The sequence below is a fragment of the Kitasatospora sp. NPDC058032 genome (genome assembly GCF_042885845.1).
Classification (GTDB): domain Bacteria; phylum Actinomycetota; class Actinomycetes; order Streptomycetales; family Streptomycetaceae; genus Kitasatospora.
Genome location: NZ_JBHVRK010000005.1, coordinates 343,372 through 399,098, shown reverse-complemented (window position 1 = coordinate 399,098; position 55,727 = coordinate 343,372). Strand labels below are relative to the sequence as shown.

The 55,727-nt window shown below is 72.2% G+C and carries 52 protein-coding genes and 1 tRNA gene (1 of these 53 running past the window's edge); 10 read left to right on the top strand and 43 right to left on the bottom strand.

Annotation, left to right across the window (positions count from 1 at the left end):
* The 23 genes from atpD to ACFVUH_RS11675 all read right to left on the bottom strand — a co-directional run.
* Positions 1-842 carry the 5' portion of a F0F1 ATP synthase subunit beta gene (gene atpD, locus ACFVUH_RS11785; RefSeq protein ID WP_387912700.1) on the bottom strand. 604 nt of this gene lie to the left of the window's left edge, so 842 of the gene's 1,446 nt are visible here — the first part of the coding sequence; it begins with the start codon at positions 840-842; its stop codon lies beyond the left edge, outside the window.
* A 2-nt stretch (positions 843-844) separates the two neighbouring features.
* Positions 845-1,759, bottom strand: coding sequence for a F0F1 ATP synthase subunit gamma (locus tag ACFVUH_RS11780; RefSeq protein ID WP_355371334.1), 915 nt, complete (start codon positions 1,757-1,759; stop codon positions 845-847).
* 32 nt (positions 1,760-1,791) lie between these two features.
* Positions 1,792-3,366 carry a F0F1 ATP synthase subunit alpha gene (gene atpA, locus ACFVUH_RS11775; RefSeq protein ID WP_355371332.1) on the bottom strand — a complete coding sequence of 525 codons (1,575 nt, stop codon included), beginning with the start codon at positions 3,364-3,366 and terminating at the stop codon, positions 1,792-1,794.
* Between the two features lie 155 nt (positions 3,367-3,521).
* Complete coding sequence (locus ACFVUH_RS11770) at positions 3,522-4,337, bottom strand: F0F1 ATP synthase subunit delta (RefSeq protein ID WP_387912698.1); 816 nt, start codon at positions 4,335-4,337, stop codon at positions 3,522-3,524.
* On the bottom strand, positions 4,334-4,894 hold the full coding sequence (locus ACFVUH_RS11765; protein ID WP_387912696.1) for a F0F1 ATP synthase subunit B: 561 nt from the start codon (positions 4,892-4,894) through the stop codon (positions 4,334-4,336). Before ACFVUH_RS11765 ends, ACFVUH_RS11770 begins: the two co-directional genes overlap by 4 nt.
* A gap of 40 nt (positions 4,895-4,934) precedes the next feature.
* A complete protein-coding gene (gene atpE / locus ACFVUH_RS11760; RefSeq protein WP_327680722.1) occupies positions 4,935-5,162 on the bottom strand; it encodes an ATP synthase F0 subunit C in 228 nt (75 codons plus the stop codon).
* 108 nt (positions 5,163-5,270) lie between these two features.
* Entirely contained in the window at positions 5,271-6,086 is an 816-nt protein-coding gene (gene atpB / locus ACFVUH_RS11755; RefSeq protein WP_387912693.1) for a F0F1 ATP synthase subunit A, read from the bottom strand.
* A 301-nt stretch (positions 6,087-6,387) separates the two neighbouring features.
* Positions 6,388-6,753, bottom strand: a complete 366-nt coding sequence (locus ACFVUH_RS11750) for a hypothetical protein (RefSeq protein WP_355371318.1) — start codon at positions 6,751-6,753, stop codon at positions 6,388-6,390.
* A gap of 365 nt (positions 6,754-7,118) precedes the next feature.
* Positions 7,119-8,465, bottom strand: a complete 1,347-nt coding sequence (locus tag ACFVUH_RS11745) for an MraY family glycosyltransferase (protein ID WP_387912691.1) — start codon at positions 8,463-8,465, stop codon at positions 7,119-7,121.
* A 159-nt stretch (positions 8,466-8,624) separates the two neighbouring features.
* A complete protein-coding gene (gene glyA / locus ACFVUH_RS11740) occupies positions 8,625-9,899 on the bottom strand; it encodes a serine hydroxymethyltransferase (protein ID WP_355371312.1) in 1,275 nt (424 codons plus the stop codon).
* Positions 9,900-10,185: 286 nt separating this feature from the next.
* Entirely contained in the window at positions 10,186-10,824 is a 639-nt protein-coding gene (locus ACFVUH_RS11735) for a protein-tyrosine-phosphatase (RefSeq protein ID WP_355371418.1), read from the bottom strand.
* Positions 10,825-10,853: 29 nt separating this feature from the next.
* Positions 10,854-11,501, bottom strand: coding sequence for an L-threonylcarbamoyladenylate synthase (locus ACFVUH_RS11730; RefSeq protein ID WP_355371309.1), 648 nt, complete (start codon positions 11,499-11,501; stop codon positions 10,854-10,856).
* Between the two features lie 37 nt (positions 11,502-11,538).
* Positions 11,539-12,405 (bottom strand): peptide chain release factor N(5)-glutamine methyltransferase, encoded by an 867-nt coding sequence (gene prmC / locus ACFVUH_RS11725; protein ID WP_387912689.1) that lies wholly within the window; start codon positions 12,403-12,405, stop codon positions 11,539-11,541.
* Positions 12,406-12,463: 58 nt separating this feature from the next.
* Positions 12,464-13,540: a peptide chain release factor 1 gene (gene prfA / locus ACFVUH_RS11720; protein WP_355371306.1), complete on the bottom strand. Its 1,077-nt coding sequence runs from the start codon at positions 13,538-13,540 to the stop codon at positions 12,464-12,466.
* 135 nt (positions 13,541-13,675) lie between these two features.
* Positions 13,676-13,897, bottom strand: a complete 222-nt coding sequence (gene rpmE / locus ACFVUH_RS11715; protein ID WP_030057539.1) for a 50S ribosomal protein L31 — start codon at positions 13,895-13,897, stop codon at positions 13,676-13,678.
* A gap of 160 nt (positions 13,898-14,057) precedes the next feature.
* The gene (locus tag ACFVUH_RS11710; RefSeq protein ID WP_387912687.1) at positions 14,058-15,161 is read right to left on the bottom strand and encodes an LCP family protein; all 1,104 of its coding nucleotides are present in this window, start codon (positions 15,159-15,161) and stop codon (positions 14,058-14,060) included.
* Between the two features lie 139 nt (positions 15,162-15,300).
* Positions 15,301-17,385, bottom strand: a complete 2,085-nt coding sequence (gene rho / locus ACFVUH_RS11705; RefSeq protein ID WP_387912685.1) for a transcription termination factor Rho — start codon at positions 17,383-17,385, stop codon at positions 15,301-15,303.
* A 580-nt stretch (positions 17,386-17,965) separates the two neighbouring features.
* The gene (gene thrB, locus ACFVUH_RS11700) at positions 17,966-18,901 is read right to left on the bottom strand and encodes a homoserine kinase (RefSeq protein ID WP_387912683.1); all 936 of its coding nucleotides are present in this window, start codon (positions 18,899-18,901) and stop codon (positions 17,966-17,968) included.
* 357 nt (positions 18,902-19,258) lie between these two features.
* Positions 19,259-20,356: a threonine synthase gene (gene thrC / locus ACFVUH_RS11695; protein ID WP_355371295.1), complete on the bottom strand. Its 1,098-nt coding sequence runs from the start codon at positions 20,354-20,356 to the stop codon at positions 19,259-19,261.
* Between the two features lie 9 nt (positions 20,357-20,365).
* Positions 20,366-21,658: a homoserine dehydrogenase gene (locus tag ACFVUH_RS11690; protein ID WP_355371293.1), complete on the bottom strand. Its 1,293-nt coding sequence runs from the start codon at positions 21,656-21,658 to the stop codon at positions 20,366-20,368.
* 136 nt (positions 21,659-21,794) lie between these two features.
* Entirely contained in the window at positions 21,795-23,189 is a 1,395-nt protein-coding gene (gene lysA / locus ACFVUH_RS11685; protein ID WP_387912681.1) for a diaminopimelate decarboxylase, read from the bottom strand.
* An 87-nt stretch (positions 23,190-23,276) separates the two neighbouring features.
* Complete coding sequence (gene argS / locus ACFVUH_RS11680) at positions 23,277-24,938, bottom strand: arginine--tRNA ligase (protein WP_387912679.1); 1,662 nt, start codon at positions 24,936-24,938, stop codon at positions 23,277-23,279.
* 73 nt (positions 24,939-25,011) lie between these two features.
* On the bottom strand, positions 25,012-25,461 hold the full coding sequence (locus tag ACFVUH_RS11675) for a response regulator (RefSeq protein ID WP_355371286.1): 450 nt from the start codon (positions 25,459-25,461) through the stop codon (positions 25,012-25,014).
* Positions 25,462-25,619: 158 nt separating this feature from the next.
* Between ACFVUH_RS11675 and ACFVUH_RS11670 the strand changes: the two genes are divergently transcribed.
* Positions 25,620-25,691, top strand: a tRNA-Arg gene (locus ACFVUH_RS11670).
* A 141-nt stretch (positions 25,692-25,832) separates the two neighbouring features.
* On the opposite strand, the gene ACFVUH_RS11665 is transcribed toward ACFVUH_RS11670, so the two are convergent.
* From ACFVUH_RS11665 to ACFVUH_RS11645, 5 genes are all read right to left on the bottom strand, one after another.
* Positions 25,833-26,510: a hypothetical protein gene (locus ACFVUH_RS11665; RefSeq protein ID WP_387912677.1), complete on the bottom strand. Its 678-nt coding sequence runs from the start codon at positions 26,508-26,510 to the stop codon at positions 25,833-25,835.
* A 101-nt stretch (positions 26,511-26,611) separates the two neighbouring features.
* Positions 26,612-27,559: a trypsin-like serine peptidase gene (locus ACFVUH_RS11660; RefSeq protein ID WP_387912675.1), complete on the bottom strand. Its 948-nt coding sequence runs from the start codon at positions 27,557-27,559 to the stop codon at positions 26,612-26,614.
* Positions 27,560-27,736: 177 nt separating this feature from the next.
* A complete protein-coding gene (locus ACFVUH_RS11655; RefSeq protein WP_387912673.1) occupies positions 27,737-29,395 on the bottom strand; it encodes an MFS transporter in 1,659 nt (552 codons plus the stop codon).
* 186 nt (positions 29,396-29,581) lie between these two features.
* Positions 29,582-31,306 carry a DUF885 domain-containing protein gene (locus ACFVUH_RS11650; protein WP_387912671.1) on the bottom strand — a complete coding sequence of 575 codons (1,725 nt, stop codon included), beginning with the start codon at positions 31,304-31,306 and terminating at the stop codon, positions 29,582-29,584.
* Between the two features lie 84 nt (positions 31,307-31,390).
* Positions 31,391-32,089: a rhomboid-like protein gene (locus ACFVUH_RS11645; RefSeq protein WP_387912669.1), complete on the bottom strand. Its 699-nt coding sequence runs from the start codon at positions 32,087-32,089 to the stop codon at positions 31,391-31,393.
* Between the two features lie 171 nt (positions 32,090-32,260).
* Here ACFVUH_RS11645 and ACFVUH_RS11640 point away from each other — a divergent pair, with 171 nt between their 5' ends.
* Positions 32,261-33,010 carry a TetR/AcrR family transcriptional regulator gene (locus ACFVUH_RS11640; RefSeq protein WP_355371272.1) on the top strand — a complete coding sequence of 250 codons (750 nt, stop codon included), beginning with the start codon at positions 32,261-32,263 and terminating at the stop codon, positions 33,008-33,010.
* A gap of 59 nt (positions 33,011-33,069) precedes the next feature.
* Here ACFVUH_RS11640 and ACFVUH_RS11635 read toward each other — a convergent pair whose 3' ends face one another.
* Entirely contained in the window at positions 33,070-33,930 is an 861-nt protein-coding gene (locus tag ACFVUH_RS11635) for a fumarylacetoacetate hydrolase family protein (RefSeq protein ID WP_387912667.1), read from the bottom strand.
* Positions 33,931-34,118: 188 nt separating this feature from the next.
* Between ACFVUH_RS11635 and ACFVUH_RS11630 the strand changes: the two genes are divergently transcribed.
* Positions 34,119-34,820, top strand: a complete 702-nt coding sequence (locus ACFVUH_RS11630; protein ID WP_355371266.1) for an MBL fold metallo-hydrolase — start codon at positions 34,119-34,121, stop codon at positions 34,818-34,820.
* Here ACFVUH_RS11630 and ACFVUH_RS11625 read toward each other — a convergent pair.
* The 7 genes from ACFVUH_RS11625 to ACFVUH_RS11595 form a co-directional block, all read right to left on the bottom strand.
* Positions 34,776-35,972, bottom strand: coding sequence for a protein kinase (locus ACFVUH_RS11625; protein ID WP_387912665.1), 1,197 nt, complete (start codon positions 35,970-35,972; stop codon positions 34,776-34,778). The two genes, ACFVUH_RS11630 and ACFVUH_RS11625, sit on opposite strands and share 45 nt — an antisense overlap.
* 130 nt (positions 35,973-36,102) lie before the next feature.
* The gene (locus tag ACFVUH_RS11620) at positions 36,103-37,089 is read right to left on the bottom strand and encodes an ABC transporter substrate-binding protein (protein WP_387912663.1); all 987 of its coding nucleotides are present in this window, start codon (positions 37,087-37,089) and stop codon (positions 36,103-36,105) included.
* Between the two features lie 35 nt (positions 37,090-37,124).
* Entirely contained in the window at positions 37,125-37,877 is a 753-nt protein-coding gene (locus ACFVUH_RS11615) for an amino acid ABC transporter ATP-binding protein (RefSeq protein WP_387912787.1), read from the bottom strand.
* 53 nt (positions 37,878-37,930) lie between these two features.
* The gene (locus tag ACFVUH_RS11610; protein ID WP_355371258.1) at positions 37,931-38,953 is read right to left on the bottom strand and encodes an amino acid ABC transporter permease; all 1,023 of its coding nucleotides are present in this window, start codon (positions 38,951-38,953) and stop codon (positions 37,931-37,933) included.
* 35 nt (positions 38,954-38,988) lie between these two features.
* The gene (locus ACFVUH_RS11605) at positions 38,989-39,936 is read right to left on the bottom strand and encodes an ABC transporter substrate-binding protein (RefSeq protein WP_387912661.1); all 948 of its coding nucleotides are present in this window, start codon (positions 39,934-39,936) and stop codon (positions 38,989-38,991) included.
* A 58-nt stretch (positions 39,937-39,994) separates the two neighbouring features.
* On the bottom strand, positions 39,995-40,489 hold the full coding sequence (locus ACFVUH_RS11600) for a GNAT family N-acetyltransferase (protein WP_387912659.1): 495 nt from the start codon (positions 40,487-40,489) through the stop codon (positions 39,995-39,997).
* Positions 40,486-41,655 (bottom strand): LLM class flavin-dependent oxidoreductase, encoded by a 1,170-nt coding sequence (locus ACFVUH_RS11595; RefSeq protein ID WP_387912658.1) that lies wholly within the window; start codon positions 41,653-41,655, stop codon positions 40,486-40,488. The genes ACFVUH_RS11600 and ACFVUH_RS11595 overlap by 4 nt, the downstream gene beginning before the upstream one ends.
* Before the next feature lie 648 nt (positions 41,656-42,303).
* On the opposite strand from ACFVUH_RS11595, the gene ACFVUH_RS11590 reads away from it, so the two are divergent.
* Positions 42,304-43,311 carry an amino acid ABC transporter permease gene (locus ACFVUH_RS11590; RefSeq protein WP_355371251.1) on the top strand — a complete coding sequence of 336 codons (1,008 nt, stop codon included), beginning with the start codon at positions 42,304-42,306 and terminating at the stop codon, positions 43,309-43,311.
* Positions 43,308-45,242: an FAD/NAD(P)-binding protein gene (locus ACFVUH_RS11585; RefSeq protein WP_387912655.1), complete on the top strand. Its 1,935-nt coding sequence runs from the start codon at positions 43,308-43,310 to the stop codon at positions 45,240-45,242. Before ACFVUH_RS11590 ends, ACFVUH_RS11585 begins: the two co-directional genes overlap by 4 nt.
* Before the next feature lie 28 nt (positions 45,243-45,270).
* Here the strand turns inward: ACFVUH_RS11585 and ACFVUH_RS11580 are convergent, their stop codons facing one another.
* A complete protein-coding gene (locus ACFVUH_RS11580) occupies positions 45,271-46,968 on the bottom strand; it encodes a protein kinase (protein WP_387912653.1) in 1,698 nt (565 codons plus the stop codon).
* A 134-nt stretch (positions 46,969-47,102) separates the two neighbouring features.
* On the opposite strand from ACFVUH_RS11580, the gene ACFVUH_RS11575 reads away from it, so the two are divergent.
* Positions 47,103-49,388, top strand: coding sequence for an FdhF/YdeP family oxidoreductase (locus tag ACFVUH_RS11575; protein WP_387912651.1), 2,286 nt, complete (start codon positions 47,103-47,105; stop codon positions 49,386-49,388).
* Positions 49,381-50,010 carry a CatB-related O-acetyltransferase gene (locus tag ACFVUH_RS11570; protein ID WP_355371239.1) on the top strand — a complete coding sequence of 210 codons (630 nt, stop codon included), beginning with the start codon at positions 49,381-49,383 and terminating at the stop codon, positions 50,008-50,010. The genes ACFVUH_RS11575 and ACFVUH_RS11570 overlap by 8 nt, the downstream gene beginning before the upstream one ends.
* A 36-nt stretch (positions 50,011-50,046) precedes the next feature.
* Here the strand turns inward: ACFVUH_RS11570 and ACFVUH_RS11565 are convergent, their stop codons facing one another.
* The 6 genes from ACFVUH_RS11565 to ACFVUH_RS11540 all read right to left on the bottom strand — a co-directional run bounded on the left by ACFVUH_RS11565 (position 50,047) and on the right by ACFVUH_RS11540 (position 53,420).
* Positions 50,047-50,487: a hypothetical protein gene (locus ACFVUH_RS11565; RefSeq protein ID WP_387912649.1), complete on the bottom strand. Its 441-nt coding sequence runs from the start codon at positions 50,485-50,487 to the stop codon at positions 50,047-50,049.
* 76 nt (positions 50,488-50,563) lie between these two features.
* Positions 50,564-50,806 (bottom strand): DUF397 domain-containing protein, encoded by a 243-nt coding sequence (locus ACFVUH_RS11560; RefSeq protein WP_387912647.1) that lies wholly within the window; start codon positions 50,804-50,806, stop codon positions 50,564-50,566.
* Between the two features lie 77 nt (positions 50,807-50,883).
* Positions 50,884-51,717, bottom strand: coding sequence for a helix-turn-helix domain-containing protein (locus ACFVUH_RS11555; protein WP_387912645.1), 834 nt, complete (start codon positions 51,715-51,717; stop codon positions 50,884-50,886).
* On the bottom strand, positions 51,714-52,241 hold the full coding sequence (locus tag ACFVUH_RS11550; protein WP_387912643.1) for a DUF6879 family protein: 528 nt from the start codon (positions 52,239-52,241) through the stop codon (positions 51,714-51,716). The genes ACFVUH_RS11555 and ACFVUH_RS11550 overlap by 4 nt, the downstream gene beginning before the upstream one ends.
* 131 nt (positions 52,242-52,372) lie before the next feature.
* Entirely contained in the window at positions 52,373-52,564 is a 192-nt protein-coding gene (locus tag ACFVUH_RS11545) for a DUF397 domain-containing protein (RefSeq protein ID WP_387912641.1), read from the bottom strand.
* Positions 52,557-53,420: a helix-turn-helix domain-containing protein gene (locus ACFVUH_RS11540; protein WP_387912640.1), complete on the bottom strand. Its 864-nt coding sequence runs from the start codon at positions 53,418-53,420 to the stop codon at positions 52,557-52,559. Before ACFVUH_RS11540 ends, ACFVUH_RS11545 begins: the two co-directional genes overlap by 8 nt.
* A gap of 298 nt (positions 53,421-53,718) precedes the next feature.
* Here ACFVUH_RS11540 and ACFVUH_RS11535 point away from each other — a divergent pair, with 298 nt between their 5' ends.
* Genes ACFVUH_RS11535 through ACFVUH_RS11525 form a run of 3 tightly spaced genes read left to right on the top strand, consistent with a single transcriptional unit; the run spans position 53,719 to position 54,532 of the window.
* Positions 53,719-54,084: an ATP-binding protein gene (locus ACFVUH_RS11535; RefSeq protein ID WP_387912638.1), complete on the top strand. Its 366-nt coding sequence runs from the start codon at positions 53,719-53,721 to the stop codon at positions 54,082-54,084.
* Entirely contained in the window at positions 54,081-54,296 is a 216-nt protein-coding gene (locus tag ACFVUH_RS11530; protein WP_387912636.1) for a hypothetical protein, read from the top strand. Before ACFVUH_RS11535 ends, ACFVUH_RS11530 begins: the two co-directional genes overlap by 4 nt.
* Positions 54,293-54,532, top strand: coding sequence for a hypothetical protein (locus ACFVUH_RS11525; protein ID WP_387912634.1), 240 nt, complete (start codon positions 54,293-54,295; stop codon positions 54,530-54,532). The genes ACFVUH_RS11530 and ACFVUH_RS11525 overlap by 4 nt, the downstream gene beginning before the upstream one ends.
* Positions 54,533-55,727 lie beyond the last annotated feature (1,195 nt).

Sequence of the window (55,727 nt, the reverse complement as noted above, 5' to 3'; positions counted from 1 at the left end):
GGCATACGGCCGAGCAGGGTCGACACCTCGGAACCGGCCTGGGTGAACCGGAAGATGTTGTCGATGAAGAGGAGCACGTCCTGCTTCTCGACGTCGCGGAAGTACTCCGCCATGGTCAGCGCGGAGAGCGCGACGCGCAGACGGGTGCCCGGCGGCTCGTCCATCTGGCCGAAGACCAGCGCGGTCTTGTCCAGAACGCCCGAGTCGACCATCTCGTCGATGAGGTCGTTGCCCTCACGGGTGCGCTCGCCGACGCCGGCGAACACCGACACACCACCGAAGTTCTCGGCGACGCGGTAGATCATCTCCTGGATCAGAACGGTCTTGCCGACACCGGCACCACCGAACAGACCGATCTTGCCACCCTGAACGTACGGGGTGAGGAGGTCGATGACCTTGATGCCGGTCTCGAACATCTCGGTCTTGGACTCGAGGTCCTTGAACGCCGGGGCCTTGCGGTGGATCGGCCAGCGGACCTCGACCTGCTTGTCGAACTCCGCCTGGTCGACGTTCAGCACGTCACCGAGGGCGTTGAAGACCTTGCCCTTGGTGATCTGGCCGACCGGCACCGAGATGGCGGCACCGGTGTCGCTGACCTGCGAGCCACGGACCAGACCGTCGGTCGGCTGCATCGAGATGCCGCGGACCAGGCCGTCGCCGAGGTGCTGGGCGACCTCGAGGGTCAGGGTCTTCTTGCCCGAGCCGTCGGGGTTGTCCACCTCGACGTGCAGGGCGTTGAACATGTCCGGAATCGCGTCGACGGGGAACTCCACGTCGACGACCGGGCCGATGACCCGCGCGACGCGGCCCGTCGCCGTGGTCGGCTCAACAGTGGTGGTCATACTCATTCGCTCCCCGCGCTAGCGTCGGCCAGGGCGTTCGCGCCACCGACGATCTCGCTGATTTCCTGGGTGATCTCGGCCTGACGGGCCGAGTTGGCAAGCCGCGTGAGCGACTTGATGAGCTCGCCGGCGTTGTCCGTCGCGCTCTTCATGGCGCGGCGGCGGGCGGCGTGCTCGGAGGCAGCCGACTGCAGCAGCGCGTTGTAGATCCGGCTCTCGACGTACCGCGGCAGCAGCGCGTCCAGGACGCCCTCCGCCGACGGCTCGAAGTCGTACAGCGGGAAGATCTCCGACTTGGCCGGGTTCTGGTCGCTGAGCTGGACCTCGTCCAGCTTCAGCGGCAGCAGCCGCGCCTCGACCGCGTTCTGCGTCAGCATCGACACGAACTCGGTCGAGATCAGGTGGAGCTCGTCCACGCCGCCGGTCTCCGTGGTGAAGGCCTCGATCAGCTCGGCGGCCACCGTCTTCGCGTCACCGTAGGTCGGCTTGTCGGAGAAGCCCGTCCACGAGCCCGCGACCCGGAGGTTGCGGAAGCCGTAGTACGAGACGCCCTTGCGGCCGACGATGTACGTCACCACGTCCTTGCCCTCGGCGCGCAGGCGCTCGGAGAGCGTCAGCGCGGCCTTGATGGCGTTGGTCGAGTAGCCGCCCGCCAGACCGCGGTCCGCCGTGATCAGCAGGACCGCGGCGCGCGAGGCGCTCGGGTTCTCGGTGGTGAGCGGGTGCTTGGCGTTGGACCGGGTGGCCACCGCCGTCACCGCCCGGGTGAGCTCATCGGCGTACGGAGTGGAGGCGGCCACCGCGCGCTGCGCCTTGACGATGCGCGACGCGGAGATCATCTCCATCGCCTTGGTGATCTTCTTCGTCGCGGTGACAGAGCGGATCCGGCGCTTGTAGACCCGAAGCTGTGCTCCCATGGGTCGTTACGTCCTTTCCCTCGCTACCGGACTCAGGCCTGCTCGGAGAGCAGCTTGCCGTCAGCGGTCTGGTAGCCCGCCTTGAAGCTCTCGACGGCCTTGGTCAGCGCGTCGACGGTGCCGTCGGCCAGCAGACCGGTCTCGACGATGCCGGCCAGCAGGTCCTTGTGCTGCAGACGGACGTAGTCCAGGAACTCGCGCTCGAAGCGGCGGATCTCGGCGACCGGGACGTCGTCCAGCTTGCCGGTGGTGCCGGCCCAGATGGAGACGACCTGCTCCTCGACCGGGAACGGCTGGTACTGGCCCTGCTTCAGCAGCTCGACCATGCGCGCACCGCGCTCCAGCTGGGCCTTGGAGGCCGCGTCCAGGTCGGAACCGAAGGCGGCGAACGCCTCCAGCTCGCGGTACTGGGCGAGGTCCAGACGCAGACGGCCGGCGACCGAGCGCATGGCCTTGATCTGGGCGGAGCCACCGACGCGGGAGACCGAGATACCGACGTTCACGGCCGGGCGGATGCCGGCGTTGAACAGGTCGGACTCCAGGAAGCACTGGCCGTCGGTGATGGAGATGACGTTGGTCGGGATGTACGCCGAGACGTCGTTGGCCTTGGTCTCGATGATCGGCAGACCGGTCATCGAGCCGCCGCCCAGGGCGTCGTTCAGCTTGGCGCAGCGCTCCAGCAGGCGGGAGTGCAGGTAGAAGACGTCACCCGGGTAGGCCTCGCGGCCCGGCGGGCGGCGCAGCAGCAGGGAGACGGAACGGTAGGCCTCGGCCTGCTTCGACAGGTCGTCGAAGATGATCAGGACGTGCTTGCCGTCGTACATCCACTCCTGGCCGATGGCCGAGCCGGTGTACGGGGCGAGGTACTTGAAGCCGGCCGGGTCGGAGGCGGGAGCGGCCACGATGGTGGTGTACTCCAGCGCGCCGGCCTCCTCCAGGGCACCGCGGACGGACGCGATGGTGGAGCCCTTCTGGCCCACGGCGACGTAGATGCAGCGGACCTGCTTCTCCGGGTCGCCCGAGCGCCAGTTGTCGCGCTGGTTGATGATCGTGTCGACGGCCACCGCGGTCTTGCCGGTCTGGCGGTCACCGATGATCAGCTGGCGCTGGCCGCGGCCGATCGGGGTCATCGCGTCGATGGCCTTGATGCCGGTCTGCAGCGGCTGCTTGACCGACTTGCGGGCCATGACGCCCGGAGCCTGGAGCTCCAGGGCGCGGCGACCGGTCGAGGCGATGTCGCCCAGGCCGTCGATCGGGTTGCCCAGCGGGTCCACGACGCGGCCGAGGTAGCCGTCGCCGACCGGAACCGAGAGGACCTCGCCGGTGCGGCGCACCGTCTGGCCCTCCTCGATGCCGCCGAACTCACCGAGGACGACGACACCGATCTCGCGGGTGTCGAGGTTCAGCGCGAGGCCGAGGGTGCCGTCCTCGAACTTCAGCAGCTCGTTCGCCATGACCGAGGGCAGACCCTCGACATGGGCGATGCCGTCCGCCGCGTCAGTGACCGTGCCGACCTCTTCCACAGAGGCGGCGTCCGGCTGGTACGACTGGACAAAGTCGGCCAGCGCGTCCCGGATCTCCTCCGGACGGATCGTAAGCTCCGCCATCAGGCTTCCCTGCTCTCCTAGTTTGCGATCCTCGGCCCGCCATTGAGGGCCGCAAGTACTCGACTCTCGGCCGGGTCGTATGAACCGGCCGTACGTTTTCCCGACTCCGGTGGAGCCGGTTTCCCGACCGAGGGTCGGATGTGCTGCTTGGGTGCTCAGCCTTCGAGGGACTGGCGAGCGCCTTCCAGGCGGCTCGACACCGTGCCCTCGATGATCTCGTCACCGATCTGCACGCGGACACCGCCGACGACCTCGGGGTCGACGTCGATGTTCAGGTGGACCTGGCGGCCGTACAGCCGGCCGAGAGCACCCGACAGGCGCTCCCTCTGGCTGTCCGACAGCGGAACCGCCGTGGTGACCTGGGCCACCACACGGTCGCGCCGGGAGGCGGCGAGCTTGGAGTAGGACTCCAGCCCCTGCTCCAGGCTACGGCCACGCGGGTTGTTGACCAGGGTGGTGATCAGCCGCACGGTGCCCGCGTGAGCGCGGCCGCCGAGCAGCTTCTTGATCAGGGCCGCCTTGGCGACGGCACCGGCCTTGGGCTCGGTCAGCGCGGCGCGCAGCTCGTGCGAGCCGCTCACCACCCGGCCGAACCGGAAGAGCTCGTCCTCGACGTCGTCCAGGGCACGGGCCTTGTCGGCGGCGATGACCTCGGCGTACGCGGCCAGCTGCTCCGTGGAGTCGACCAGGTCGCGGGCGCCCGACCAGCGGGACCGCACCAGGCCGGCGACCAGGTCGGCCGTCTCGCCGGAGACCTGGCCGGTCAGCAGCGAGGAGACCAGCTGGGCCTTGTCCTGGCCCGACCGGGACGGGTCGGTCAGAACGCGGCGCAGCGACACCTCACGGTCCAGCAGGGCCGTGACGGCGGTGAGCTCCTCGGCCAGCCTGGCCGCGTCCACCGAGGTGGAGTCGGTCAGGCTCTCCAGGTTCTGCCGCCCGGCGGCGAGGGCCTCGCGGCTGGCGCCGATCACTTGGCCGCGCCCTGAGCAACGGTGGCCTTGGCCTCCAGCTCGGCCAGGAAGCGGTCGACGACACCGCTCTGCCGCGCGTGGTCCTCGAGGGACTCACCCACGATGCGGGACGCCAGCTGGGTCGCGAGCGAGCCCACGTCCTGGCGCAGGGCGGCGGTCGCCTGCCTCTTGTCGGCGTCGATCTGGGCGTGGCCGGCGGCGACGATGGCCTCGCGCTGGCGCTGGCCCTCCTCGCGCATCTCGGCGAGCTGGGCGGCGCCCTGCTCGCGAGCCTGCTCGATGATGCGAGCAGCCTCGTGACGCGCCTCGGCGAGCTCGGCGCGGTACTGCTCAAGCAGGGCCTGGGCCTCGGCCTGAGTTGCCTCGGCACGCTCCATGCCGCCCTCGATGGCGTCCCGGCGGTCCGCCAGCACCTTCTCGATGCTGGGCAGGAGCTTCTTGCCGAGGATGCCGAAGACGATGAAGAAGCAGAGCAGGCCGATGATGACCTCGGGCCACGCGGGGATGAGGGGGTTCATCTCCTCCCCCTCCTGCGCGAGGAAGACCACGGGGTTCATATCTGAACCTTTCGTCGAAACTGGCTACCGATGTGCCGGACTACTTGCCGAACACGAACGGCATGACGATGCCGATGAGCGCGAGCGCCTCGGTCACGGCCAGACCGATGAACATGTTGGTGCGGACCAGGCCGGCGGCCTCGGGCTGGCGAGCCATGGCCTGGACGCTGTTACCGAAGATGAGGCCCAGACCGATGCCGGGGCCGATGGCCGCGAGACCGTAGCCGATGGAAGCGACGGAACCGGAGACCTCAGCGAGGTTCTGCATCTCAAACTGTCCTTATGCGTGGTGGAACCGGTGGTGGTTGGCCACCGGGAGTCTTTGTCGGGAGTTGCCCGTGCGAGTCGGCGCCGTCGCTCCGGCGCCGGTTCGACGTCAGTGCGCCTCGTCGAGCGCTCCGCTGATGTACGTGCTGGCGAGGAGCACGAAGATGTATGCCTGAAGGAACTGGATCAGCAGCTCGAAGGCGGTCAGGGCGACCGTCACGGTGAACGAGGCGCCCGCGTACAGCGCGCCGACGCTCGGGCTGAGCAGGTACCAGGAGGCGATCGAGAACATCACGATCAGCAGGTGACCGGCGAACATGTTCGCGAACAGTCGGACCGCGAGCGTGAAGGGCCGCAGGAAGATGTTCGAGACGAACTCGATCGGCACCAGGATGAACATGACCCAGCCGGGCACGCCCGACGGCCAGCACAGGTTCTTCAGACCGCCCACGAAACCGTGGGTCTTGAAGGTCAGCCCCATGTAGGTGACCCAGACGACCAGGGCCAGCCCTGCGGGGAAGGCGATGTTGGCGGCAGCCGGGTACTGGACGAACGGGACGATCGACATCACGTTCAGGAGCCAGATGAAGAAGAACAGCGACACCATCATGGGGACGTACTTCTGTCCCCGCTTGCCGATGGATTCGAGCACGATGCTTCGCTTGACGAACTCGTAGCCGATCTCGCCGACCAGCTGCAGCTTGCCCGGCACGAGCTTCGGCTTGGCGAAAGCAGCCCAGAAGAAACCGATGACCAGCAGCGCGATGAGCATCGACAGGAGCATCGGCTTGTTGAACTCGATGCTGCCAATCGTGAAGATCGGCTTGAACTGGAACTCGTTCAGGCCGGGCGCCGGGAAGCCGCAGCCGGAGAACAGGTGGCAGTTGGCCTCGGAGGCGAGCTGCGTGAGCCTGTCAGCACTCACCACGGACTCCTTCGTCGTGACACATAGTTACGGCAACCTCGGTGTGTCGGCGCGGCTCTCAGCCACGGTGCGGCACTTTGACTGGATTCTTGTCTCGCGCGCCGGCCACAACGGGGCGCGGCGCCGAAGCGCGGCCCTCGTCTGGCCGACAGTGTGGAGACGGTGGGGTGCTGGAGCGCCATCCGTCCGGTCAGTGGAACGATCCAGCCGCAAGCCACACCCCGTGGCTGTCCCGGACGATAGCAGTCCGTCGACCGGGCACCGGACACCGCCCCCTCCTTGGGAGGGGGAGGAGGCAGCGTCACGGTTGACGCTCCGGGGGATCCCCCTTCTTGGAGGAGGAACCGGTCTCCACGTAGAAGATCTTGACCTTCATGCCGATCCGAACCACCGCCCCCGTCCAGACCAATGTGCAACCCAGTACGGTGAAGCCGAAGACCTTGGTGTCGAAGGCGGTCGTGTTCTTGAAGACCGCCAGCACGATCCCCACCAGGAGGATCTGAGCCATGTAGACCGACATGGCCACCGGTAGCAGAAGCTGGGGGTTTCCCCTGCTCAGGCGATCGACAGCGGCTTGGCCGACGCTGAAGAACGCCATCACCAGCACCGCTGCGAACAGGGCACCGTACAGCCCCTTGACCCCCACCACCGCGGTGGAGATCGCCATGGCGGCGACCCCGGCGACCGCAGTGGGGATTGCGGCGCCTCGGATGATCCGGGCGTCATGGGACGGCATGTCGGCAACTCCGGCGGCATGTCGGGCAAACGGACGTCGAGCAGCGTGAACACCCGACGAGTGCTCACATCTGGGACCGGGAGGATGACCTTCGTGGATCCGAGTCCTCATTGCACAGAGGCTCTCGACCAGGCCCGGGCTCCTCGTGAACGGTATCACAAGCTATTTGATGTGGTCTTTACCCTACGCATGTGCTGCTCGCCACACGGGTTCCCGGTGATGTCACCCGAACGGACGAGGCGGCGAGCTGACGGCCGCGCCGAAGTGCCCGCCCGCGTCAGCACCCGGGTGTGCGGTCAGCCCCGGCCGCGCGGTCGGTGGCCGACCGCGGTGGCCCCGTCTCCGAAGCGCCTGAGCACCTCCTCGTCCATGACCGGGAAGTCGTCCTCCGGGGTCGGGGCAGGTGCGGCCGGGTCCGCGCCGCCCCCGACGGGCGACGGCTTCTCGGCGACCCGCACGACCTCCGGAACCGGACGGCGGCGGCGGTAGCGCGGCGGCACGAAGGCCTGCACGGCGCGCGGGGCCCGCGGCCGGAACCGCGGGGTGAGCAGCACCACCAGGCCGACCAGGCAGAGCCCGGCCAGCGTGAGGACGACGGTGCGGCCGGTGTTGGTGACCGAGAAGGCGACGGTCCCGAAGGCGATCAGCGCGGCCCAGAAGTACATGATCAGTACGGCCCGGCTGTGCGAGTGGCCGACCTGGAGCAGTCGGTGGTGCAGGTGGCGCTTGTCGGCGGCGAACGGGGACTGCCCCGCCCAGGTGCGGCGGACCACCGCGAGCAGCAGGTCGGCCAGCGGCAGCGCGATGACCGTCAGCGGCAGCAGCAGCGGGATGTAGATCGGCACCAGGGCGTGCACGGTGGCGGTCTGCGAGCCCAGCTCGCTGGTGATGAGGTCGGGGTCGACCCGGCCGGTGATGGAGATCGCGGCGACGGCCAGCATCAGGCCGAGCATCATCGATCCGGAGTCGCCCATGAAGATCCGGGCCGGGTGCATGTTGTGCGCCAGGAAGCCCAGGCACATGCCGATCAGCAGCACGCTGAACAGCACGGCGGGGGCGGCGTCGGTGATCGTGTAGCCGTACCAGAGCCGGTAGGAGTACAGGAAGAAGGCCATCGCGGCGATGCAGACCATGCCGCCGGCCAGACCGTCCAGGCCGTCGATGAAGTTCACCGCGTTGACCATCACCACGACCATGACCACCGAGATGACCATGCCCTGGGTGGGACTGACGGCGACCGGTCCGACGCCCGGCACCGGGAGGGTGATCACCGTGACGCCCTGCCAGACCATCACACCGGCGGCGATCATCTGGCCGCCGAGCTTCACCAGGGCGTCCACGCCCCACTTGTCGTCCAGCACGCCGAGCAGCCACATGATGCCGGCCCCGGAGAGCAGCGCCCGGATGTCGGTGCCCTGGGAGAACACCTTGCTCAGGTTGTCCAGCTGGGAAGCGACCAGGATGCCCGCGCAGAGCCCGCCGAACATGGCGATGCCGCCGAGCCGCGGCGTGGGCTCGCGGTGCACGTCGCGGGCGCGGACCGGGGGCATCGCCCCCGCCGCGATGGCGAACTTCCGGACCGGCCCGGTCAGCAGGTAGGTGACGGCCGCGGTGCAGAACAGCACCAGCAGATACTCACGCACCACTGACCTCCTGCAGCGCTGTCCGACGGGTGGGTACCGAAGGTACTCCCGTGCCTGTCCGGGGTTCGAGGTGCGTCGCCACGGCACACACCTTATTGACTCCGACGCCGGGGCGCGCATCGCGGTTCGCCCCGCCGGGTAGGAGATTCGGATAACCGTTCAGCGGCGCCCGGCGAACGCCCGTGCCAGCTCCCGGACCCGCTGCGCCACCCGGACGTCCGTGCCCGCGACGAGCAGCCGTCCGATCAGCCCGGCGATCTCCTCCAGCTCCGCCTCCCCCATGCCCTGCGAGGTCACCGTGCCGGTACCGAGCCGGATCCCGGAGGCCTCGGACGGCGGCGCCTCGTCGTACGGCAGCGCGCACTTGCCGAGCAGCAGGCCGGCGGCGGCGCAGCGGCGCTCCGCCTCGGCGCCGCTGACCCCGAGCGCGCCGACGTCGGCGGTCACCAGGTGGGTGTCGGTCCCGCCGGTCAGCGGGCGCGCGCCGACCTGCGCGAGCCCCTCGGCCAGCACCCGCGCGCCGGTCACCGTGCGCTGCGCGTAGGCCCGGTAGGCGGGCGTCGCGGCCTCGGCCAGCGCGACGGCCTTGCCGGCCACCTCGTTCATCGCGGCGCCGCCCTGGCTGAACGGGAAGACCGCCCGGTCGATCCGCTCCGCCAGCTCCGCGGTGGACAGCAGCAGGCCCCCGCGCGGGCCGCGGAGCAGCTTGTGGGTGGCCGCCACGGTGACGTCCGCGTACGGCACCGGGGACGGCGCCAGGCCGGCCGCGATCAGTCCGGTGGTCTGCGCGGCGGCGGCCACCAGATAGGCGTCCGTCTCGTCGGCGATCTCCCGGAAGGCGGCCCAGTCGGGGTGCCGCGGGTAGGAGATGGAACCGGCCACGATCGCCTTCGGGCGGTGGCGCTGGGCCAGCTCGCGCACCTGGTCGAGGTCGATCAGCCCGTCCTCGCGGCGCACCCCGTAGCCGACGAAGTCGAACCAGCGGCCGGAGAAGTTGGCCCGCGAGCCGCAGCTGAGGTGGCCGCCGTGCTCCAGCGACATCGCGAGCACCACGTCGCCGGGCCGCAGCAGCGCGGCGTAGGCGGCCAGCATCGCCGAGGTGCCGGAGCGCGGCTGCACATTGGCGTGCGGGGCGGCGAACAGTTCCCGGGCCCGGTCGATCGCCAGCAGCTCGGCGGCGTCGGCGAGCGCGCAGCCGGTGTGGTGGCGGCGGCCGGGGTAGCCCTCGGCGTACTTGTCGATCAGCGGGCCGGTGAGGGCCGCCAGGACGGCCGCGCCGGTGAGGTTCTCCCCGGCCAGCAGCTGGACCGTCTCGGCCCTCCGCTCGGCCTCGGCGGCCAGCAGGTCGGCCAGCTGGGGATCGGCCCGGTACAGGGCCGCTGAGCGCGCCTCGGCGGTGTCGACGGGTCCGGTCGCGGCATCGGTGACGGTCATGGCGGGGCTCCCGGGCGCGTCGGGTCGGATTTCTCCAGCGTAGGACCGCCCCCGCGCCCCGGCACGGCGGCGCGTGCCGGGGTACGCCCGGGCGTACGAAGGGAGCCGTGAGCGGCGCTGGAACAAGGACCGTCGGGACCGGGCCGGGAGCGCCCGGGCGGGGTGGGCTGCTGCCCGCCCGGGCGCGCCGGTGCCGAAAGGGAGGCGCGAGGACGCCGTGAGGTACGAGCGGCGTTGGAGCAACGACCGTCGGGACCGGGCCGGGAGCGCCCGGGCGGGCCAATACTCAGAGCGCGCGGACGCCGGTCAGCGCGGTGACCACCGGGTCGACGGCGTGGAATATCTCCTCGCCGCAGTTGCGGAACATCCCGATCGGCGCGCCGTAGGGGTCGTGCAGTTCGTCCGCCTCGGGGTCGGCGGCCAGCAGCCAGCCGCGCAGCGCGGCGGCGGCGCGGACCAGCGCGCGGGCGCGTTCGGTGACGTCCGCGCCGCGCCGGGGGTCCGGCAGGGTGCCGGGGTCGATGGTGCGGACCAGCCGGGTGAACTCCTTCAGCGTGAAGGTGCGCAGCCCCGCCTCGTGGCCCATCGAGATGACCTGGGCCCGGTGGTCCAGGGTCGCGGTGAGCACCAGGTCGGCCTCCACCACGTGCGCGTCCAGCAGTTCGCGGCCGGTGAAGCCGCCGCTGTCGGCGCCGTACTCGTCCAGCACCGTCGCGGCGTGCTCCTCCATCGGCGCGCCCACGTGGCCCCAGGTGCCGGCCGACTCGACCAGGATCCGTCCGGCCACCCGGGGGTTGAGCCGGGTGTCCAGCTCACGCCGGGTGAGCCGCTCGGCGATCGGCGAGCGGCAGATGTTGCCGGTGCAGACGTAGAGGATCCGGAAGTGGTTCAGCGGCCTGGGGCCCACGCTCAGGTACGGCGATATGCCGGGCCCGGCATGGAGGGAGGCGGCCGTCAACTGCCGGCCTCCAGGTCGGGGACGACCTCCCTCAGCTGCTCGACGGAGATCGCGCCGGCCCGCAGCAGCACCGGCACCTTGCCGGTGACGTCCACGATCGACGAGGCCTGGGCGTGGTCGGCGGTGCCGCCGTCCAGGTAGACCGAGATGGCGTCGCCGAGCTGCTGCTGGGCCTCGTCGCAGGTGGCCGGGGACGGGCCGCCGGTCCGGTTGGCGCTGGAGACGGCCATCGGCCCGGTGGCGTTCAGCAGCTCGATGGCCACCGGGTGCAGCGGCATCCGGACGGCGACGGTGCCCCGGGTGTCACCAAGGTCCCAGCGCAGCGAGGGCTGGTGCCGGGCGACCAGGGTGAGGCCGCCGGGCCAGAAGGCGTCGACGAGCTCCCAGGCCTGCTCGGAGAAGTCGGTGACCAGGCCGTGCAGCGTGGTCGGCGAGCCGACCAGGACCGGCGAGGGCATGTTGCGGCCGCGGCCCTTGGCGGCGAGCAGGGCGCCCACGGCCTCCGGGGAGAAGGCGTCCGCGCCGACCCCGTACAGGGTGTCGGTGGGCAGCACGACGAGTTCGCCGCGGCGGATGGCCGAGGCGGCCTCGCGCAGGCCGGTGGCGCGGTCCCCGGTGTCGGCACAGTCGTAGCGGCGGCTCATCGGTGCGGTCCCCTTCCGAACGGGCTCATGGCGTGGTTCACAGCGACGCCTTGCGCGCCGTGGTGAAGCGGGGGCGGTTGTTGAGGTCCCGGTGGTCGGCGGCGTCGGTCCAGCCGCCCTCCTCGTTGAAGATCCACGGGACCTGTCCGCCCTGGGTGTCGGCGTGCTCGATCACCACGGCACCGCCCGGACGCAGCAGCCGGGCGGCGACCCGCTCGATGCCGCGGATGGTGTCGAGGCCGTCCTCGCCGGAGAACAGCGACATCTGCGGGTCGTGGTCACGGGCCTCCGGGGCGACGTACTCCCACTCGGTGAGCGGGATGTACGGCGGGTTGGAGATGACCAGGTCGAAGCGGCCGTCCCAGGCGCGGTCGTCCTCGAAGGCCCGGGTGGCGTCGCCCTCGTGCAGGGTGACCCGGGCGCGGTCGGGCGAGGACTCGATGTTGCGCCGGGTGTACGGCAGGGCGCCCTCGTCGAGCTCGAAGGCGTGCACGGTGGAGCGCGGCAGCTCCTGGGCGAGGGCGAGCGCGATGGCGCCGGAGCCGGAGCACAGGTCGACCACCAGCGGCTCGGCGACGTCCATCTCGCGGACCGCGTCTATGGCCCACTCGACGACCGTCTCGGTCTCCGGGCGGGGCACGAACACGCCCGGCCCGACCGCCAGTTCGAGGTAGCGGAAGAAGGCCCGGCCGGTGATGTGCTGGAGCGGCTCGCGGGCCTCGCGGCGGGCGACGGCCTCCCAGTACCGGGCGTCGAAGTCGCCGTCCTGGACCGTGTGCAGCTGGCTGCGCTTGACGTTGTGGACGTGGGCGGCGAGCTCCTCCGCGTCGAAGCGCGGCGACGGCACGCCGGCCGCGGCCAACCGCTGGGTGGCCTGGGCCACCTCCGCGAGTAGCAGGTTCATCCGTACGACCTCTTGCTTCCGCTCTCCGGCCTCGACGTCGGGCTCGCTGCCGCCGGTGTCAGTTCTGTTGGGCCGCGGCGAGCTTGGCCGCGGCGTCCGCGTCGACGCAGGACTGGATGACGGGGTTCAGTTCGCCGTCCAGCACCTGGTCCAGGTTGTAGGACTTGAAGCCCGTACGGTGGTCCGAGATGCGGTTCTCCGGGTAGTTGTACGTCCGGATCCGCTCGGAGCGGTCCACCGTGCGGACCTGGCTGCGGCGTGCGTCCGAGGCCTCCCGCTCGGCCTCCTCCTGCGCGGCGGCCAGCAGCCGCGAACGCAGGATGCGCATCGCCTGCTCCTTGTTCTGCAGCTGGCTCTTCTCGTTCTGGCAGGACGCCACGATACCGGTCGGCAGGTGGGTGATCCGGACCGCGGAGTCGGTGGTGTTGACCGACTGGCCGCCGGGGCCGGAGGAGCGGTACACGTCGATCCGCAGGTCGTTGGCGAGGATCTCGACCTCGACCTCCTCGGCCTCGGGGGTGACCAGCACGCCCGCCGCGGAGGTGTGGATGCGGCCCTGCGACTCGGTGGCGGGCACGCGCTGCACGCGGTGCACGCCGCCCTCGTACTTGAGCCGGGCCCAGACGCCCTGGCCGGGCTCCGCGTTGCCCTTGGTCTTCACGGCGACCGAGACGTCCTTGTACCCGCCGAGGTCGGACTCGTTGGAGTCGATGATCTCGGTCTTCCAGCCGATCCGCTCGGCGAAGCGCAGGTACATCCGGAGCAGGTCGCCGGCGAACAGCGCGGACTCCTCGCCGCCCTCGCCCGCCTTGATCTCCAGGATGACGTCCTTGTCGTCGCTCGGGTCGCGCGGGACGAGCAGCAGCCGCAGTTCCTCGGTCAGCTCCTCGCGGCGGGCCTCGCCGTCCTTCACCTCGGAGAGGAACTCCGGGTCCTCGGCGGCGAGTTCGCGGGCGGCCTCGATGTCGTCACCGGCCTGCCGCCACTGCCGGTAGACCCGGGTGATGGGGGTCAGCTCGGCGTACCGCTTGGCCAGCTTGCGGGCGTTGGCCTGGTCGGCGTGGACGGACGGGTCGGCCAGCCTCGCTTCGAGGTCGGCGTGCTCGACGAGGAGCTCTTCGACTGCCTCGAACATGGGGTGGCCTTCTTCCCGGGGATCGTCGTGCAAGGGGGTGGGTACGCGGAGGTGCGGGGGGACGCGAACGGCGCCGGTCCCCAGCGCCCCCGGAAACGAGTTCGGGGGCACCGGGAGACCGGCGCCGAGGGAGCGCTAGGCCTTCGCGCTGTGCTGCTTGCCGAAGCGGGCCTCGAAGCGGGCCACGCGGCCACCGGTGTCGAGGATCTTCTGCTTGCCGGTGTAGAACGGGTGGCACTGCGAGCAGACCTCGGCGCGGATCTCGCCACTGGTCTCGGTCGAGCGGGTGGTGAACTCGGCACCGCAGGTGCAGGTCACGCGGGTGACCACGTACTCGGGGTGAACGTTGGGCTTCAAGGGGTTCTCCTAGTGTTCGGGAGGGCACCGGGTCGGCGGCTGGAATGCCGCACGTGAACCGGGACCGACGGTCCAGTCTGCCAGGACCGGCCGCTTCTTCCCAAACCGGGGGGCGCCGCGGGATATTCCGGGCCCCTCGGGAGCGCCCGGAACAGCGCGTTCAGGGGCGCTTGGCGGGCGCCTTCGCCGGGGCCGTGGCGGGCGCGGTGGGCGTGACCTGGGCGGGGTTCTGCGGCTGGGCGGCGACCACGGTCTGCGGCACCGGCGCATCGGCCCTGAGGGCCGCCCAGAGCTGGTCCGCCTGCGGCTGCTGCTGGACCACCCGGTCCCGGTCGGTCGGGGCGGGCTCCACCGGCAGGGTGACCATGGAGAGCTGGTCCGGGCCGATCCCCTTGAGCTCCTGGGCCAGTGCGACCAGCGAGTTGACCGAGGCGAGCGCGGAGTCGGTGGTGATCGAGCGGGTCAGGGTGTCGCCGACGGACCAGAGCTTGACCGGGTTGGTCAGCAGTCCGATCCCGCCGGCCTGCTGGAGCAGCGAGCGGACCATCTGCTTCTGCAGTTCGATCCGGCCGAGGTCGCTGCCGTCGCCCACGCCGTGCCGGGTGCGGACGAAGGCGAGCGCCTGCTGGCCGTCCAGGTGGTGCTCACCGGCCGGAAGGTCCAGGCCGCTGTCCTTGTCGTGGATGGCCACCGTGGTGGTCACGGTGGCCCCGCCTATCGCGTCCACCAGCCGGGCGAAGCCGGCGAAGTCCACCTCGACGTAGTGGTCCATCCGCAGCCCGCTGAGCTGTTCCGCGGTCTTCACCGCGCAGGCCGCTCCGCCGCTCTCGTAGGCGCTGTTGAACATCGCGCGCTTGGCGGCCGGCACCGCCTTGCCCTTGGCGTCGGTGCACTCGGGGCGCGGGACGAGGGTGTCGCGCGGGATGGACACCACGTCGGCGCGGGAGTGGTCCTGGTTGACGTGCAGCACCATCGCGGTGTCCGAGCGGGCGGTGCCGCCGGTGTCGCCGCCGGCGAGGTCGGCGTTGCCGCCGGAGCGCGAGTCGGAGCCGAGCACCAGCACGTTGAAGGAGCCGTCGACGGCGGCGGCCGGGCGGGCGGTGCCGAGCCGGGCGTCGATGTCGACGCTCTTGAGGTTGCCGTCCAGCCGCAGGTACGCGTACCCGGCGGCCCCGGCGCCGAGGACGGTGAGCGCGGCGACGGCGCACGCGACCGCGCGCAGCAGCTTGCGACGGCGGCTCGGGACCCTCTTGTGTTCGGCCATACGGCCCAGAGTAAATCGGACAAGATGCTAAAAAGGGCCCAAGATGTCGCGAGTCTGGAACAAACCGGACCGGAACGGCAGCGGGCCCCGGACCGCTCGCGCGGTCCGGGGCCCGGGTGCTTCGACGCGTCCTGCCGCGTCAGTCGCCCGACCCGGGGGTCGTCTTGGCGATCTGCATCAGGAACTCGGCGTTGCTCTTGGTCTGCTTCATCTTGTCCAGCAGCAGCTCGATCGCCTGCTGCGAGTCGAGCGCGTGCAGCACCCGGCGCAGCTTCCAGACGATGGCGAGCTCCTCGCCGCCGAGCAGGATCTCCTCCTTGCGGGTGCTGGAGGCGTCCACGTCCACGGCCGGGAAGATGCGCTTGTCCGAGAGCTTCCGGTCGAGCTTGAGCTCCATGTTGCCGGTGCCCTTGAACTCCTCGAAGATCACCTCGTCCATCCGCGAGCCGGTCTCGACCAGCGCGGTGGCCAGGATGGTCAGCGAGCCGCCGTTCTCGATGTTGCGCGCGGCACCGAAGAACTTCTTCGGCGGGTAGAGCGCGGTCGAGTCGACACCACCGGACAGGATGCGGCCGGAGGCCGGCGCCGCCAGGTTGTAGGCACGGCCCAGACGGGTGATCGAGTCCAGCAGGATCACCACGTCGTGGCCCAGCTCCACCAGGCGCTTGGCGCGCTCGATGGCCAGCTCGGCGACGGTGGTGTGGTCCTCCGCCGGGCGGTCGAAGGTCGAGGAGATGACCTCGCCCTTCACCGACCGCTGCATGTCGGTGACCTCTTCCGGACGCTCGTCGACCAGGACGACCATCAGGTGGCACTCGGGGTTGTTGTGGGTGATCGCGTTGGCGACCGCCTGCAGCACCATCGTCTTGCCGGTCTTCGGCGGCGCGACGATCAGACCGCGCTGGCCCTTGCCGATCGGCGACACCAGGTCGATGATCCGGGTGGTCAGCACACCCGGGTCGGTCTCCAGGCGCAGCCGCTCCTGCGGGTAGAGCGGGGTCAGCTTGTTGAACTCGGGGCGGCCGCGGCCGCTCTCCGGGTCCATGCCGTTGACGGAGTCCAGCCGCACCATGGCGTTGAACTTCTCGCGGCGCTCGCCCTCGCGCGGCTGGCGCACCGCACCGGTGATGGCGTCGCCCTTGCGCAGGCCGTTCTTGCGGACCTGGGCGAGCGAGACGTAGACGTCGTTCTGGCCCGGCAGGTAGCCGGAGGTGCGCACGAACGCGTAGTTGTCGAGGATGTCGAGGATGCCCGCGACCGGGATCAGGACGTCGTCCTCGCCGATCTGCGGCTCGGTGCCGGTGGTCTCGAAGCCCTCGCGGCGGCCGCGGCCACGGCGGTCGCGGTAGCGGCCACGACGGCCGCGGCGGCCGTCGCCGTACTCGTCGTCGTCGAAGCCGGCCTGCTGCTGCGCCTGCGGCTGCTGGGCCTGCTGGCCGCCCTGACGGCCCTGACCCTGCTGGCTCTCGCCCTGCGCGCCCTGCTGCTGGGTCTGGCGCTCGGCGCGGTCACGGCGGTTGCGGCGGTCGCGGCGCGACTCGCGCCCCTCGCCGTCCTGGCCGGCCTGGGCCTCGGCGGCCTCCTGGCGGCCCTCGCGCTCGCCGCCCTCGCGGCGGTCGCGGCGCTCCCGGCGGTCGCGGCGGGTCTCGCGGCCCTCCTCGCGGCCCTCGAAGGCGCGGGCGCCCTCGGTGCGGGTCTCGGCCGGCTTGGCCTCGGTCACCACGGCGGCGGGCGCCTCGGCGGCGGTCTCGGCGACCGGGGCGCCGGCGGCCGAGGTGGCCCGACGGCGGGTGCGCTCGGTGCGGGCCGGCGCGGCGGTCTCGGCGGCGGCCTGGACCGGGATCTCGATCTGGGCCTGCGCCTCGGCGGCGGAGGCCTCGGCCCGGGCGGCGGCGGCCTTGCTGGTCCGGCGGGCCGGCTTCTCGGCCGGCTCGGCGGTCTCGGTCTTGGCGGCGCGCTTGGCAGCCGGAGCGGCGGTGGCGCCGGCGAGCAGCGGGTCGCCGCCGCTCTTCTCCTTGATGGTCTCGATCAGCTGGCTCTTGCGCATGCGCCCGGTACCGGTGATGCCCAGGTCCGCGGCGAGCTTCTGCAGCTCGGCCAGGACCATGCCGTCCAGGCCCGCGGCGGCGGTACGACGGCGCCGCGCCGGGGCCGCGGGGGCGGCGGCGGCGTCCGACGCCTCGGCGTCCGGGCGCGCGCCCATCAGATCGGTGGTGTCGCTCACTAAGGGTCCTTCCCTGGAGCGGACGTCGGCCTGTCTGGCTCGGCGACCGGTTGTGCTGTCCTGACCAACGCTCGACTGCGTCGGTCCGAGGCGGTGATCCCCCGAATGGCGCTGGGTGCCGTTCGGGAGAGAGCTGCGAGGTGCGGTGCTTGAAGCACGGTGGTGCTGAGTGGCGTGGTGGGACGGTCGAGTGTCGACCCTCCCCCGGCCGCCGGCCGGGAGGTGCCCCCACGCTGCCTGCGAATCCCGGGCCCCCGTCGCGTGACGGTGACCCGCGCTCCGCCCGTCCTGGCCTCGAGGTGGGAGGCCGCGGGTGGGAGTCAGGTGCCGTCACGGCTTCGGGATGCGGCCGCAAGTCGCGCAGGCAGGCTGCGTACGCGCTGCGGTGGGCTCCCGGAGAATCGTCGCCCCGTGCATCGCCGGGACTCCGCTGGTGCGGAGTGCTGGGATCGGGACGCGGCGCACCGAGCCCCGGAGGGCACCTGGTGCAGCAATGAGGTTAACACTACCGACCCCCTCAGACATTCCCCAGCCTTGCGCTTGCCAATCGTGTCCGGACGGTCCGGCCCGGACGGCGTGCTCAGACGCCGAGCGGGAGCACCGCAGCGCCGGTCCGGTCGAGTTCGAGCCGGTGCGCGGCGAACGCCGGGCCGTCGGCGCCGTGGCCGTCGGCGAAGCCCAGGACCTTCTGCACGCCCGCCTCGTCGGTGAGCGCGAGCACGGTCGGGCCTGCGCCGGAGATCACCGCGGGCACGCCCTCGGCGCGCAGCGCGGCCACCAGCGCGGCGCTGTCCGGCATCGCGGAGGACCGGTAGTCCTGGTGGATCCGGTCCTCGGTGGCGGTCAGCAGCAGGTCCGGCCGCCGGGTCAGCGCCTCGACCAGCAGCGCGGACCGGCCGGCGTTGGCGGCGGCGTCGGCCAGCGGGACGGTCTTCGGCAGCAGGCCGCGGGCGGTCTCGGTGAGCACCTCGGTGCCCGGCACGAACACCACCGGGACGACCTCGGCGGACGGCGCCAGGGCGATCGCCCTGGCGGTGTCCTCCTCGGTCCACGCCACGGTGAAGTTGCCGCGCAGGCAGGCCGCCACGTTGTCCGGGTGGCCCTCCAGCTCGGAGGCGAGCGCCAGCAGCGCGTCGTCGTCCAGGGCGGACGGGCCGCCGATGGTGACGGCGCGGGCGGCGACGATGCCGGCGCAGATGGCGGCGGACGAGGAGCCCAGGCCGCGGCCGTGCGGTATCCGGTTGGCGCAGACCACTTCGAGGCCGCGCGGCTGGCCGCCGAGGCGGTCGAAGGCGGCGCGCATCGAGCGGACCAGCAGATGGCGCTCGTCGCGCGGGAGCGTGTCGGCGCCCTCGCCGGCGATGTCGACGGAGAGCCCGGAGTCGGCGACCCGGACGACCACGTCGTCGTACAGACCCAGCGCGAGTCCGAAGGCGTCGAAACCCGGGCCGAGGTTGGCACTGGTCGCGGGAACCCGGACCCGGACGGCGGCGGCACGGAACGCAGGACCGGCCATGCGGTGGACTCTCCTGGGGAAATCGGGCGGCGCGAAGCGCGTCGGTGCGAGGGTGGGGAGCGGGCCTCGGGCCCCGGCCGGGGCGAACGGTCACAGTCGGTGGTGCGGCCCGTGAAGGGGCCGGACCCGGGGCATGTGCCACACGGCCGGACCCAGAGTATCGAAGAGAGGTTCCACAGCGGTACACCCCGTGGGCCTTCGATCTGGTGTGTTGCCGGTTCTGGCCGGAATGCATGCGGGAATCGGATCGGAATGCGCCGGTAAATTGACACAAAAGTGTCAGTCGAGAACGTAAACCGGGCCGACCCCCGAAAGGGTCGGCCCGGGTGGGGGCCTGGCCCCCGTGGCGGTGGGGGGCTAGTCGAGCAGGCCCAGACGCCGGGCGGCGGCCTCGGGGTCGACCGGGACGATCTGCGGCTGCGGCGCGCCGGCCACCGCCCAGTCCGGGTCCTTGAGGCCGTTGCCGGTCACGGTGCAGACGATCCGCTGGCCCGGGTCGACCAGGCCGGCCTCCGCCTTGGCCAGCAGTCCGGCCACCGAGGCAGCCGAGGCGGGCTCCACGAAGACGCCCTCCTGGGAGGCCAACAGCCGGTACGCGGAGAGGATCTGACGGTCGGTCACCTTGTCGATCAGGCCGCCCGACTCGTCCCGCGCGGCAAGCGCGTGGTCCCAGGAGGCCGGGTTGCCGATCCGGATCGCGGTGGCGATGGTCTGCGGCTGCAGCACCGGGGCGCCGTCGACGATCGGGGCCGAGCCGGAGGCCTGGAAGCCCCACATCCGCGGGGTGCGGGTGGCCAGGCCGTCCGCCGCATACTCGCGGTAGCCCTTCCAGTACGCGGTGATGTTGCCCGCGTTCCCGACCGGCAGCACGTGAATGTCCGGAGCGTCGCCGAGCATGTCGACGATCTCGAAGGCGGCGGTCTTCTGGCCCTCGATCCGGACCGGGTTCACCGAGTTGACCAGCGCCACCGGGTACTTCTCGGACAGTTCACGCGCAAGGGTGAGGCAGTCGTCGAAGTTCCCGTCCACCTGGAGGATCTTCGCGCCGTGCACCAGCGCCTGGCCCATCTTGCCCAGGGCGATCTTGCCCTGCGGGACAAGCACCGCCGACACCATCCGCGCCCGCACCGCGTACGCGGCGGCGGAGGCCGAGGTGTTGCCGGTGGAGGCGCAGATGACGGCCTGGGCGCCGTCCTCCTTCGCCTTGGAGATGGCCATCGTCATGCCGCGGTCCTTGAAGGACCCGGTCGGGTTGGCACCCTCGACCTTGAGGTAGACCTCGCAGCCGGTGCGTTCGGAGAGCACCTGGGCGGGGACCAGCGGGGTGCCGCCCTCCAGCAGGGTGACCACCGGGGTGGCCGCGCTGACCGGCAGGCGGTCCCGGTACTCCTCGATCAGGCCACGCCACTGGTGGGCGTGGGTGCCACGGGCGGCGTTCTCGGCAACGCTGCTCATCATCTGTTCCTATTCCCCTTCGACCCGCATGATGCTGGCCACGTCGCGCACGCTGTCGAGTGCGCGGAGCTTGTCCACCGTCGCCGACAGCGCGGCGTCGGTGGCGCGGTGGGTGACCACGACGAGCGAGGCGTCGCCGTCGCGGCCCTGCTGGCGCACGGTGTCGATGGAGACGCCGTGCTCGGCGAAGACGGAGGCGACCTGGGCGAGCACGCCCGCGCGGTCGTCGACGTCCAGGCTGACGTGGTAGCGGGTGACGACCTCGTCCATCGGCTTGGCCGGCAGCCGGGTGTACACCGAGTCGCCGGGGCCGGTGGCACCGGCGAGCTTGTTGCGGCACACCGCGACGAGGTCGCCGAGGACCGCGGAGGCGGTCGGCGCGCCGCCCGCGCCCGGGCCGTAGAACATCAGTCGGCCGGCCGCCTCGGCCTCCACGAACACCGCGTTGTACGCCTCGCGGACCGAGGCCAGCGGGTGCGACAGCGGGATCATCGCCGGGTGGACGCGCGCGGTGACCGACTCGCCGTCGGCGGCCCGCTCGCAGATCGCCAGCAGCTTCACCACACAGCCCATCGCCTTGGCGGAGGCGATGTCGGCGGCGGTCACCTCGGTGAGGCCCTCGCGGTAGACGTCCGCCGCGGTCACCTTGGTGTGGAAGGCGATGCCGGCCAGGATCGCGGCCTTGGCGGCGGCGTCGAAGCCCTCCACGTCGGCGGTCGGGTCGGCCTCGGCGTAACCGAGCGCGGTGGCCTCCTCCAGCGCCTCCGAGTACCCGGCGCCGGTGGTGTCCATCTTGTCGAGGATGAAGTTGGTGGTGCCGTTGACGATGCCCAGCACCCGGTTGACCCGGTCGCCGGCCAGCGACTCGCGCAGCGGGCGCAGCAGCGGGATCGCGCCGGCCACCGCGGCCTCGTAGTAGAGGTCCACCCCGGCCTCGGCGGCCGCCGCGTGCAGCTCGGTGCCGTCCTTGGCCAGCAGCGCCTTGTTGGCGCTGACCACCGAGGCGCCCTGCCGGAACGCCGACAGGATGAGGTGTTTGGACGGCTCGATGCCGCCCACGACCTCGATCACCACGTCGATGTCGCCCCGGTTGACCAGGGCCTCGGCATCGGTGGTGAGCAGGTGCTCGGGCACCCCCGGGCGGGGACGGCCCGCCCGGCGGACCGCGATACCGGCGAGCTCGACCGGCGCGCCGATGCGCGCGGCGAGGTCGGCGGCGTCTGTCGTCATGATGCGCGCCACCTCGGAGCCCACCACACCACAGCCCAGCAACGCCACCTTCAGCGGCCGCGTACGCATCATCCGACTCCGCTCATTCATCGTGCTTCGGTCGTTCCGGCGGGATTTGCGGGGCCCCGCCGGACTTTCGGTTCCTACCAGTCTCCGGGACTTTCCGTACGGATCTACGGTCGTTCCATGATCTGAGACAAGGATTTCGTCATCCGATATCGAGACGCAGGAGATCCTCCTCCGTCTCGCGCCGGACGATCACCCGGGCCGCACCGTCCTGGACGGCGAGCACGGGGGGCTTGAGGGCGTGGTTGTAGTTGCTCGCCATGGAGCGGCAGTACGCGCCGGTGGCGGGCACCGCGAGGAGGTCGCCGGGGGCGAGGTCGGCCGGCAGGAAGGCGTCCCGGACGACGATGTCGCCGGACTCGCAGTGCTTGCCGACCACCCGGACCAGCATCGGCTCGGCCTCGCTGGTGCGCGACACCAGGGCCACCGAGTACTCGGCGTCGTACAGCGCGGTGCGGATGTTGTCGGACATCCCGCCGTCCACGCTGACGTAGGTGCGCAGGCCCTCCAGCGGCTTGACGGTGCCGACCTCGTACAGGGTGAACGCGGTCGGGCCGACGATCGCCCGGCCGGGCTCCACGCTCAGCCGGGGGGCGGTGAGGTTCGCGGCGGCGCACTCGCGGCGCACGATCTCGGCCAGCGCGGCGGCGATCTCGGCCGGCTCGCGCGGGTCGTCCTCGCTGGTGTAGGCGATGCCCAGGCCGCCGCCGAGGTCGATCTCGGGCAGCTCGACGCCGTGCTCGTCGCGGATCGACGCCAGCAGGCCGACCACCCGGCGGGCGGCCACCTCGAAGCCGGCGGTGTCGAAGATCTGCGAGCCGATGTGCGAGTGGATGCCGCGCAGTTCCAGGCTCGCGCCGTGCGCCAGCACCCGGCGGACCGCCTCGGCGGCCGATCCCCCGGTCAGCGACAGGCCGAACTTCTGGTCCTCGTGCGCGGTGGCGATGAACTCGTGGGTGTGTGCCTCGACGCCGACGGTGACCCGGATCAGCACCGGCTGGCGCACGCCCTGGTGGCCCGCGATGGCCGCCAGGCGCTCGATCTCCTCGTAGGAGTCGACCACGATGTGCCCGACCCCGGTCTTCACCGCGTGCTCGAGCTCGTCCACCGACTTGTTGTTGCCGTGCAGCGCGATCCGCTCCGGCGGCATCCCGGCGGCCAGCGCCACCGCCAGCTCGCCCGGGCTGCAGACGTCGAGGTTGAGGCCCTCCTCGTGCAGCCAGCGCACGACCGCCTTGGAGAGGAAGGCCTTGCCCGCGTAGAAGACGTCGGCGTCCGCGCCGAACGCCTCGCGCCAGGCCCGCGCCCGGGCCCGGAAGTCGGCCTCGTCCATGACGTACGCCGGGGTGCCGAACTCGGCGGCCAGCCGCTTGACGTCGACGCCGCCGACGGTGACCACGCCCTCGGCGTCACGGGCGACGGTCCGGGACCAGACCTTGGGGTCGAGTGCGTTCAGGTCGCTCGGCGGCGCCTGGTAGTGGCCCTCGGGCAGCACGTCGCCGTGCCGGGGGCCTGCGGGGTGTGCGGAGCGAGACATGTCGTTGGTTTCCTCGACCTATGGCGAGGGGCGGCGACGGTCCCCGTTGACCGTCCGCCGCCCCCGCTGTGCACATGGGGGTGGTGCCTACATCCGCTCGGGCGCCGAGACGCCCAGCAGCGTCAGGCCGTTGGCGACGACCGTGCGTGTCGCGTCGGCGAGCCAGAGCCGGGCACGCGTGAGGTCGGTGACCTCCTCGTCGCCCCGCGGCAGGATGCGGCAGTTGTCGTAGAAGCGGTGGTACTTGGCCGCGAGGTCCTCCAGGTACGTCGCGACGCGGTGCGGCTCGCGCAGCTCGCCGGCCGAGGCCAGCACGCGCGGGAACTCACCGAGGTGGCCGAGCAGGTCGGACTCCCACTCGGTGGCCAGCAGCTCCGGTTTGAAGTCCTCGGCCGCGCCGCGCGAGATGCCGTGCTCGTCGGCGTTGCGCTGGACCGCGCACATCCGCGAGTGGGCGTACTGGACGTAGTACACCCGGTTCTCGTTGGTCTGGCTGGTCAGGATGTTGATGTCGAGCGTGATGGTGGAGTCGGTGGAGGAGCGCGCCAGGGTGTAGCGGGCCGCGTCCACGCCGATCCACTCGACGACGTCGTCGATCGTGATGATGTTGCCGGCCCGCTTGGACATGCGGACCTCTTCGCCGTCGCGAAGCATCTTCACGAACTGGCCGATCTTCACCTCGATGTTGTGGTTCATGTCGTCGCCCGCGCAGGCCGCGATGGCCTTGAGGCGGTTGACGTAGCCGTGGTGGTCGGCGCCCAGCATGTAGAGCGCGACCTCGGTGCCGCGGTCCCGCTTGGACAGGTAGTAGGCGGCGTCGGCGGCGAAGTAGGTGGTGTCGCCGTCGGCCTTGACCAGGACGCGGTCCTTGTCGTCGCCGAAGTCAGTGGTGCGCAGCCAGACGGCGCCGTCCTGCTCGAAGACGTGGCCCTGCTCGCGCAGCCGCTCGATGGCCGTGCCGACGGCGCCCGAGTCGTGCAGCGACTTCTCCGAGAACCAGACGTCGAAGTGGGTGCCGAACTCGTCCATCGAGCGCTTGATCTCGGCGACCATGAGCTTCAGGCCCTCGGCGCGGAAGACCTGGAGCTGCTCGTCCTCGGACTTCTCCAACAGGCCCGGGACGGCCTCGGTGATCGCCTTGGCGATGTCGACGATGTACTCGCCGACGTAGCCGCCCTCCGGTACCTCGCGGCCGTTCGCGGCGGCCTGCAGCGAGCCGGCGAACTTGCTGATCTGCACGCCGGCGTCGTTGAGGTAGTACTCGGTGGTGACGTCGGCGCCGCAGGCCCGCAGCACGCGCGCCAGCGAGTCGCCGACGGCCGCCCAGCGCACGCCGCCGATGTGGATCGGGCCGGTCGGGTTGGCGGAGACGAACTCCAGGTTGATCTTCAGACCGGCGAGGTCCCCGTTGCGGCCGTAGGCCTCGCCCGCCTCGACGATGGTGCGCGCCAGCGCGCCCGCGGTGGCGGTGTCCAGGGTGATGTTCAGGAAGCCCGGGCCGGCGATGTCGACCTTGGCGACGCCGGTAATCCCTCGCAGGCGGTCGGCCAGCACCTCGGCAACGGCTCGCGGCGGCCGGCCGGCCGACTTCGCGAGCTGGAGGGCCACGTTGGTCGCGTAGTCGCCGTGGTCCCTGTTCTTGGGCCGCTCGACCGTCACGTGCTCGGGCACGGCGACGGCCAGCTCGCCCGCCTCGACGGCGGCGCTCACTGCGGCCTGGACTGCCTGGGAAAGCTCTGCGGGGGTCACGACGCCAAGCGTAGGCGAGAGGGGGAGTGCGCCCGCCACTCGGTTTACCGGTTGAGACGTCCGGCCCCGGCGCTCAGCCCCGATCGCTCGGATCTGTTCGCTGAGGGCGAAACCCGTCCAGCGCCTCGTCGGCCGTCGTGTCCCCCCGGCCGAGTTCGACCAGTCGGCGCACCAGCGCCACCAGGTCCGCCGGGTCGAAGGGCTTGCCCAGGTAGCCGTCCACCCCGACCGACTCCCCCAGGTCCAGATCGGCCGGGGTGCAGGCGCTCACGATCGCGATCGGCAGCAGCCTGGTCCCCGGCGCCGCCCGCAGCCGGGCCGCCGTCCGCAGGCCGTCCAGTCGCGGCATCATCACGTCCAGCGTCACCACGTCGGGCTTCACCCGGCGGACCACCTCCAGGCACTCGGCGCCGTCGGCGGCGGTCACCACCTCGAAGCCCTCGAGCTCCAGGTTGACCCTGATCAGCTGGCGGATCACCTCGCTGTCGTCCACCACGAGGACCCGCCCGGACACTCCCGACACCTCACCGAGGGTATCGGCGGCCCCGCCGCCCCGTCCGGCCTTTCCGCACTTCCGCCGGACCGCCCGCCCGGCCCCCGCGCGAAACCCGTGCACGGAGCACGCTCCGGGCCTGGTAGTGTTCTCCACGTCGAAGCGAACGCGACGACAACACCGAGCAAGCCCCCGTAGCTCAGGGGATAGAGCACCGCCCTCCGGAGGCGGGTGCGTAGGTTCGAATCCTACCGGGGGCACTTCGCGAGAAGTGCCGAAGAGGCCCAGGCCAGTGGCGAGTTGCCACCGGACTGGGCCTGATTCGTTTTCCGGCCGCGCCGGGGCGCGCCAACCGGCGCCCGGGGCGGCGGAGTTGCCCCGGGCGCCGGAGCCATGGGTTGTCAGTCGGCGACGGGGCCGGGCGCGTCGAAGGTCTCGGCGGGGCCGAAGTCGCCGAAGACCAGCTCGAGCACGTCCTTCCGACCGTCGACGACCATCGCCTGCTCGACGCGGCGGGTGCGGCCCTGCGCGTCGATCCACTGGTCGAGGTCGATGCCCGTGACGCCCGCCGCGGTCAGCGCGCGGTGGGCCGACGGGAGGGGCCCGGCGAGCCGGTCCACACCGAGGTGGCCGGCGAGGTGGTAGGTCGGCACGCCGTCCGTGGTCTCCATGCCCTTGCGGGCGGACGCTCCCTGGGCGAGCAGCAGCTTGGCGTAGCCGCCGTAGTCGAAGTCCGAGACCTCGCGGCTCCGCGGGGTCTTCAGCCAGGTACCGGTGGCATCGTGCCCCCGCAGGTAGTCGGCGTCCGCGGTGGTGACGGTCTCCTGGACGCTTCCGTCCCCGGCCTTCATCTCCCAGCGGCCGGTGAACGCGGTGTTGAGGTTGAGCCGTGCCGTGCCGCCGGACGCGTCCAGGGCGTGGGTCGCCTTCACGGTGACCGCGTACGGCTCCTTGCCCCCCTTCGCCACGGCCTCCGCCGGGTCGAAGGCGCCCGCCGTGGCGGGCCCGTCGTCCCCCTGGCAGCCGGTGAGGAGGGTGAGGACGGTGGCGGTGACGGCGAGAACGGCGGTTCGGCGCACGGTGGAAGAGCCCCCCAAGGCATCACGGATGATCTGTGCACGGAGAGCCTCCCACGGGGCCGCCCACCGGGTCGAACCGGATTTCGCGCGGGTGGGAGCGGTCAGGACGCCGCGGCGACGGCCTCGGCGTAGAGCGCGGCGACGGTGTGGTCGAAGTAGGCGCCGTAGGAGGTGTCGTCGGTGTCGCCGCCCTGCTGGTAGCCGCCGATGACACCGACCACATGGCCGGTGGCGGTGGAGATCCAGGGCCCCCCGCTGGTACCGCCCGGGTAGTCGGGACAGTCGACGACACGCTGGAAGGCGCTCTGCCGGCCGGTGGTGTTGGTGCACAGCAGGGGCTGCTCGCCGGTGGCGGGGTAGCCGTAGAGACGGACGTCGGCGCCGAACGGCTCGTCGGTGCCGAGCGTGTTGCCGCCGACCACGTCCTCGATCCGGCGGCCGGCGGCGTCGGGGGCGGTCTCCAGGACGGCGAAGTCCTCGTCCTGGTCGCCGCCGTGGGACCAGCCGGTGGTGGTGTGCACGGCGGTGACCCGCCAGGTGCCGTACGGGGCGCGGCCGTCCCGGTAGCCGGGGGCGAAGGTGACGCCGCTCGGGTCGTCGACGCAGTGGGCGGCGGTGAGCAGCAGGTTGCCGGTGGCGCTGTGCAGCACGCTGGCGGTGCAGAAGTGGTCGCCGGCGCGCACGGCGCCGCTGAACAGGGCTCCGACGGTGGCCGCCTCGGGGGTGGCCCCGGCGGTGTCGGTGGTGCCCGGCGGGTTGCTCGGCGTGGGGGTCGGCGTGGGGGTCGGGGTGGGGGTCACGGTGACGGTGGGGGCGGGGGTCGGGGTGACGGTGGGCATCGCCACCGGAGCCACCGGAGCCGTCCGGGTCGCCGGAGCCGTCGGGGCGGTGGCCGCCGCGGTCTCCGGGGAGGCCACGGCGGTGGACCGGGGGGTCACGCTGTGGGTGCCGACGACGGCGGCCGCCAGGGTGAGCGCGGAGAGCGTCGCGGCGCCCAGGGTCGGGGCCAGGAGACGTCGTCGGGAGGTGCGGCGGCGGTGCTGGCCCATGCGTGGTCGACTCCTGCCTGGTCGGCGGCGGTACGGGAACCGACTATGGCGCCCTGAGCTGGGAGGGTCGTGATGCGTCGCTGGGAACGCGATGAGAATTCAGCCGGTCGACGGCGCGGCGCAGTGCGGCGGTCGGCGTGTCCGCCGGTTGCGGAGGCGCCGACCGCCGAGCAGGCCTCATCGGGCCCGCTGTCGCTGGTGGGCCGGGGACTGCGCCGGGGACTGCGGCGCCCGCGCGCCGGCTTCGGCCTCCGCCGGACCGCCGGCCGCCCCGACCGTCCCCGCCGTCCCGATGGCCGCCGCGGCCTCGGTGGCCTCGGTGACCTCGGCGGCCCCGGTCGCTCCGGCGGCCTCGCCGGTTCCGGTGGCCTCCCCCGGCGCCGGCCGGTGGTTGATCATCAGGAACGCGATCAGTGCGGCGACCAGCAGGATGCCCATCGCCACCCAGGTCGCCACCACGTAGCCGTGCACGGAGCCCTCGGCCCGGACCGCGGGGTTCGCGGCACCGAGGCCCCGGGCGGCCAGCCAGCTCGCGGTGGCGCTGGCCGCGATGGTGTTCAGCAGGGCCGTGCCGAAGGAGCCGCCGACCTGCTGGGCCGAGTTGATGGTGGCCGAGGCCGCGCCCGCCTCGTGCGGGGCGACGCCCAGGGTGGCCAGGCTCATCGAGGGCATGAAGACCAGGCCCATGCCGAAGCCCAGCAGCAGCTCGGCCGGCAGCACCATGCCGGCCCAGGGGCTGTCCACCCGCATCTGGGTCAGCCAGGCCATGCCGGAGGCGGCCAGCAGCAGCCCGGGGCCGATCAGGTTGCGGGACGGCACCCGGGTCATCAGCCGGGCCGCGAAGCCGGTCGAGCTGATGACGATGGCGGCGGTCATCGGCAGGAAGGAGACGCCGGACATCACCGGCGAGAAGTGCTTGATCACCTGGAGGTAGTAGGTCAGGAACAGGAACAGGCCGAACATCCCGATCATCGCCAGGCCGATCGAGAGGGCGCCGCCGCCCCGGTTCCGGTTGGCGACGATGTGCGTCGGCAGCAGTGCGTGCGGCGTCCGCTTCTCGACCAGCACGAACACCGCCAGCAGCAGCACGCCGAACACCAGCGAGCCGAGCACCAGGGCGTCGGCCCAGCCCCGGGTGACCGCCTCGGACATGCCGAACACGATGGCCAGCAGACCGCCGCAGCCGAGCAGCGCGCCGGGCAGGTCGAGCCTGATCCGGGTGCCCTTGCCGATGTGGTCGCGGGTGAGCACCGAGTACGCGGCAAAAGCGGCCGCCACCGCGATCGGGGTGTTCACGAACAGGCACCAGCGCCAGTTCAGGTACTCGGTGAGCACACCGCCGAGCAGCAGGCCGATGGCGGCGCCGCCGCCGGCGATCGCGCCGAAGATGCCGAAGGCCGTGCTCCGCTCCCTGGGATCGGAGAAGGTCGTGGAGAGCAGCCCCAGTGCGGAGGGGGCGAGCAGCGCGCCGAAGGCGCCCTGCAGGGCGCGCGCCGCGAAGAGCATGGTCGGGCCGCTCGCGCTGCCGCCGATCGCGGAGGCGAGGGCGAAGCCGAGCAGGCCGATGATGAAGACGCGCTTGCGGCCGAAGAGGTCCCCGAGCCGGCCGCCGAGCAGCAGCAGACCGCCGAAGGCCAGCGTGTAGGCGGTGATCACCCATTGCCGGTCGGCGTCCGAGATGCCCAGGTCCTTCTGGGCCGACGGAAGGGCGATGTTCACGATGGTGATGTCCAGCACGATCATCAGCTGGGCGATGGCGATGACCGCCAACGCCCACCAGCGGCGGGAGTCCGCCGCCGTTCCGTGACCGGTGGTGGCTTGGGCTTGGGCAGACACTGGGGGAGCCTTTCCGGAGGGGTACGGAGAGGTCACGCAGTCGCCTTCCAGCCAAACGCGCGGGGCGTCGAATGGCAAGGAAAAACCTGGACAAATCAATGGAACCGGGACCAAATGACCAGAGGACCCGGGACCACGGTCCGGGGCCCCCGGGACCGGTCCGTCCCGGGGGCCCCGCCGTCGCGACTAGAGCGCCGAGAGCTCCGCGACCAGGTCGTCCAGGCCCAGCGAGCCCTGCGACAGGGCCGCCATGTGCCAGGCCTTGAGGTCGAACACCTCGCCGCGCGCCTCGTGCGCGGCCCGGGCCGCCGCCCGGCCGCGCAGCCAGGCCCGCTCGCCCAGCTTGTAGCCGATCGCCTGCCCGGGCAGGCCCAGGTAGCGGACCAGCTCGCTGTCCAGGAAGTCGGCGGACAGCCCGCAGTACAGGCCGAAGAACTCCCGCGCGGCGTCCGGCGTGACCGGCTCCCCCGCGCGGTACGGCGAGTCCGCCGGGAACTCCAGGCCGGCGTGCATGCCGATGTCCACGATCACCCGCAGCGCCCGCATCATCTGCGCGTTGAGGTAGCCCAGCCGGTGGCCGGGGTCGGTGAGGTAGCCGAGCTCGTCCATCAGGCGCTCGGCGTACAGCGCCCAGCCCTCCAGGTTGGCGCTCACCCCGCCGAGGCTCACCTGGTAGGTGGAGAGCCGGTCGGCGACGTAGTTCCACTGCGCGATCTGCAGGTGGTGGCCGGGGACGCCCTCGTGGTACCAGGTCGAGACCAGGTCCCACTCGGGGAACCGCTCGCGGCCCAGGACCGGCAGCCAGGTCCGGCCGGGGCGGCTGAAGTCCAGCGACGGGGCGGTGTAGTACGGCGCGGCGGCGCTGCCGGCCGGGGCGATCCGCGACTCGACCCGGGTGATCGGCTCGGCCAGGTCGAAGTGGGTGCCCTGGAGATCGGCGATCGCCGAGTCCATCAGGCCCTGGAGGAACTCACGGGCGGCCTCGACGCCGACCCGCGCGGGGCCGTCGGTCTCCAGCCACTTCATCGCCTCCATCGGTTCGGCGCCGGGCCGCACCTTCCCGGCCTCGGTGCGCATCTGGGCGAGCAGGTCGTGGAACTCCTGCCAGGCCCAGGCGTAGGCCTCGTCGAGGTCGAGGTCGGCGCCGGTCCAGTAGCGCACCCAGCGGCCGTAGCGCTCGCGGCCGGCGGTGTCGGGGGCGTCGGCGGCGGCCGGCCCGTAGACGTCGCGCAGCCAGTCGCGCAGGGCGGCGAGCGCCTCGGCGGCGGCCACCGCGTGCCCGGCCAGTTCCCCGCGCAGCGCCTCGGGGGCCTCCTGGACCAGTTCGCCGAACCAGCCGCCCGGGACCTCCCCGGCGAGCCATTCGCCGAGCTGACCGGTCACCGTGGTGACCTGGCGGGGTCCGGAGAGCAGGCCGCGCTCGATGCCCTCGGTGAGGGTGGCGCGGTACTCGGTGAGCGCCTGGGGCACCCGGGCCAGGCGGCGGCCGAGGATCCGCCACTGCTCCTCGGTGTCGGTGGGCATCAGGGTGAAGACGTCGCGGACCAGGTGTACCGGGGAGCCCAGGTTGTGGACGGCCCGGTAGCGCTCGCCGGCGTCGTGGACGGCGAGTTCGGCGTCGAGCCGCTCGCGCAGCAGGCGGGCGCAGCGACGCTCGGCCTCGTCCCGGGGGGAACCGGCCGCCTCGGCCGCGTCGAGCGCCGCCTCGGCCTCGTCGAGCCGGGCCAGGGTGGCGCGGCCGAGGTCCGCGATCGCCTCGGCGCCGGCCGGCGAGAGGTCGGGAAGACGGTCGTCCTCGGGGTTCAGGCCCAGGTACACCGCGGTCAGCGGGTCGAGCTCGGCGAGGTCCCGCACATAGGCGTCGGCGACACTGCGGGGTGTGGTGCCGTCGGAGCTGATCAGTTCAACCATCCGGACATCATTTCGTGACCCGCGCCGTTTGCAAGCCCCTTCTCCCTGGCATGGGCCGGCCAAATCGCGCGGGGGCCGGCCGGGTCAGCCGAGCGGGCGGCGCGGCCACCCGCGCCGCAGCACCCGGCCCGGGTCCCAGAGGGGCCGTCCGTGGGCGAAGGGGAAGAAGGCGAGGCCGATCAGCGCGGCGGTGAAGTGCCCGAGGTCCGTGAAGGTGTGCGAGGCCACCAGCGGCACCAGGTAGAAGACCACCACCGCGCCGCCGTACAGCCACCGCCAGCCGCCGGCGAACCGGTAGGTGAGCACCGCCACCACCCCGGCCAGCGCGTAGGAGACGCCGACGTCCACCGTCTCGGCCATGCTCCGCCGCAGGGTGCCCTGGACGATCCCCCAGGCCACCACTCCCTCGCTCACCAGGGTCGCCAGCACGTGCGAGGTCGCGGCCACCGTGAACCAGCGCGCGGTGCCCAGCCAGCGCTCGGCGTTGGCGTGGAACAGGGTGAACAGGACGGCGTAGAGCGGCCAGCTCGACGTCTCGGTCCACAGCGCGCTGGCGACCAGGGCGTGCACCGGGCGCGAGCGCAGGTGCTCCAGGTTGGTCGAGCGGGCGGCCAGGAACCAGTCCAGGGTGCGCTGGTCCATCCGCGCCACGACGAAGCTGGTGACCGCCAGCAGGAGCAGCCACAGATACGTGCCGGGCGCCGAGCGGACCCACGCCAGGAGCGCGCGCGAGGCCCCGCGCAGCCGGCGCGCGCGGGGCGGCCGTTCCAGCGTCCGGGCCATCCGGCGGGCCTCCTCGGTGCGGTGGCGTGGTGCGTCCCATCCTCGGACGGCGCCCGGCGGGCCGCCTCCCGGAGCGGGCCCCGGGCGGGCCGCGGGGCGGCACAAACGCCCGTTCGGAAGATCGGTGCAGACCCGCCTCCCATCCGGCCCGGGGCCGTTACGCTGACCGCCATGGAAGCCAGCTCAGCGCCCGTCCCGCCGGACCCCGAACCGGCCGCCCGGCCGCGGCGCGCCGGATACCGGCGCCTGCCGGTGCAGCAGCGGCGCGAGCAGCTGATCGCGGTGGCACTGGAGCTGTTCGCCCACCGGCCGCCCGAGGACGTCGGGCTGGACGACGTGGCGGAGGCCGCCGGAGCCTCCCGGCCGCTGGTCTACCGCTACTTCGCGGGCGGTAAACAGCAGCTGTACGAGGCGGCGCTGCGCAGCGCCGCCGAGGAGCTCACCGACCGCTTCACGGTGCCGCCGGCCGGGACCCCGACCCAGCAGCTGTCCGCCGTCCTGGAGCGCTACTTCTCCTTCGTCGCGGAGCACGACGCCGGCTACTCGGCGCTGCTGCGCGGCGGCTCGGTGGTGGAGACGGCCCGCACCTCGGCGATCGTGGACGACGTCCGGCGGGCGGCCCTGCGGCGGACGCTGCGCCACCTCGGGGTGCGGCAGGCCGGGCCGCGGCTGACGCTGCTGGTGCGCTCGTGGATCGCGGTGGTCGAGGGGGCCTCGCTCAGCTGGCTCGACGAGGGCCGGGCGCTGCCGGTGGACGAGCTGCGCGAGTGGCTGGTGGACCAGTTCGTGGCGATGGCGGCGGCGACGGCGCTGCACGACCCGCAGACCGCCGAGGTGCTGGCCGTGCTGCTCCTGCTGGAGGGCCCGGACTCGCCGCGGACGGCGCGGCTGCGGGCGGTGCTGGGAGCCTCCGGCGGGTAGCGCGGTCCGGTCGCCGCGGCCCCCGGCCCCCGCGCGGAGGGCCGGGACCGCGGCCCGCCCTACGCCTTGCCGAGGACCTGGCGCTGCCGGCCGAGGCCGTCGATCTCGATCTCGACGACGTCGCCGGGCGCGAGGTAGGGCGTGCCCGGGCGGCCGAGGGTGACCCCGGCCGGGGTGCCGGTGATGATCACGTCGCCCGGTTCCAGCACCATGAAGTGGCTCGTATAGCGGACCAGCTCCAGCACCGGGAAGATCATCCGCTCGGTGGAGCCGTCCTGGCGCTGCTCCCCGTTCACCCACAGCCGCAGCGGCAGCCGCTGCGGGTCCGCCACCTCCTCCGCGGTGACCAGCCAGGGCCCGAGCGGGGTGAAGGTCTCCGCCGACTTGCCCTTGTCCCACTGGCCGCCGCGCTCGAACTGGAAGGCGCGCTCGGTGACGTCGTTGGCGATGGTGTAGCCGGCGATCACCCCGGCCGCCGCCGCGTGGTCCTCCAGGTAGCGGGCGGTGCGGCCGATCACCACGGCCAGTTCGGCCTCGTAGTCGGTCTTCTCGCCGCCGCGCGGCACCAGCACCTCGTCGTACGGGCCGACCACCGTCGAACTCGGCTTGAGGAAGATCACCGGCTCGTCCGGGATCGCCGCGCCCGCCTCGGCCGCGTGGTCCCGGTAGTTGAGGCCGATGCCGACCACCTTGCCGGGCCGGGCCACCGGCGGGCCGATCCGCTGGCCGGCGAGGTCGGCCACCGGCAGCCGCCCGGCCGCCACCCGGGCGGCCAGCTCGGCCAGGCCGGAGCCGTCCAGCCCGGCGAGGAAGCCGCCGGTGATGTCCGCGGTCACCCCGGAGAGGTCGTACGCGGTGCCGTCCTGGGCCAGCGCGACCGGGCGCTCGGCGCCCGGCGGGCCGACACGGAGGAGCTTCATCCGATCCCCACCTCCTGATTCGTCGATCGCCGGGGCGGTGAGGGCCCGCGCCCGGCTGCTGCCTGCGAGGTATATCAACGGCCCGCCGCGGCGGGCCAGGCCGGCCCGGCCCGCGCCGTCCCCCCGGGGCCGTCACGCCCGGGGCGAACAGGGGCGTGAACCGGCGCCGCGCGGTACAGGATCCGCTCATGGAGATCACCCGCATACGCCCCGAACTGACCGCCATCACCCTGGAGTTCGGCACCGCCTACCTCTGGCGCGACGAGGACGGCACGCTCACCCTGGTCGACACCGGCATCGCCGGGCAGGCCGACGCCGTCGAGGAGGCGATCCGTGCCGTCGGCGCCGAGCCGGCCGCGCTGCGCGCCATCGTGCTCACCCACTACCACGAGGACCACACCGGCTCGGCCGCCGAGCTCGCCCGGCGGCTGGGCGCCGAGGTGGTCGCCCACCGGCTGGAGGCCCCGGTGGTCCGCGGCGAGCAGGAGCCGAAGCCGTTCGCGCTGAGCCCCTTCGAGCAGGAGCTGTGGGACGCGCTGCCGGCGCTGCCGCCCGCCCCGCCGTGCCGGGTGGACCGCGAGGTGGCGGACGGCGAGGTGCTGGGCTTCGGCGGCGGCGCCGTGGTGGTGCACGTGCCCGGCCACACCGACGGGTCGATCGCCCTGCACCTGCCGGAGCCGGGCGTGCTGTTCACCGGGGACCTCGCGGCCAACGTCGCGCACCGGACCACGCCCGGGGTCTTCAACACCGATCCGGCGGCGGCGCTGGAGTCCTTCCGCCGGCTGGCGGCGCTGGACGCCGGGACCGTCGTGTTCGGGCACGGCGAGCCGATCGCCGAGGGCGGCTCAGCCGCTCTGCGCCGGGCCGTCGAGCAGCTGGGCGAGCACTAGCGGCCGGTCCTGCTCCGGCGCGGCGGCGGCGCCCTCCCGCTCCCAGCGCTCCAGGTCGCGCCCGACGTCCTCACGGGCCCGCGGGTGGCCGTCCAGCACCGGCAGCAGCTCGCGCAGCAGCGCGACGGCCGCCCTCGGCCGCCCGGAGCGGGCCAGCCACAGCGCCAGGTCGTGGCAGGTCCGCAGGGTCCGCGGGTCACCCGGCCCGAAGGCCCGGGCGAACTGCGGTATCAGCGCGATCAGCTGCTCGACGGCCCGCTCGGGCGAGCCGGCCGCGCCGCGCCGCCAGGCGTCGTCGGCCTTCTGCCGCAGCGCGTCCGGGTCGGTGCCGAACTTGACGTCGCGCAGCCGGCGGCGGACCTCGGCTGCGTCGGCGGGCCGGTCCGCCGGGTCCTTGGCGAGCAGTTGGAGGATCAGCCGGTCCAGCGCCGGGTCGGGCGTACCGGGGGCCGGCGGCTGTTCGTTGAGGTGCTTGTACATCATGGTCACCGGCGTATTGGCGCTGAACGGGCGACGGCCGGTGCACAGCTGGTAGAGCAGCACGCCAAGCGCGTACAGGTCGGCCCGGCCGTCGATGTCCTCGCCGGACCAGCACTCGGGGGCCAGGTACGCCGGGGTGCCGATGACCACGCCGGTGGAGGTGAGCCCGCCGCCCTGCTGGGTGAGCAGGCGGGCGATGCCGAAGTCCAGCACCTTGGCCTCACCGGTGTCGGTGATCATGATGTTCTCGGGCTTGATGTCCCGGTGCACCACGCCGCTGCGGTGCGCGGAGTCCAGCGCCTTGCAGACCTGCCGCACCCAGCGCAGGGCGGCCGAGGACTCCGGCCGGGCCCCGCCGGCCAGCAGCGCGGAGAGCGGCCGGCCCCGGACCAGTTCCATCACCAGGTAGTGGGTCGAGCGCGCGCCGTCCTGCACCCGTCCGTAGTCGTACAGGATGACGATGTGCGGATGGGAGAGGCCGCCGACGGTCCTGGCCTCGCGGATGAACCGGCCGACCGCCTCCTCGTCGCCGGCCTTCTCCTCGGACAGCACCTTGACCGCGACCGCCCGCCCGATGGTCTCGTCGTGGGCGGCCCAGACCACACCGAACCCGCCGTGGCCGAGCTCGCGCTCCAGCCGGTAGCGGCCGCCCACGACATCGCCCGCCTTCATGCCTTCCCCCACAAGTCCGCCGGAACCGAGCCCCGTTCAACCTGACCGGGTCAGGGTAGCGGCGGCCGACGGTGTTCGGGTGAACCACCCCGGGCCCGGACCGGGACCGGCCCCGGGGCCGCGGCCGGGACTACGTCTTCGGGAGGCCGACCGGGTTGATCTCGGAGGTCGGCACGGCCTCGGCGTCCAGGCCCCAGCGCTTCAGCACCTGGGCGTAGGTACCGTTCTTGATCACCTCGTTGAGCGCCCCGTTCAGCGCCTTGACCAGGCCGTTGTCCTTCTTGGTGGTGGCCCCGATCTTGCCGAGCACGTCGGCGCCGCCGCCCGAGTAGGTGCCGATCACCTCGGTGTCACCGCTCTGCACGGCGTGGAAGGCCGCCATCGGGTTGGGGCCGACGTACATGTCGATCCGGCCGGAGGCGAGTGCCAGGTAGTAGTCCGAGGCGTTCTGGAAGTACTTGATGTCGGCCGGCTTGAGGCCGTTGCGCACGTTCTCCTCGTTCCAGGCGACGAGCAGCTTCTCCTGGTTGGTGCCGGAGCTGACGGCGACGGTCCGCCCGGCGATGTCCTTGGGGCCGGCGACCTTCCAGCCGCTGCCCTTCTTCGCCTCGAAGCCGAGGATGTCCAGGCGGTAGGTGGCGAAGTCGTACTTCTCCTTGCGGGCCTCGGTGACGGTGATGTTGGAGACGCCGACGTCGTACTTGCCGCTGTCCAGGCCGACGAAGATGTTCTCCCAGGAGACCGGGTTGAACTCGATGTCGAGGCCGAGCACATTGCCGATCAGCGAGGCGATGTCCGGGTCGACGCCGATGACCGTCTTGTCGTCGTCGGCGTAGAAGTCCAGCGGCGGCGTGGTGCCGAGCGAGTCGGCCACGGTCAGTTTTCCGCGCTTTCTGATCTCCTCCGGGACCAGCGCCGCGAGGGCGTCGACCTTGGGCGTGGTCACCCGGTTCTGCTTCGCCGTCAGGTTCACCGTGGTGCCGTTCGGCGCGGTGCTGCCCTGGGCCGGGGCGGCGAGGTCGGCCGACGCGTCCGAGGAACTGCCGCAGGCGGCCAGGGTGAGGGCGGCGGCGAGCGCGGCGGCGGCGGTCACGAGGGCGCGACGGGGTAGGGACATGGCGGGGCTCCTGCCGGTGAGGGGGGTTCGGTGGGTCAGAGGACCTTGGCCAGGAAGGCCTTGGTCCGGTCGTGCTGCGGCTCGTCGAGGACCGCCTGCGGCGGGCCCTGCTCGACCACGACGCCGCCATCCATGAAGACCACGGTGTCGGCGACCTCGCGGGCGAAGCCGATCTCATGGGTCACCACGATCATCGTGGTGCCGCTGCGGGCGAGGTCCTTGACGACGTCCAGCACCTCGCCGACCAGCTCCGGGTCCAGCGCCGAGGTCGGCTCGTCGAACAGCAGCACCTTCGGGTCCAGCGCCAGCGCCCGGGCGATCGCCACCCGCTGCTGCTGGCCGCCGGAGAGCTGGCGCGGGTAGGCCGCCGCCTTCTCGGCCAGGCCGACCCGTTCGAGCAGCTCCAGCGCGCGGGCCCGGGCCTCGGCCTTCGGCCGGCCGAGGGCGCTGACCGGCGCCTCGGTGAGGTTCTCCAGCACGGTCAGGTGCGGGAAGAGGTTGAAGTTCTGGAAGACGAAGCCGATGCCGGTCCGCTGCCGCAGCACCTCGCGCTCCTTGAGCTCGTGCAGCTTGTCCCCGGAACGCCGGTAGCCGATCAGCTCGCCGTCGATCGCCACGAAGCCGCGGTCCACCTTCTCCAGGTGGTTGATCGAGCGCAGCAGGGTGGACTTGCCGGAGCCGGACGGCCCCAGCACCACGGTCACCGAGCCGGCCGGCACGTCGAGGTCGACGCCGCGCAGCACCGCGTTCGGGCCGAAGCTCTTCCACAGGCCGCGGACCTGGACCATGGGCGGCGCCGCCGGCTCGGCCTCTTCGGCGGCGGGGTCCTTGGCGACGGTGGTCACGAGCGTCCTCCGGTGGCGGGGGCGGTGGCGGTGCGGGCGCGCAGGCCCCGGACGAACGCCCGGGCCCGCTGGAGCGGGGTGGGCGGCGGGGTTCGGTCGGCGCCGCGGGCGAAGTAGCGCTCGACGTAGTACTGGCCGATCGACAGCACGGTGGTGAGCAGCACGTACCAGACGGTGGCGACCATCAGCATCGGCACCACCCGGCCGGTCCGGCCGTACACCACCTGCACCTGGTAGAAGAGCTCGCCGATGGCCATCACGTAGACCACCGAGGTGCCCTTGAACAGCGAGATCACCTCGTTGGCGGCGGCCGGCAGGATGCCGCGCATGGCCTGCGGCAGGACGATCCGCCAGGCCTGCCGCAGCCGCGGCACGCCGAGCGCGGCGGCGGCCTCGCGCTGGCCGGGGTCGACGGCGATCACGCCGCCGCGGATGATCTCGGCGGCGAACGCGGCCTGGTGCAGCCCGAGGCCGAGCACCGCCGCGCCGAGCGCGCCCAGCACGCCGACCGTCTCGAAGTCCCCGAAGGTCGGGCCGAACGGGATGCCGAAGCCGAACCGCTTGTAGAGGTAGGAGAGGTTGAACCAGAAGACCAGCTGGACGATCAGCGGGATCGAGCGGAACACCCAGACGTAGGCCCAGGCGACGGACTGCAGGACCACGCTGCGGGAGAGCCGCATCGCGGCGACGACGGCACCCAGCAGGAAGCCCAGCACGGTGCCGTAGGCGGTGAGCTCCACGGTCCGGCCGACCGCCTGCAGGATGGTCTCGGCGGAGAAGAACAGCCGGAAGGTCGCCCAGTCCCAGGCGGGGTTGGTGGCCAGGCCGTGGGCGAACTGGGCCAGCACGACGAGGGTGGCGACGCCGGCCGCCCAGCGCCAGGGGTGCCGGGCGCGGACGGTGGTCAGCCCGGTCAGCTCGGCGAGGTCGAGCGGGGCGGTCGCACCGGCGCCGGCGGCCTTGCCGGCTCCGGGTCTGCCGCCGGGTTTCGCGAGCGGTTCGGTGGTGGTGGTACTCATGGGGGGACTCCTCCCAACGGGCCCTGGACAGGGGGTCACGCGTGCTCGGGCGGGCTGATCAGCGATTCCTTGACGGCCGAGTCCGTCACCCCCCACTTCTTGAGGATCCGCTCGTACGTCCCGTCCTTGATCAGCTCGTTGACGGCCGCCTGGAACGCGGCGGTGAGCGGGGAGCCCTTCTTGAACGCGAAGCCGACGTCGAGGCGGTGGAACTCGCCGAGGAACCGGGTGCCCGAGGCCTCCTGGGAGGCCTGGTAGCGCAGGCCGTTGATGGTGGACATCTCGATGTCCACCCGGCCCTGCTGGAGGCTGGTCAGGAGGGCGCCGTTGTCGCTGAACGCCTTGACCTCGTAGGGCTGCTTGCCGGCGTCGGTGCAGACGTTCTTCTTCGCGTTGAGCGTGGTCTCGAAGGTGGTGCCGGCGCTGGTGCCGACGGTCAGCCCGCAGAGCTGGACGAGGTCGGTGACCGGCTGGATCGAGGTGTTGTCCTTCTTGACCGCGAAGCCCTGGCCGTCGTCGATGTAGGTGACGAAGTCGATCGTCTTCAGCCGGGCCGTGGTGACGCCGAAGTTGCCGGTGCCGACGTCGTACTTGCCGCTGCCGAGCGCGGGCAGGATGGTCTCGAACGCCGCGTCCTCGCGCTGCACGCTCAGGCCGAGCAGCTTGGCCACCGCGTCGGCGAAGTCGACGTCCAGGCCGGCGGCCTTCTTGCTCGCCTGGTCGGCGTAGAAGGAGGACGGCGGGGCGCCGATCGAGGACCCGAACTTCACCGTCCCGGCGGCCCGGATGTCGGCGGGCAGCAGCGCGGCGGCGGTGTCCGACTTCTTCAGGCCGGAGACGACGTCCTCCGCGGCGGCGGAAACGGCCGGCTGCCCGGCGCCCGCCCCCGCCGGCTTCGGGTCCGAGCCGCACGCGGCCAGCGCCAGGACCGGGAGCAGGGCGGCGGTCGCGAGCAGGCGGCGGCGGACGGTGGTGGTTCTCACGGGTACGGGTGCCTTTCGGGGTGTGCGGGGTGTGCGGGGTGGGCCGTGGCGGGCCGGGTCAGCGCAGGTGCTTCTCGAACGGCAGCGGGCCGATCGTCAGCGGGTCGGCGGCGACGTCGAACAGCGGGGTGTAGCCGTTGGCCAGGTAGAGCCCCCGGGCCTCGGGCTGGAGCGGGCCGGTGGTGAGGTAGAGCCGCTGGTAGCCGACCGCGGCGGCGGCCCGCTCCAGTTCGGCCAGCACCCGGGTGGCCAGGCCCCGGCGGCGGTGCGCCGAGTGCGTCCACATCCGCTTCAGCTCGGCCGTGCGCGGGTCGTACCGCCGGTAGGCGCCGCCGGCCACCGGCTCGCCGCCCTCCAGCAGGAGCAGCAGGACGCCGTGCGGCTCGGCCCACTCCTCCGTCGGGTAGCGGGTCATCTCCTCGTACGCCCCGGGGCCGTAGCGGCGGACGTACTCCTCGGTCAGCTCGCGCACCAGCGGCTCGGCGAGCGGGTCGTCGATGCGCACCCGGCGCACCTCGACGTCGAGGGCCGGGCCGCCGGGCAGGGCCGTCACGCCTGGGCCGCGATCAGCTGGTGCCGGTCGCGCTCGCTCTGCTCGGCGCGGTCGGCCTCGGCGGCGGCCGTCTTGGCCGCGTCCCGCTTGGCGACCTCCTCGCGCACGATCGGGATCACGTACCGGCCGAAGTCGATCGCGTCGTCCACCAGGTGGTAGCCGCGGGCGGAGAGGATGTCCACGCCCAGGTCGTAGTAGTCGAGCAGGGCCTGGGCGACCGTCTCCGGGGTGCCGACCAGCGCGTTGGAGTTGCCCGCGCCGCCGGTGGCCGCGGCGGTCGGCGTCCACAGCGCGCGGTCGTAGCGCTCGCCCGCCTCGGCGATCTCCAGCAGCCGCTGCGAGCCGGCGTTCTCGGGGGCCTCCCCGGCCGGGCGTCCCCGGCGGATCAGCTCGCCGCCCTCCCGGCGGGCCCGGATCGCGTCCACCGTCCGGTGCGCCTTCTCCCAGGCCAGTTCCTCGGTCGGGGCGATGATCGGCCGGAACGCCACCTGGATCCGCGGCGCGTCCGCGCGCCCGGCGGCCCGCGCCGCCTCCTTCACCCGCTCGATCTGCTCGGCGGTGCGCGCCAGCGGCTCGCCCCACAGGCCGTAGACGTCCGCCTCGGCGCCGCCGGCCGCGTACGCCGCCGCCGAGGAGCCGCCGAAGGAGACGCCCGGCCGCGGCTGCTGCACCGGGAAGACGTCGGCGACGAAGTCCTTGAAGCGGTAGTGGACGCCCTCGTGGTCGAAGGGCTCGCGGCTGGTCCAGGCCTTCTTGACGATCCCGATGTACTCCCGGGTCCGCTCGTACCGCTCGTCCTTGGTGAGGAAGTCGCCCTCGCGCTGCTGCTCGTGGTCGTTGCCGCCGGTGATGAAGTGGACGGTGAGCCGGCCCTCGCTGATGTGGTCCAGGGTGGCGAAGGTCTTGGCGGCGAAGGTCGGGTACGAGACGTTCGGGCGGTGGGCGAGCAGGATCTGCAGCGTGTCGAGGCGGGAGGCGAGGAACGCGGCGGCGGGGGCCGGGTCGGGGGCGCCGGAGCCGTAGGCGAACAGCACCCGGTCCCAGCCGTTGTCCTCGTGGGCACGGGCCAGCCGCAGGGTGTAGTCGCGGTCGAACGCGGCCGTGGTGCGAGCGGTGGTCTCGGTACCGTCGGCGGTGGCGGCGATGCCGAGGAATTCGACGGGCATGGTGGCGGAACCTTTCGGGTCGTGCGCAGTCCGGTGGGCTGCGGGTGGGCAGACCGGATCGGGGCCCGGCGGCATGGCGGGCCGTGGTGCGGTGAGGGCGGCGGGCACGTGACGGCCCGCGCGCAGAACGGGGTACAGCCGGAGCGCAACGCGGTGAGGAGGAGAAGGGGGCGGCGGCAGCGCGCGATTGACGAACCGTCAGGAAACGACGGCTCTCCCGGCCCGGGACGGGGCACCGAGGGAGGTCCCTGCGAGGGAGGAACAGGCCGGACGAACGGCCCGCTGCCGGGTCAGCCGCGACACGCCGCGGACCACACCCGACCGAAGTCGATGTGGTCGCGGGTGACCAGTGGCTGCTCGGCGTACATGGCCTCAAGTTGAGCAGCGAACCGCGCACGGCGTCAACCATCCACCATTACCGCTCTGTTGCGATCTCCTGTCGCCCCGCGAAGCATCCCCGGCCCCGCCCCGGAGCGGGTCTCCCACCCTTGACACCCGCCTCTCGCTCACGCGTACGATCCAAGCGGAGTGCAACGCATCGCCGGCCGTGTTGAGGGACGCGGGCCGGCCGCAACGGCCGTACGGGACCACGCCGTACCCCGCCCGCGCGCCCGCGCGCGTCTCCGCCCTCCCGCCTGGAGCCTGAACATGGCCGCCCCGTCGGACGTCCTGCCCGCCCGCGCCCTCACCGAGCCCACCGCCCCGCCGCCCGCGACCGTCCTCGACGGCGCGGCCGCCACCGCCCGGATCGTCCCCCGCCGCCGCCCCGGCCAGTGGGTCGCCGCCGCCGTCGCCCTGCTGCTCTTCGTGATGGTCGTCAACTCACTCGCCCGCAACCGCGCGTTCCAGTGGGACGTGGTGGCCGACTGGTTCACCGCCGCCTCGGTCATGAACGGCCTCACCCTGACCCTCTGGCTGACCGCCGTCACCCTCGGCCTCGGCTTCCTGCTCGGCACCGTCCTCGCCACCATGCGGCTGTCCGGCAACCCGGTGCTGCGCACGCTCAGCTGGGTCTACATCTGGATCTTCCGCTCCACCCCCGCCCTGGTGCAGCTGCTGCTCTTCTTCAACATCGGCGCCCTCTACCCGACGCTCGGCCTCGGCATCCCGTTCGGGCCGGAGTTCCTCACCGTCCGCACCGTCAACCTGTTCGGCCCGACGCTCACCGCCGTCGTCGGCCTGACCCTGCTGGAGGCCGCGTACGCCGCCGAGGTGGTGCGCGGCGGCATCCTCGCCGTCGACCGGGGCCAGCTGGAGGCCGCCTCCGCGCTCGGCCTCGGCCGGTGGCGGGTGCTGCGCCGGATCGTCGTGCCGCAGGCGATGCGCTCGATCGTGCCGACCGCCGGCAACATGCTGATCAGCGCGCTCAAGGGGACCAGCATCATCAGCGTGCTGGCCGTCTCGGACCTGCTCTACTCGGTCCAGCTGGTCTACCTGCAGTCCTACCAGGTCATCCCGATGCTGATGGTCGCCACCATCTGGTACATCGTGATCACCACGGTGCTGTCGATCGGCCAGTACTACGTCGAACGGCACTACGCGAAGGGCGCCACCCGCGAGGGGCTGCCGCCCACCCCGCTGCAGAAGGCCCGCGCCGGGTACCGCCGGCTGCGCGCCGCCGCCTCGGCCGACCTGCCCGGGGAGGCCGGCCGATGAGCGCCGTCCTGGTCATCGTCGGCGCCGGGCCGCGCGGCACCGGCGTCCTGGAGCGGATCGCCGCCAACGCGCCCGAACTGCTGCCCGCCGACCGCCCGTTGCACATCCACCTGGTCGACCCGCACCCGCCCGGCGGGGGCCGGATCTGGCGCCACGAGCAGTCCCCGCTGCTGCGGATGAACTCGATGGCCGAGGACGTCACGATGTTCACCGACGAGCGCTCCACCATCGACGGGCCGGTCCGCCCCGGCCCCTCGCTCGCCGAATGGGCCTCCGACCCCCGGGCCTTCGCCCCCCACCAGGAGATCACCGACCCGGCCGTGCGGGCCGAGCTGCGCACCCTCGCGCCCACCGACTTCCCCACCCGCCGGGCCCAGAGCGCCTACCTGGACTGGGTGTTCCGGCGCGCCGTCGCCGACCTGCCGCCGCACGTCACGGTCACCGTCCACCGGGACACCGCGCACCGCGTCGAGGGCCCGGCCGACGGGCCGCAGCACGTCCACCTCACCGACCGGGTGCTCACCGCCGACCACGTCGTGCTCACCCTCGGCCACCTCGACTCCGCCCCCGACCCCCGCTACGCCGCCGACACCGCCTTCGCCACCCGGCACGGCCGCTTCCACCTGCCGCCCGCCTACTCCGCCGACGCGGCCGACGACCTCGACCGGATCGCCCCCGGCGAGCACACCGTGCTGCGCGGCTTCGGCCTCGCCTTCGTCGACCTCGTCTCCCTGCTCACCGAGGGCCGCGGCGGCCGCTTCGAGCCGGACGGCGCCGACGGCCTGGTCTACCGCCCCTCCGGCCGCGAACCCGTCCTGCACGTCGGCTCCCGGCGCGGCGTCCCCTACCACTCCAAGACCGACTACCGCCTGCAGGGACCGCCCGCACCACTCCCCCGCTACTTCGACGCCGCCGCCGTCGACGCCCTGCTCGACCGGCCCGGCCCGCTCGAACTGCGGCGCGACGCCTGGCCGCTGATGGCCAAGGACATCGGCTTCGGCCACTACCACGAACTGTTCCACGCCCACCCGGAGCGCACCGCCCTGCCCTGGGCCGAGTTCCTGGCCGGCTACGACGCCCACCCCTGGGCGTCCCCCGGGCTGCGCGCCCTGGTCGAACGGGCCGTCCCCGACCCGGCCGACCGGCTCGACCTCGAACGCCTGGACTTCCCGCTCGCCGGGCTCGAACTCGGCTCCGCCGAGGAACTCCAGCGGCACCTGCGCCGCTACGTCACCGAGGACGCCGACCGCCGCGCCGACCCCGCCCACAGCGCCGACCTCGGCGCCTTCCTCGCCCTGCTCTCGCTCTTCGGCCAGCTGCCCCGGCTGCTCGGCTCCGGCCGGCTCACCGCGCGCTCGGTGGCCGAGGAGATCGACGAGTGGTTCTTCGGCTACTTCAGCTACCTGGCGTCCGGCCCGCCCGGCTTCCGGCTGCGCCAGCTGCTCGCGCTCTCCGAGGCCGGGGTGGTCCGCTTCCTCGGCGCCGGCATCCGGGTCGACCGGGACGAGGCCACCGGCACCTGGCGGGCGTCCGGTGCCACCGTGCCCGGCCACACGGTCACCGCCACCGCGCTCGTCGAGGCGTACCTGCCCAAGCACGCGCTGGCCCGCACCCGCGACGCGCTGCTGCGCGACCTGCACCGCACCGGACGGATCACCGAGGAGGTCGTCGCCGACCCCGAGTACACCCACCGCTCCGGCCTGCTCACCATCCGCCCCGGGGACAGCCGCGTCCTCGACCCGGCCCTCGACCCCGCCGCCGACGGCGGCGCGCACCCGCGCCGCACCGCGCTCGGCCCGCACACCAGCCTGCGCGCGGCGGCGGCCTTCGCCCGCCCGCGCACCGACTCGCCCGGCTTCCGGCAGAACGACGCGGCGGTCCGGGCCCTGCTGCGCGCGCTCGCCCGCGAGGACTCGGCGGTGCCGGTGTAGGGCGCCGGGTATGACGCGCCCCGCCGCGTCACGGGCCGTAGATCTCCTCCACCAGGTCCTCGGCCGTGACGTGGTCCGGCGCGGAGAGCACCCAGTCGCCGACCCGCTGGATCCCGGTGCCGCGCTCCAGCGCGGTCAGGCAGGCGTTGGCCTCCTGGTCCGAGGCGAAGTCCCGGGCCAGCAGGCGGCGGACGAGCAGCAGCGCCTCACCCGGGTGCATCCGCGGCTGCCGCCCCGGCCGCGCCCGCCCGGCCGGGGCCGCCGCCGGTAGCCGCCGGTAGCCGACGAGGTCCTGCCGGGCCTGGACGGTGGCCGGGTGCTGCTCGCCGAGCGCCCGGGCGAGCTCCGGCAGCAGGGTGCGCAGCTGGAGCACCGCGCCGTCCAGGTCGCCCCGGTCGGCCGTGTACACCGCCAGGTCGTGCCGCGCCCTGAGCACCCGCGGGTCGTGACCGCCCCAGGCCTCGTGCAGGTCCGGCAGCAGCTGGACGAGCCCGCGCAGCGCGGTGACCGTCTCGCCGCTCTCGCCGATGCACCACACCAGGTGGTAGCGGGCGGCGAGGGTGTCCGGGTCGCCCTGGCCGAGGGCGAGCCGCATGTCCTCGGTCACCGTGGAGAGCAGCCGGATCGCGCCGTCGAGGTCGCCGGCCCGGCTGAGGAACCAGGTGAAGTCGCGCCAGGCGACGAGGGTCTCGCGGTCGGCGGCGCCGAGCGCGGCCACGGCCTCCTGGGCCACCGCCTGGAGCTGGAGGGCGGACTCGCCGGCCGTCGGCGCCCGGAAGGCGGCGTTGCGGCGCTCGCGCAGCGCGGCCCGGACGTCCTCCGCCCGGCCCTCCGACCGGCCCTCCGGCCCGCTCCGTCCCGCCGTCCGCCGCTCCGCCAGCTCCGCCAGCCGCCGCTCCACCGTGCGGGCGTCCGCCGGTCGCCGCTCCGGGTCCTTCGCCAGCAGCTCCGCGACCAGCCCCGCCAGTTCCGCGGGCAGCCCGAACGGCGCCGGGTCCAGCGCCGGCGGCGGCTCGTTGAGGTGCTGGTACATCAGCACCGGCGTCGAGTCCCCGCTGAACGGCCGCGCCCCGGTGCAGAGTTCGACCAGCACGCAGCCGAACGCGTAGAGGTCCGCCCGGCCGTCCACCCGGCCCCCGGTCCAGCGCTCCGGCGCCATGTACGCCGGGCTGCCGATGACCGTGCCGGTGGTGGTCAGCCCGCCCGTCCCGATGTCCAGCTGGGCGATGCCGAAGTCCAGCACCTTCACCGCCCCGGCCTCGGTGACCATGATGTTCTCGGGCTTGATGTCCCGGTGCACCATCCCCGCGTCGTGCGCGGCGGCCAGCGCGGAGCAGATCTGCCGCCCCCAGCGCAGGCTCCGCACCGGGTCCACCGGTCCGTCCCGCAGCACGGCGGTCAGGGTGCGGCCGAGGAGCAGCTCCATCACGAGGTACGTCACCGTCCGGCCGGCCAGCTCTCCCTCGCCGAGGTCGTGCACGGTGACGATGTGCGGGTGCGAGAGGTTCCCGGCCGCACAGGCCTCCCGGACGAACCGCAGCGCGGCCTTCTGCTGGTCCTCGCCGTGGTGGTTGATGACCTTGACCGCCACCGGCCGCCGCATCCGGGTGTCGAAGGCCCGCCACACCACGCCGAACCCGCCCTGCCCCAGCCGCTCGACCAGCTGGTACCGCCCGTCGAGCACGTCGCCGACCATCACCCGCCACCCCCGGACCTGTCGAAGCATCTGCACTCTATCCGCGCCGCCGTCCCGGCCGCCCTCCCCCGTTCCCGCCCCTGCCGCCCCCGGCCACCGGGTGCGAGGATGAGTCAGGCGCCGCGACGAGACGGCGGCCCGACGCACAGCCGAGGAGCGCAGTCATGGCCAAGCAGGCCCCGCAGAGCGACCCGGCGCAGGACGCCCCCCAGGTGTCGGCGCCCCAGCACGCGGCCGCCGGGCTGCCCGCCGTCGGCCACACCCTGCGGATGGCCACCGAGCAGATGGGCGCCCGTCGCACCCTCAGCACCCTGCGGAAGATCAACCAGCCCGACGGCTTCGACTGCCCCGGCTGCGCCTGGCCGGAGCCCGGGAAGACCCACACCGCCGAGTTCTGCGAGAACGGCGCCAAGGCCGTCGCCGAGGAGGCCACCGAGCGCCGGATCCGCGCCGAGTTCTTCGCCGCCCACCCGGTCGCCGAGCTGGCCGAGCGCTCCGGCTACTGGCTCGGCCAGCAGGGCCGGCTGACCCGGCCGATGCTCCTCGACGAGGGCGCCACCCACTACACGCCGATCTCCTGGGACGACGCCTTCGCGCTGATCGCCGAGGAGCTGCGCGCCCTGGACACCCCGGACGGTGCCGCGTTCTACACCTCCGGCCGGACCAGCAACGAGGCCGCGTTCGCCTACCAGCTGTTCGCCCGCCGGCTCGGCACCAACAACCTGCCGGACTGCTCCAACATGTGCCACGAGTCCTCCGGCTCCGCGCTCACCGAGACGCTCGGTGTCGGCAAGGGCAGCGTCAGCCTCAAGGACCTCTACCAGGCCGATCTGATCATCGTGGCGGGCCAGAACCCGGGCACCAACCACCCCCGGATGCTCTCCGCCCTGGAGCGGGCCAAGCGCGCCGGCGCGACCATCGTCAGCGTCAACCCGCTGCCCGAGGCCGGGCTGGAGCGCTTCAAGAACCCGCAGCAGGCGCGCGGCCTGGTCGGCCACGGCACCAAGCTGACCGACCTCTTCCTGCAGATCCGGCTCGGCGGCGACCTCGCCCTGTTCCGCGCCCTCAACCAGCTGCTGCTGGAGCAGGACGCCGTCGACCACGCCTTCGTCGAGGAGCACTGCCACGGCTTCGAGGAGTTCGCCGCCGAGGCCGCGTCGACCTCCCGCGAGGAGGTGCTCGCCGCCACCGGCCTGCCCTGGGCGCACATCGAGGAGCTCGCCCGGCTCGTCCTCGCCTCCGAGAAGGTCATCGTCTGCTGGGCGATGGGCCTCACCCAGCACAAGCACGCCGTGCCGACCATCCGCGAGGTCGTCAACTTCCTGCTGCTGCGCGGCAACGTGGGCCGCCCGGGCGCGGGCGTCTGCCCGGTGCGCGGGCACAGCAACGTCCAGGGCGACCGGACGATGGGCATCTTCGAACGCCCCACCACCGCCTTCCTGGACGCCCTCGGCCGCGAGTTCTCCTTCGAACCGCCGCGCGAGCACGGCCTGGACTCCGTCGACACCATCCGCGCGATGCGCGACGGCCGGATCGGCGTCTTCTTCGCGATGGGCGGCAACTTCGTCGCCGCCACCCCGGACACCGAGGTCACCGAGGCCGCGATGCGCCGCTGCCGGCTCACCGTGCACGTCTCCACCAAGCTCAACCGCTCCCACGTGGTCACCGGCGCCCGCGCCCTGATCCTCCCCACCCTCGGCCGCACCGACCGGGACGTCACCGCCGGCGGCGCCCAGTTCGTCAGCGTCGAGGACTCGATGGGCCAGGTCCACTCCTCGCGCGGCGGCCTGCGCCCGCCGGCCCCCGGCCTGCTCTCCGAGACCGCCATCGTCTGCCGCCTCGCCCGCGCTGTCCTCGGCCCGCAGGACACCGTGCCGTGGGAGGACTTCGCCGCCGACTACGACACCCTGCGCGACCGGATCGCCCGGGTCGTGCCCGGCTTCGAGGACTACAACGACAAGGTCCGCCGCCCCGGCGGCTTCACCCTCCCGCACGGCCCGCGCGACTCCCGCACCTTCCCCACCGCGAACGGGAAGGCCAACTTCACGGTCAACCCGCTGACGGCGCCGGAGGTCCCCGAGGGCCGCCTGCTGTTGCAGACGCTGCGCTCGCACGACCAGTACAACACCACCGTCTACGGCCTGGACGACCGCTACCGCGGCATCAAGGGCGGCCGGCGGGTCGTCCTGGTCGACCCGGCGGACGCCATCGAGCTGGGGCTCTCCGACGGCCAGTACGTCGACCTGGTCAGCGAGTGGAAGGACGGCGTCGAGCGCCGCGCCCCGCACTTCCGCGTCGTCCACTACCCGGTCGCCCGGGGCGGCGCTGCGGCGTACTACCCCGAGACCAACGTCCTGGTCCCGCTCGACTCCACCGCCGACATCAGCAACACCCCCACCTCCAAGGCCGTCGTCATCCGCTTCGAGCCCGACAGCGGCGCCGATGCCTGACCCCGCCGCCCTCCACCCGATGCCGGAACAGCCCCGCGTGGTGCTGCTCCGGCCGCTGGTGACGTCCCCGCTGATCGAGGTCGGGGAGTTCACGTACTACGACGACCCGGACGACCCCACCGCGTTCGAGACCCGCAACGTGCTGTACCACTACGGCCCGGAGCGGCTGGTCATCGGCGGGTACTGCGCCCTGGGAACGGGCGTCCGGTTCATCATGAACGGCGCCAACCACCGTACGGACGGCCCGTCGACCTTCCCGTTCCCCATCATGGGCGGGGAGTGGGCCGCCCACTTCGACCTGCTCACCGACCTGCCGAACCGGGGTGACACGGTGGTGGGCAGCGACGTCTGGCTCGGCAACGGCGTGACGGTCATGCCGGGTGTCCGCATCGGCCACGGCGCCGTCGTCGCCACCGGCTCCGTGGTCACCGCCGACGTCCCCGCCTACGCCGTCGCCGGCGGCAACCCCGCCCGCGTCATCCGCCACCGCTACGACGAGGACGACATCGCCCGCCTCCTGGCCGTCTCCTGGTGGAACTGGCCCACCGACCACATCACCGCCCACGTCCGCACGATCATGTCCGGCACCGTGGACGAGTTGGAAGCCGCCGCCCCGGAGTAGGAAGTCGGCCGAGCCGACTTCCTACTCCGGAGGGGGTCACCGCCGCCCGAGCGGACAGGGCGGAGGTGCTTCCGAGGTCGGGCTGCGGGTGCGGGGGCAGGACACCGCGGCGACCGAACGGAGCTGCCGGGCAGGCGTCCAGTACGTCCACGCCACATCGTGGGGGTAGGCGGCCAGGAACTCGCGGGCGTGGTCGAGCCGGAGCGCTGCTGGAAGGTCGGTCTCCAGTGCGGGCACGTCGGCGAGTTGCTTACCGAGCCACTTCACCGCATCCGCCGGGTCGTCGGTGGTCAGGCTGATCCGGTCGGCCGGCTTGGCCAGCCAGTGCATGACTTCGAGCGGCGGGGTGGGGCTGTTCCAGACCGGACGCCTCCCGTTCTCCGGCTGGGGCGGCCGCCGTTCGGCGTCCTCCGGCCGCTTGCCGCCCACCCAGGCGTAGCAGTGCCAGTGGAGCGCGGGCCTGTCCCAGTGATCCATGCGCGCCTACCCTCGCTGGAAGGGCCGGCCCCGCTCCCCCTTGGCCGGGGAGCGGGGCCGGTTCGTGCCGGGCTTGTCAGACCGCCGTGCTGAAGAGCGTCGGGTCGATACCCGCCGCGGCCAACTCGGCCGTGCTGAACCTCAGCTCGGCACCCGGACGCTTGGTGTCACCCATCACCCACAGCCCGCCCACGACGCCGGGCACCTCCCGCAGGGTCGCGCAGGTCTCGTGCTCCGACTGCGGGTTGCCCCCGCACGCCCGGTACGCGGTCACCCCGGCCGGAACCTCGATCTCGTACAGGTCGATGTGCTTCGACACGTCCACCTCCTGTGGATCGACGGGAGCCACAGCGGTTCCCGTCGAGTGGCCACCAACGTAGAGGCGTGGAGTCGGCACTACGAGGCGGTTTCCTGTTCCCTCAAGAAGTCGTCCCGGATGCCTTCGGCCAGGCGGCGCATACCTTCCCCGGCCAAGGCTCCGGCCGCGAATCCGTCGAACTTTCGAACATAGGCCTCGACGTCCCGCGGATCGGTGACCGTCAGCTCGGCGTGAACGGTCTCGACCGTGACCATGCGGTCGTCCCGGATGACGAAGGAGTGTGCCGGTACGTCGGACTGTCGTGCGTCGAGCGGTACGACCCGAACGTCCACGTGGGACATGCGGGAGGCGGAAACGACGCGGTCCAACTGCGCGGCCATCATGGCCGCCGGAACGAGGCGCCATCGGAGGACAGGCTCGGTGATCACGATTCGCAGAGTCTTGGTGGTGTCGTAGAGGGTCGACTGCCGCGCCAACCGCGCTGCCACGGCGCGTGACAGCTGATCCTCGCCGAGGCCCTTCCGGCCGAACACCGCCCGAACGTATTCCGGCGTCTGCAGCAGTCCAGGGACGATGGAGGGCTGGAAAACCCTGAGTAGCCCGGTCGTCTCGTCCAACGCTTTGATCTGCTGCTGCTTGCGATGGTGTCCGAGGCGCCGGACCAGTCGCCATGCCGTCGCTTCGGTGGCCTCCGCCCGGGCGACAGCCATGTACTCGGCCTTGACCTCGTCCGACACTCCTATGGCGGTGAGGATGCGCTCCACGTCCACGACGGTGGGAGCCACCTTGCCGGTCTCGATCTTGCTCAGCTTGCTCGCGGACATGACGGCGCCACGGGCGACGGCCTTGGCCTCCCTGCCGGAGACCTGCCGAAGCGCCCGCAGCGCCGTGCCGAGCTGTGTTCTGTTCACTCGCCGTGCAGAGCCCACCATTCCGTGAAGGGAATCGAGTGCGCCATCGCGGTGTCGCGGTACGCCCTGAACTCGTCGAGCCGTGCGGGGGCGAGGAAGTCGGCGCCGAGGTACTTGCCGTTGCCGTCGTAGTTCATCGCGGCCACGGTCTCGTCGTCGAAGAGCCAGAAGTCCGGCGCCTGCGGGACAGGGTTCTGCTGGTCGGTGGTGTCCAGGATGAAGAACTCCTCGCCGGCCGCCGTGTTGCGGTGGTACCCACACGCGAGTTCGAACCGGAGGTAGTCGGTGAGCGGGCGGGAGAGGACGTGAACCCGGTACATGCGCTTCCCCGAACGGGTGGCCTCGGCCACCGTCCCGACCCAGCCGGCGGTCCGGTAGTCCTCCGGCTGCTCCTCCCCTGCGAGGAACGCGTGATAGGCGTCCACCCCGCCGGACTGGCTGTAGTCGTCCAGCGTCTCCAGCCGGAAGGCCGTCCGTTCGAACGCCGAGAACCAGTCCCCCAGCGTCCTGGATGAGGTTGCCATTGTCGGCCTTTCGGATGAGTTCGACAGGAATTTCGACCAGGGTCTCGCGAGCCGGGATCCGGAGACCGTGCTCGGTGATGGCCCTCACGTTCCCAACACTGGAAACCACCGCGACTGCGAACCGATGGGCGCTACTCCCAGCGGTCGAACTCTCCGGCCTTTATGGAGTTGAGAAGGCCAGTGAAGGCGAAGAGTGGCGGGCGGACTATGACGCCAGGGTCATCGGACTCACGCAGTTCGACCAGCCCACTTGCTGCGCGGACCTCGATGCAGTCGTTGTTGGCGCCTGAGTAGCTGGACTTCTGCCAGGTGTGGCTAGCCATGCCTTCCGGTTTCCTTCTTGATCGACTGGATGAGGTCGCGGGACTCCCCCTCGGAGAGGGAGTTCGACTCCATCTGCACGAGAACGGCCCGGAACTTCGCCACATGAGCCGGGGCATCGAACATCTGACAGCCGAGACCCGTGTCGATCTGTACGGTGTCCAGCTCAGGGATCGGCCCTTCGGCATAGGTGAAGTTCTCGCTGGGGCTTGGCAGGCCATCCACGGCAAACGGGACAACCCGAACAGAGGTTGCCGACCTCTCGGAGCTCTCGACGAGTGCATCAAGTTGATCGGTGAAGACCTTTGCTCCGCTGAACCGCATCCTCAGAGCCGCCTCATGGATGTATGCGGTGTACGGAACGGCGCCGGAACGAACCACTTGCTGTCGCCGCATGCGAAAGGCCGTTCGCAGGTCGACCTCGTGGCACGGCAATGGCGGGATGGAGTTGCCGAACACAGCGGATGCATAGGCGTCGGTCTGGAGCAGCCCGGGAACAAAAGTCACGGTGTAGGTGACGAGCCGCTTCGCGTGGCCTTCGAGTTCGGCGTTCTCCAGGAAGTCCGTCGCCAGGGCGTCTCGGTACTCCTCCCACCAACCGGGCCTACCGCGCTCAGTGATGATCTCCGCGAGGGCGTCGATCAGTGACTCATTGACGCACATGCACGTCGCGGCGATCGTGCGCAGGCGCTCGACGCTGATGCCGGTCCGGCCGGCTTCCATCTGCGTGATCTGAGCTGGGGTGGCGCCAATCGCTCGGGCGAGCTGGCTACCTCCGAAGCCCGCCTGCTCCCGCATTCTCCGCAGCTCAACTCCCAGTCGACGCTGACGGAGGGTGGGATTCGATCGAAGGGCCATGACGTCCTCTCTGCGGGCGTGGGATCAGTCTGCCGCGCGGACGCCATGCGGGGCCATTCGGGGTGCGAGCCACGTTAGGGGGAACTTCCGTCGGCTCGCCACAAATTTGTGGCGAGCTGCGCTATGGTCGATCTCACAACGATCCGACGGATCGTCAGTAACGCCTGTTCGCCGGGGCAGTAGGCGCATGCTGCCCATTTCGCACCGCAGAGCAGCCAGGTCCGGGCTGGCCTCGTTCACGGTGACGCATCCGTTGGCACTTTCCTCCCCTTCTTGCCTCTTCCCCTGGAGGTCTCTCATGCGTGCCCTCAACCCGCCCGACTGCACCACCGTCCGCGCTGAACTGCGCGCCCTCCTCCACACCGCCGGCTGGCCGCCGGACACCATCTCCGACGCCGAACTCGCCTTCCAGGAGCTCTTCGTCAACGCCTGGCAGCACGGCCGCTCCCCCGCCCCCGGCGTGCTGGTCTCCCTCCTGTCGACCACCCTGCGCGTGGCGGTCTGCGACAACTGCCCCCTCCTCCCCGATCCCCCCACGCCCACCGACCCCTACGCGACCTCCGGGCGCGGCCTCCACCTCGTCCGCGCCCTCACCCACCGCTTCGGCGCCCACCCCACCAAGACCGGCAAGGTCACCTGGTTCGAGCTGGACGTCGCCGCGTGAACCTCCCCCTCACCCCGCACGACCCGTACCTCCGCACCTACACCGAACCCGAGATCGCCTCCCTCCTCCGCGAACTCCACGAGCGCGGCGAGCCCTTCGGCATCCGGTGGGGCTCCGCCACCGTCGACGGCACCACCGTCCACCTCGGCGACACCACCCTCGCCACCTTCCTCAACCTCCTCGAACTCCTCCGCCGAGCGAGCCAGAAGTGACCGACTTCCTCATCGGCGCCGCCTTCGCCACCCTCCTCGCCCTCGCCCTCACCACCGTCATCACCGGCGTCATCACCGCCCTCAAGGTCGGCCCGCCCCCACCGCCCATCACCCGCCATGGACGCTGGGAACTCCGCGCCTCCCCCGACGGCACCCCCGAATACACCTGGATCGCCCGCCAGTCCGGCCACTTCAGCCCCGAAACCAACCCCGACAACCGCCGCCGCGCGCCCTGATGCCTCCGGAGTGGGAAGTCGGCTCCACCGACTTCCCACTCCACCCCCTCAACCGAGGAGCCCCGGCTCTTCCCTCGGGCGGCCCCCTTGCGAAGAGCAAGGGGGCCGCCCGCCAATCTCGCGCAGCTCCCACCGTGCGGGGCCAGGAGTAGGAAGTCGGCCTCGCCGACTTCCTACTCCGCATCCGCCGCCGGCCCCTTGCGCAGAGCAAGGGGCCGGCGGAAACCGTGCTCAGTTCGGCTGCGCTGTCCCAACCACCACGCACAGGAAGTCGGTCCCGCCGACTTCCCAGCGCGGGCAAAGGTGACAGACCGGACCCGCCCCACGCCTCCGGAACAGCGGGGACCCGTCGATGTCGGCGGGCCTCAGGCAGCCAGATGGCAGCCCTCGGAGTGGGAAGTCGGCCTCATCGACTTCCCACTCCGCCTTGCTCTGGTGGGGAACGGTTGCTGTCGGCGGCAATCACTCGGGCCGAGCGATCGCCGCCGAGGTCTTCGCGCATGGCGGTGAAGGTGGGGGCTGAAGGCGCGGAGTGGGAAGTCGGACCGGCCGACTCCCTACTCCGCTTCCACCGGTGGCCGCTTGCACGGAGCAAAGGGCCGCCCGATGCCATGCTCGGGTTGGCTGTGCGGTCCCTGCCGTCAGGAGCAGGAAGTCGAAGGGGCCGACTTCCTGCTCCAAGCACCCATCCGTCTACGACAGCCGCAACGTGTGGCCGCCGGTCCCTACTCGGATTGAGCGAGTACCGGCCGGAGCAGGTGTGATGATCAAGGGACGGGCTCTGCAGGTGGAGTGAGAAGTCAGAATGGCCGACTTCCCACTCCACACCGAGCATTCCGCAGCCAAGACATGCAGCGGCGAGGCGCAGCCGAAGCCGCCAAGGCGAAGCCCCCGGCCAGCGGCGAGGCGCAGCCGAAGCCGCCAAGGCGAAGCCCCCGGCCAGCGGCGAGGCGCAGCCGAAGCCGCTGGCCGGGGGCCAGGAGTGGGAAGTCGGCCCCGTCGACTTCCCACTCCCAAGCACCCATCCGTCTACGACGGACGCAAGGTGTGGCCCCGGTTCTCGCTCGGATCGAGCGGGGCCGCCGGGAGCAGGTGCGGAGTGCGAAGTCGGAATGGCCGACTTCCTACTCCGCAGCGGCAAGGCGCAGCGACGGAGCGGCCGGGGGCGGGCGAGGGGGGGGGGAAGGCACGCCGC

What these genes read in the sequence shown, in the direction of transcription:
- ACFVUH_RS11780 (WP_355371334.1), bottom strand. Translation starts at nt 1,759, where the DNA reads ATGGGAGCACAGCTTCGGGTCTACAAGCGCCGGATCCGCTCTGTCACC.
- atpA (WP_355371332.1), bottom strand. Translation starts at nt 3,366, where the DNA reads ATGGCGGAGCTTACGATCCGTCCGGAGGAGATCCGGGACGCGCTGGCC.
- ACFVUH_RS11765 (WP_387912696.1), bottom strand. Translation starts at nt 4,894, where the DNA reads ATGAACCCCGTGGTCTTCCTCGCGCAGGAGGGGGAGGAGATGAACCCC.
- atpE (WP_327680722.1), bottom strand. Translation starts at nt 5,162, where the DNA reads ATGCAGAACCTCGCTGAGGTCTCCGGTTCCGTCGCTTCCATCGGCTAC.
- ACFVUH_RS11750 (WP_355371318.1), bottom strand. Translation starts at nt 6,753, where the DNA reads ATGGCGATCTCCACCGCGGTGGTGGGGGTCAAGGGGCTGTACGGTGCC.
- glyA (WP_355371312.1), bottom strand. Translation starts at nt 9,899, where the DNA reads ATGACCGTCACCGATGCCGCGACCGGACCCGTCGACACCGCCGAGGCG.
- ACFVUH_RS11730 (WP_355371309.1), bottom strand. Translation starts at nt 11,501, where the DNA reads ATGAGCCGCCGCTACGACTGTGCCGACACCGGGGACCGCGCCACCGGC.
- prmC (WP_387912689.1), bottom strand. Translation starts at nt 12,405, where the DNA reads ATGAACCTGCTACTCGCGGAGGTGGCCCAGGCCACCCAGCGGTTGGCC.
- prfA (WP_355371306.1), bottom strand. Translation starts at nt 13,540, where the DNA reads ATGTTCGAGGCAGTCGAAGAGCTCCTCGTCGAGCACGCCGACCTCGAA.
- ACFVUH_RS11710 (WP_387912687.1), bottom strand. Translation starts at nt 15,161, where the DNA reads ATGGCCGAACACAAGAGGGTCCCGAGCCGCCGTCGCAAGCTGCTGCGC.
- thrB (WP_387912683.1), bottom strand. Translation starts at nt 18,901, where the DNA reads ATGGCCGGTCCTGCGTTCCGTGCCGCCGCCGTCCGGGTCCGGGTTCCC.
- thrC (WP_355371295.1), bottom strand. Translation starts at nt 20,356, where the DNA reads ATGAGCAGCGTTGCCGAGAACGCCGCCCGTGGCACCCACGCCCACCAG.
- ACFVUH_RS11690 (WP_355371293.1), bottom strand. Translation starts at nt 21,658, where the DNA reads ATGATGCGTACGCGGCCGCTGAAGGTGGCGTTGCTGGGCTGTGGTGTG.
- lysA (WP_387912681.1), bottom strand. Translation starts at nt 23,189, where the DNA reads ATGTCTCGCTCCGCACACCCCGCAGGCCCCCGGCACGGCGACGTGCTG.
- ACFVUH_RS11660 (WP_387912675.1), bottom strand. Translation starts at nt 27,559, where the DNA reads ATGGGCCAGCACCGCCGCCGCACCTCCCGACGACGTCTCCTGGCCCCG.
- ACFVUH_RS11650 (WP_387912671.1), bottom strand. Translation starts at nt 31,306, where the DNA reads ATGGTTGAACTGATCAGCTCCGACGGCACCACACCCCGCAGTGTCGCC.
- ACFVUH_RS11645 (WP_387912669.1), bottom strand. Translation starts at nt 32,089, where the DNA reads ATGGCCCGGACGCTGGAACGGCCGCCCCGCGCGCGCCGGCTGCGCGGG.
- ACFVUH_RS11640 (WP_355371272.1), top strand. Translation starts at nt 32,261, where the DNA reads ATGGAAGCCAGCTCAGCGCCCGTCCCGCCGGACCCCGAACCGGCCGCC.
- ACFVUH_RS11635 (WP_387912667.1), bottom strand. Translation starts at nt 33,930, where the DNA reads ATGAAGCTCCTCCGTGTCGGCCCGCCGGGCGCCGAGCGCCCGGTCGCG.
- ACFVUH_RS11630 (WP_355371266.1), top strand. Translation starts at nt 34,119, where the DNA reads ATGGAGATCACCCGCATACGCCCCGAACTGACCGCCATCACCCTGGAG.
- ACFVUH_RS11625 (WP_387912665.1), bottom strand. Translation starts at nt 35,972, where the DNA reads ATGAAGGCGGGCGATGTCGTGGGCGGCCGCTACCGGCTGGAGCGCGAG.
- ACFVUH_RS11620 (WP_387912663.1), bottom strand. Translation starts at nt 37,089, where the DNA reads ATGTCCCTACCCCGTCGCGCCCTCGTGACCGCCGCCGCCGCGCTCGCC.
- ACFVUH_RS11615 (WP_387912787.1), bottom strand. Translation starts at nt 37,877, where the DNA reads ATGGTCCAGGTCCGCGGCCTGTGGAAGAGCTTCGGCCCGAACGCGGTG.
- ACFVUH_RS11610 (WP_355371258.1), bottom strand. Translation starts at nt 38,953, where the DNA reads ATGAGTACCACCACCACCGAACCGCTCGCGAAACCCGGCGGCAGACCC.
- ACFVUH_RS11595 (WP_387912658.1), bottom strand. Translation starts at nt 41,655, where the DNA reads ATGCCCGTCGAATTCCTCGGCATCGCCGCCACCGCCGACGGTACCGAG.
- ACFVUH_RS11590 (WP_355371251.1), top strand. Translation starts at nt 42,304, where the DNA reads ATGGCCGCCCCGTCGGACGTCCTGCCCGCCCGCGCCCTCACCGAGCCC.
- ACFVUH_RS11585 (WP_387912655.1), top strand. Translation starts at nt 43,308, where the DNA reads ATGAGCGCCGTCCTGGTCATCGTCGGCGCCGGGCCGCGCGGCACCGGC.
- ACFVUH_RS11580 (WP_387912653.1), bottom strand. Translation starts at nt 46,968, where the DNA reads ATGCTTCGACAGGTCCGGGGGTGGCGGGTGATGGTCGGCGACGTGCTC.
- ACFVUH_RS11575 (WP_387912651.1), top strand. Translation starts at nt 47,103, where the DNA reads ATGGCCAAGCAGGCCCCGCAGAGCGACCCGGCGCAGGACGCCCCCCAG.
- ACFVUH_RS11570 (WP_355371239.1), top strand. Translation starts at nt 49,381, where the DNA reads ATGCCTGACCCCGCCGCCCTCCACCCGATGCCGGAACAGCCCCGCGTG.
- ACFVUH_RS11565 (WP_387912649.1), bottom strand. Translation starts at nt 50,487, where the DNA reads ATGGATCACTGGGACAGGCCCGCGCTCCACTGGCACTGCTACGCCTGG.
- ACFVUH_RS11550 (WP_387912643.1), bottom strand. Translation starts at nt 52,241, where the DNA reads ATGGCAACCTCATCCAGGACGCTGGGGGACTGGTTCTCGGCGTTCGAA.
- ACFVUH_RS11545 (WP_387912641.1), bottom strand. Translation starts at nt 52,564, where the DNA reads ATGGCTAGCCACACCTGGCAGAAGTCCAGCTACTCAGGCGCCAACAAC.
- ACFVUH_RS11540 (WP_387912640.1), bottom strand. Translation starts at nt 53,420, where the DNA reads ATGGCCCTTCGATCGAATCCCACCCTCCGTCAGCGTCGACTGGGAGTT.
- ACFVUH_RS11535 (WP_387912638.1), top strand. Translation starts at nt 53,719, where the DNA reads ATGCGTGCCCTCAACCCGCCCGACTGCACCACCGTCCGCGCTGAACTG.